At 63.4% G+C, this 54,458-nt stretch carries 60 protein-coding genes, 2 tRNA genes and 1 other RNA gene (1 of these 63 running past the window's edge); 40 read left to right on the forward strand and 23 right to left on the reverse strand.

The window, feature by feature from the left end:
• Positions 1 to 344: 344 nt before the first annotated feature.
• From L981_RS03570 to L981_RS03600, 7 genes are all read left to right on the forward strand, one after another.
• A tRNA-Ser gene (locus L981_RS03570) sits at positions 345 to 434 on the forward strand.
• A 185-nt stretch (positions 435 to 619) separates the two neighbouring features.
• Positions 620 to 934, forward strand: coding sequence for a helix-turn-helix transcriptional regulator (locus tag L981_RS03575; RefSeq protein ID WP_034804822.1), 315 nt, complete (start codon positions 620 to 622; stop codon positions 932 to 934).
• Entirely contained in the window at positions 931 to 1,287 is a 357-nt protein-coding gene (locus L981_RS03580; RefSeq protein WP_043611776.1) for an SRPBCC domain-containing protein, read from the forward strand. Before L981_RS03575 ends, L981_RS03580 begins: the two co-directional genes overlap by 4 nt.
• Before the next feature lie 44 nt (positions 1,288 to 1,331).
• A complete protein-coding gene (locus L981_RS03585; protein WP_043611778.1) occupies positions 1,332 to 1,964 on the forward strand; it encodes an ATP-dependent Clp protease proteolytic subunit in 633 nt (210 codons plus the stop codon).
• A 188-nt stretch (positions 1,965 to 2,152) separates the two neighbouring features.
• Positions 2,153 to 2,458: a putative quinol monooxygenase gene (locus L981_RS33185; protein WP_052201559.1), complete on the forward strand. Its 306-nt coding sequence runs from the start codon at positions 2,153 to 2,155 to the stop codon at positions 2,456 to 2,458.
• Positions 2,459 to 2,577: 119 nt separating this feature from the next.
• Positions 2,578 to 3,435 carry a sigma-70 family RNA polymerase sigma factor gene (locus L981_RS03595; RefSeq protein ID WP_256364271.1) on the forward strand — a complete coding sequence of 286 codons (858 nt, stop codon included), beginning with the start codon at positions 2,578 to 2,580 and terminating at the stop codon, positions 3,433 to 3,435.
• Between the two features lie 184 nt (positions 3,436 to 3,619).
• A complete protein-coding gene (locus L981_RS03600; RefSeq protein WP_043611781.1) occupies positions 3,620 to 4,258 on the forward strand; it encodes a bifunctional 2-polyprenyl-6-hydroxyphenol methylase/3-demethylubiquinol 3-O-methyltransferase UbiG in 639 nt (212 codons plus the stop codon).
• Between the two features lie 38 nt (positions 4,259 to 4,296).
• Here the strand turns inward: L981_RS03600 and L981_RS03605 are convergent, their stop codons facing one another.
• Positions 4,297 to 5,112, reverse strand: a complete 816-nt coding sequence (locus L981_RS03605) for an aminotransferase class IV family protein (protein WP_043611783.1) — start codon at positions 5,110 to 5,112, stop codon at positions 4,297 to 4,299.
• A 93-nt stretch (positions 5,113 to 5,205) separates the two neighbouring features.
• On the opposite strand from L981_RS03605, the gene L981_RS03610 reads away from it, so the two are divergent.
• A complete protein-coding gene (locus tag L981_RS03610; protein WP_043611785.1) occupies positions 5,206 to 5,559 on the forward strand; it encodes a MerR family transcriptional regulator in 354 nt (117 codons plus the stop codon).
• Between the two features lie 29 nt (positions 5,560 to 5,588).
• Here the strand turns inward: L981_RS03610 and L981_RS03615 are convergent, their stop codons facing one another.
• The gene (locus L981_RS03615; protein ID WP_043611787.1) at positions 5,589 to 5,987 is read right to left on the reverse strand and encodes a DoxX family protein; all 399 of its coding nucleotides are present in this window, start codon (positions 5,985 to 5,987) and stop codon (positions 5,589 to 5,591) included.
• Positions 5,988 to 5,991: 4 nt separating this feature from the next.
• On the reverse strand, positions 5,992 to 6,171 hold the full coding sequence (locus L981_RS34355) for a hypothetical protein (protein WP_156133951.1): 180 nt from the start codon (positions 6,169 to 6,171) through the stop codon (positions 5,992 to 5,994).
• 159 nt (positions 6,172 to 6,330) lie between these two features.
• On the opposite strand from L981_RS34355, the gene L981_RS03620 reads away from it, so the two are divergent.
• Genes L981_RS03620 through L981_RS03630 form a run of 3 tightly spaced genes read left to right on the forward strand, consistent with a single transcriptional unit; the run spans position 6,331 to position 7,777 of the window.
• A complete protein-coding gene (locus L981_RS03620) occupies positions 6,331 to 6,663 on the forward strand; it encodes a helix-turn-helix transcriptional regulator (RefSeq protein ID WP_043611788.1) in 333 nt (110 codons plus the stop codon).
• A 1-nt stretch (position 6,664) separates the two neighbouring features.
• The gene (locus tag L981_RS03625; protein WP_043611790.1) at positions 6,665 to 7,141 is read left to right on the forward strand and encodes an SRPBCC family protein; all 477 of its coding nucleotides are present in this window, start codon (positions 6,665 to 6,667) and stop codon (positions 7,139 to 7,141) included.
• 12 nt (positions 7,142 to 7,153) lie between these two features.
• Complete coding sequence (locus tag L981_RS03630; RefSeq protein WP_043611792.1) at positions 7,154 to 7,777, forward strand: dihydrofolate reductase family protein; 624 nt, start codon at positions 7,154 to 7,156, stop codon at positions 7,775 to 7,777.
• A gap of 117 nt (positions 7,778 to 7,894) precedes the next feature.
• On the opposite strand, the gene L981_RS03635 is transcribed toward L981_RS03630, so the two are convergent.
• The 4 genes from L981_RS03635 to L981_RS03650 all read right to left on the reverse strand — a co-directional run bounded on the left by L981_RS03635 (position 7,895) and on the right by L981_RS03650 (position 11,502).
• The gene (locus L981_RS03635; RefSeq protein WP_043611794.1) at positions 7,895 to 8,824 is read right to left on the reverse strand and encodes a hypothetical protein; all 930 of its coding nucleotides are present in this window, start codon (positions 8,822 to 8,824) and stop codon (positions 7,895 to 7,897) included.
• A gap of 50 nt (positions 8,825 to 8,874) precedes the next feature.
• A complete protein-coding gene (locus L981_RS03640) occupies positions 8,875 to 9,681 on the reverse strand; it encodes a MerR family transcriptional regulator (protein ID WP_043611795.1) in 807 nt (268 codons plus the stop codon).
• A gap of 104 nt (positions 9,682 to 9,785) precedes the next feature.
• Positions 9,786 to 10,982 (reverse strand): CmlA/FloR family chloramphenicol efflux MFS transporter, encoded by a 1,197-nt coding sequence (cml, locus tag L981_RS03645; RefSeq protein WP_043611797.1) that lies wholly within the window; start codon positions 10,980 to 10,982, stop codon positions 9,786 to 9,788.
• A 238-nt stretch (positions 10,983 to 11,220) separates the two neighbouring features.
• Entirely contained in the window at positions 11,221 to 11,502 is a 282-nt protein-coding gene (locus L981_RS03650; protein ID WP_043611799.1) for a BON domain-containing protein, read from the reverse strand.
• A gap of 240 nt (positions 11,503 to 11,742) precedes the next feature.
• Between L981_RS03650 and L981_RS03655 the strand changes: the two genes are divergently transcribed.
• On the forward strand, positions 11,743 to 12,687 hold the full coding sequence (locus L981_RS03655) for an AEC family transporter (protein WP_043611878.1): 945 nt from the start codon (positions 11,743 to 11,745) through the stop codon (positions 12,685 to 12,687).
• Positions 12,688 to 12,836: 149 nt separating this feature from the next.
• Here L981_RS03655 and L981_RS03660 read toward each other — a convergent pair whose 3' ends face one another.
• Positions 12,837 to 13,520: a cytochrome c family protein gene (locus L981_RS03660; RefSeq protein ID WP_029742348.1), complete on the reverse strand. Its 684-nt coding sequence runs from the start codon at positions 13,518 to 13,520 to the stop codon at positions 12,837 to 12,839.
• A 156-nt stretch (positions 13,521 to 13,676) separates the two neighbouring features.
• Here L981_RS03660 and L981_RS03665 point away from each other — a divergent pair, with 156 nt between their 5' ends.
• The 3 genes from L981_RS03665 to L981_RS33590 all read left to right on the forward strand — a co-directional run bounded on the left by L981_RS03665 (position 13,677) and on the right by L981_RS33590 (position 15,878).
• Positions 13,677 to 14,432 carry a 3-deoxy-manno-octulosonate cytidylyltransferase gene (locus L981_RS03665; RefSeq protein WP_043611801.1) on the forward strand — a complete coding sequence of 252 codons (756 nt, stop codon included), beginning with the start codon at positions 13,677 to 13,679 and terminating at the stop codon, positions 14,430 to 14,432.
• A gap of 26 nt (positions 14,433 to 14,458) precedes the next feature.
• Positions 14,459 to 15,313, forward strand: a complete 855-nt coding sequence (locus L981_RS03670) for a prephenate dehydratase (protein ID WP_043611803.1) — start codon at positions 14,459 to 14,461, stop codon at positions 15,311 to 15,313.
• Between the two features lie 427 nt (positions 15,314 to 15,740).
• Positions 15,741 to 15,878, forward strand: coding sequence for a DUF1127 domain-containing protein (locus L981_RS33590; protein ID WP_064817013.1), 138 nt, complete (start codon positions 15,741 to 15,743; stop codon positions 15,876 to 15,878).
• Positions 15,879 to 15,941: 63 nt separating this feature from the next.
• Here the strand turns inward: L981_RS33590 and L981_RS03675 are convergent, their stop codons facing one another.
• The 4 genes from L981_RS03675 to L981_RS03690 form a co-directional block, all read right to left on the reverse strand.
• On the reverse strand, positions 15,942 to 16,310 hold the full coding sequence (locus L981_RS03675; RefSeq protein WP_043611805.1) for a VOC family protein: 369 nt from the start codon (positions 16,308 to 16,310) through the stop codon (positions 15,942 to 15,944).
• Positions 16,311 to 16,391: 81 nt separating this feature from the next.
• Positions 16,392 to 17,099 carry a YafY family protein gene (locus tag L981_RS03680; RefSeq protein ID WP_043611807.1) on the reverse strand — a complete coding sequence of 236 codons (708 nt, stop codon included), beginning with the start codon at positions 17,097 to 17,099 and terminating at the stop codon, positions 16,392 to 16,394.
• A 23-nt stretch (positions 17,100 to 17,122) separates the two neighbouring features.
• On the reverse strand, positions 17,123 to 18,103 hold the full coding sequence (gene nudC, locus L981_RS03685; protein ID WP_043611808.1) for an NAD(+) diphosphatase: 981 nt from the start codon (positions 18,101 to 18,103) through the stop codon (positions 17,123 to 17,125).
• A 2-nt stretch (positions 18,104 to 18,105) separates the two neighbouring features.
• Positions 18,106 to 18,558, reverse strand: coding sequence for an HIT family protein (locus L981_RS03690; protein WP_052201563.1), 453 nt, complete (start codon positions 18,556 to 18,558; stop codon positions 18,106 to 18,108).
• A 64-nt stretch (positions 18,559 to 18,622) separates the two neighbouring features.
• Between L981_RS03690 and ffs the strand changes: the two genes are divergently transcribed.
• The 6 genes from ffs to L981_RS03715 all read left to right on the forward strand — a co-directional run bounded on the left by ffs (position 18,623) and on the right by L981_RS03715 (position 23,773).
• Positions 18,623 to 18,720, forward strand: an RNA gene (ffs, locus tag L981_RS33595) — signal recognition particle sRNA small type.
• Between the two features lie 45 nt (positions 18,721 to 18,765).
• Complete coding sequence (locus tag L981_RS03695) at positions 18,766 to 20,634, forward strand: DNA polymerase III subunit gamma/tau (protein ID WP_043611813.1); 1,869 nt, start codon at positions 18,766 to 18,768, stop codon at positions 20,632 to 20,634.
• A gap of 39 nt (positions 20,635 to 20,673) precedes the next feature.
• Entirely contained in the window at positions 20,674 to 20,997 is a 324-nt protein-coding gene (locus L981_RS03700; protein ID WP_029742357.1) for a YbaB/EbfC family nucleoid-associated protein, read from the forward strand.
• Between the two features lie 195 nt (positions 20,998 to 21,192).
• Positions 21,193 to 21,804 (forward strand): LysE family translocator, encoded by a 612-nt coding sequence (locus L981_RS03705; RefSeq protein WP_043611815.1) that lies wholly within the window; start codon positions 21,193 to 21,195, stop codon positions 21,802 to 21,804.
• Between the two features lie 75 nt (positions 21,805 to 21,879).
• On the forward strand, positions 21,880 to 22,485 hold the full coding sequence (gene recR / locus L981_RS03710; RefSeq protein ID WP_043611817.1) for a recombination mediator RecR: 606 nt from the start codon (positions 21,880 to 21,882) through the stop codon (positions 22,483 to 22,485).
• A gap of 10 nt (positions 22,486 to 22,495) precedes the next feature.
• Positions 22,496 to 23,773 (forward strand): lytic murein transglycosylase, encoded by a 1,278-nt coding sequence (locus tag L981_RS03715; RefSeq protein ID WP_156133952.1) that lies wholly within the window; start codon positions 22,496 to 22,498, stop codon positions 23,771 to 23,773.
• Positions 23,774 to 23,857: 84 nt separating this feature from the next.
• Here L981_RS03715 and L981_RS03720 read toward each other — a convergent pair whose 3' ends face one another.
• On the reverse strand, positions 23,858 to 25,492 hold the full coding sequence (locus L981_RS03720; protein ID WP_043611822.1) for an MFS transporter: 1,635 nt from the start codon (positions 25,490 to 25,492) through the stop codon (positions 23,858 to 23,860).
• 273 nt (positions 25,493 to 25,765) lie between these two features.
• On the opposite strand from L981_RS03720, the gene rimP reads away from it, so the two are divergent.
• The 12 genes from rimP (at position 25,766) to L981_RS03780 (ending at position 39,866) form a co-directional block, all read left to right on the forward strand.
• Entirely contained in the window at positions 25,766 to 26,386 is a 621-nt protein-coding gene (rimP, locus tag L981_RS03725) for a ribosome maturation factor RimP (protein ID WP_043611825.1), read from the forward strand.
• Positions 26,387 to 26,431: 45 nt separating this feature from the next.
• Positions 26,432 to 28,051, forward strand: a complete 1,620-nt coding sequence (nusA, locus tag L981_RS03730) for a transcription termination factor NusA (protein WP_043611828.1) — start codon at positions 26,432 to 26,434, stop codon at positions 28,049 to 28,051.
• Positions 28,052 to 28,056: 5 nt separating this feature from the next.
• The gene (locus tag L981_RS03735) at positions 28,057 to 28,764 is read left to right on the forward strand and encodes an RNA-binding protein (RefSeq protein WP_043611830.1); all 708 of its coding nucleotides are present in this window, start codon (positions 28,057 to 28,059) and stop codon (positions 28,762 to 28,764) included.
• Between the two features lie 105 nt (positions 28,765 to 28,869).
• On the forward strand, positions 28,870 to 31,569 hold the full coding sequence (gene infB / locus L981_RS03740) for a translation initiation factor IF-2 (RefSeq protein ID WP_043611832.1): 2,700 nt from the start codon (positions 28,870 to 28,872) through the stop codon (positions 31,567 to 31,569).
• Positions 31,569 to 32,021 (forward strand): hypothetical protein, encoded by a 453-nt coding sequence (locus tag L981_RS03745; protein ID WP_043611834.1) that lies wholly within the window; start codon positions 31,569 to 31,571, stop codon positions 32,019 to 32,021. Before infB ends, L981_RS03745 begins: the two co-directional genes overlap by 1 nt.
• A gap of 80 nt (positions 32,022 to 32,101) precedes the next feature.
• Entirely contained in the window at positions 32,102 to 32,506 is a 405-nt protein-coding gene (gene rbfA / locus L981_RS03750; RefSeq protein WP_043611838.1) for a 30S ribosome-binding factor RbfA, read from the forward strand.
• A gap of 8 nt (positions 32,507 to 32,514) precedes the next feature.
• Positions 32,515 to 33,450, forward strand: a complete 936-nt coding sequence (truB, locus tag L981_RS03755) for a tRNA pseudouridine(55) synthase TruB (RefSeq protein WP_034804752.1) — start codon at positions 32,515 to 32,517, stop codon at positions 33,448 to 33,450.
• A gap of 180 nt (positions 33,451 to 33,630) precedes the next feature.
• On the forward strand, positions 33,631 to 35,343 hold the full coding sequence (locus L981_RS03760) for a sensor histidine kinase (RefSeq protein WP_197067092.1): 1,713 nt from the start codon (positions 33,631 to 33,633) through the stop codon (positions 35,341 to 35,343).
• A 271-nt stretch (positions 35,344 to 35,614) separates the two neighbouring features.
• A complete protein-coding gene (gene rpsO / locus L981_RS03765; RefSeq protein WP_029742369.1) occupies positions 35,615 to 35,884 on the forward strand; it encodes a 30S ribosomal protein S15 in 270 nt (89 codons plus the stop codon).
• A 356-nt stretch (positions 35,885 to 36,240) separates the two neighbouring features.
• A complete protein-coding gene (gene pnp / locus L981_RS03770; protein WP_043611841.1) occupies positions 36,241 to 38,391 on the forward strand; it encodes a polyribonucleotide nucleotidyltransferase in 2,151 nt (716 codons plus the stop codon).
• Between the two features lie 81 nt (positions 38,392 to 38,472).
• Positions 38,473 to 39,489, forward strand: coding sequence for a class I SAM-dependent methyltransferase (locus L981_RS03775; protein WP_043611843.1), 1,017 nt, complete (start codon positions 38,473 to 38,475; stop codon positions 39,487 to 39,489).
• Positions 39,490 to 39,644: 155 nt separating this feature from the next.
• Positions 39,645 to 39,866: a hypothetical protein gene (locus L981_RS03780; protein WP_043611846.1), complete on the forward strand. Its 222-nt coding sequence runs from the start codon at positions 39,645 to 39,647 to the stop codon at positions 39,864 to 39,866.
• 33 nt (positions 39,867 to 39,899) lie between these two features.
• On the opposite strand, the gene L981_RS03785 is transcribed toward L981_RS03780, so the two are convergent.
• Positions 39,900 to 41,012, reverse strand: coding sequence for an MFS transporter (locus L981_RS03785; protein ID WP_371258818.1), 1,113 nt, complete (start codon positions 41,010 to 41,012; stop codon positions 39,900 to 39,902).
• 100 nt (positions 41,013 to 41,112) lie between these two features.
• A complete protein-coding gene (locus L981_RS33600; RefSeq protein ID WP_043611881.1) occupies positions 41,113 to 41,364 on the reverse strand; it encodes a DUF1127 domain-containing protein in 252 nt (83 codons plus the stop codon).
• A gap of 139 nt (positions 41,365 to 41,503) precedes the next feature.
• Between L981_RS33600 and L981_RS03795 the strand changes: the two genes are divergently transcribed.
• A complete protein-coding gene (locus L981_RS03795) occupies positions 41,504 to 43,003 on the forward strand; it encodes a winged helix-turn-helix domain-containing tetratricopeptide repeat protein (protein ID WP_043611848.1) in 1,500 nt (499 codons plus the stop codon).
• Between the two features lie 93 nt (positions 43,004 to 43,096).
• On the opposite strand, the gene fabI is transcribed toward L981_RS03795, so the two are convergent.
• Genes fabI through fabA form a run of 3 tightly spaced genes read right to left on the reverse strand, consistent with a single transcriptional unit; the run spans position 43,097 to position 45,694 of the window.
• Entirely contained in the window at positions 43,097 to 43,903 is an 807-nt protein-coding gene (gene fabI / locus L981_RS03800) for an enoyl-ACP reductase FabI (protein WP_043611851.1), read from the reverse strand.
• Between the two features lie 4 nt (positions 43,904 to 43,907).
• Positions 43,908 to 45,131 carry a beta-ketoacyl-ACP synthase I gene (gene fabB / locus L981_RS03805; RefSeq protein WP_043611855.1) on the reverse strand — a complete coding sequence of 408 codons (1,224 nt, stop codon included), beginning with the start codon at positions 45,129 to 45,131 and terminating at the stop codon, positions 43,908 to 43,910.
• Positions 45,132 to 45,178: 47 nt separating this feature from the next.
• A complete protein-coding gene (gene fabA / locus L981_RS03810) occupies positions 45,179 to 45,694 on the reverse strand; it encodes a 3-hydroxyacyl-[acyl-carrier-protein] dehydratase FabA (protein WP_043611857.1) in 516 nt (171 codons plus the stop codon).
• A 321-nt stretch (positions 45,695 to 46,015) separates the two neighbouring features.
• Between fabA and irrA the strand changes: the two genes are divergently transcribed.
• Positions 46,016 to 46,438, forward strand: coding sequence for an iron response transcriptional regulator IrrA (gene irrA / locus L981_RS03815; protein ID WP_043611882.1), 423 nt, complete (start codon positions 46,016 to 46,018; stop codon positions 46,436 to 46,438).
• Positions 46,439 to 46,483: 45 nt separating this feature from the next.
• Here irrA and L981_RS03820 read toward each other — a convergent pair whose 3' ends face one another.
• From L981_RS03820 to L981_RS03830, 3 genes are all read right to left on the reverse strand, one after another.
• Positions 46,484 to 46,909: a plastocyanin/azurin family copper-binding protein gene (locus L981_RS03820; protein WP_043611860.1), complete on the reverse strand. Its 426-nt coding sequence runs from the start codon at positions 46,907 to 46,909 to the stop codon at positions 46,484 to 46,486.
• A gap of 102 nt (positions 46,910 to 47,011) precedes the next feature.
• A complete protein-coding gene (locus L981_RS03825) occupies positions 47,012 to 47,647 on the reverse strand; it encodes a trimeric intracellular cation channel family protein (protein ID WP_029742382.1) in 636 nt (211 codons plus the stop codon).
• 107 nt (positions 47,648 to 47,754) lie between these two features.
• Entirely contained in the window at positions 47,755 to 48,540 is a 786-nt protein-coding gene (locus L981_RS03830) for a YdcF family protein (RefSeq protein WP_043611862.1), read from the reverse strand.
• A 59-nt stretch (positions 48,541 to 48,599) separates the two neighbouring features.
• On the opposite strand from L981_RS03830, the gene L981_RS03835 reads away from it, so the two are divergent.
• Positions 48,600 to 49,040 (forward strand): hypothetical protein, encoded by a 441-nt coding sequence (locus L981_RS03835; RefSeq protein ID WP_156133953.1) that lies wholly within the window; start codon positions 48,600 to 48,602, stop codon positions 49,038 to 49,040.
• Between the two features lie 31 nt (positions 49,041 to 49,071).
• Here L981_RS03835 and L981_RS03840 read toward each other — a convergent pair.
• Both L981_RS03840 and L981_RS03845 read right to left on the reverse strand, forming a co-directional pair.
• Positions 49,072 to 49,147, reverse strand: a tRNA-Ala gene (locus tag L981_RS03840).
• A 200-nt stretch (positions 49,148 to 49,347) separates the two neighbouring features.
• Positions 49,348 to 49,740 carry a TIGR02300 family protein gene (locus L981_RS03845; RefSeq protein WP_043611865.1) on the reverse strand — a complete coding sequence of 131 codons (393 nt, stop codon included), beginning with the start codon at positions 49,738 to 49,740 and terminating at the stop codon, positions 49,348 to 49,350.
• Positions 49,741 to 50,038: 298 nt separating this feature from the next.
• Here L981_RS03845 and aroA point away from each other — a divergent pair, with 298 nt between their 5' ends.
• The 4 genes from aroA to rpsA all read left to right on the forward strand — a co-directional run.
• A complete protein-coding gene (gene aroA, locus L981_RS03850) occupies positions 50,039 to 51,385 on the forward strand; it encodes a 3-phosphoshikimate 1-carboxyvinyltransferase (protein WP_043611868.1) in 1,347 nt (448 codons plus the stop codon).
• A 17-nt stretch (positions 51,386 to 51,402) separates the two neighbouring features.
• Positions 51,403 to 52,215 (forward strand): hypothetical protein, encoded by an 813-nt coding sequence (locus L981_RS03855; protein ID WP_043611884.1) that lies wholly within the window; start codon positions 51,403 to 51,405, stop codon positions 52,213 to 52,215.
• A complete protein-coding gene (cmk, locus tag L981_RS03860; RefSeq protein ID WP_043611870.1) occupies positions 52,212 to 52,850 on the forward strand; it encodes a (d)CMP kinase in 639 nt (212 codons plus the stop codon). Before L981_RS03855 ends, cmk begins: the two co-directional genes overlap by 4 nt.
• 148 nt (positions 52,851 to 52,998) lie before the next feature.
• On the forward strand, positions 52,999 to 54,458 hold the 5' portion of the coding sequence (gene rpsA / locus L981_RS03865) for a 30S ribosomal protein S1 (protein WP_082005877.1). It continues 265 nt past the right edge of the window; only the first 1,460 of its 1,725 coding nucleotides appear in the window; the start codon lies at positions 52,999 to 53,001; the stop codon falls past the right edge of the window.

Here is a 54,458-nt window from a genome sequence, read left to right on the forward strand (position 1 = left end):
CATCGGCTCGGCGCGTCGCCCCGCCGCATCTTCTCCGATCGCCCGTGCCTCGGACAAGGCCCGGCAATGAAAATATGCGGCAACCTGGCAGGCCGGAGGATGTGGCCGAGACCGGCCGGACGCATCGGGCGCGCCCTGACGCAAGAGATAAGCCCCTTGCCTGGTGCGCACAATGGGAACCGGGAACCCGCTCGCGTCACAAGATGTCAATAATCTGTCAGAAAGCAGTTGATCCCGGGCAAATCATCGGTATATAGACGCGCGTCCGCCGGTTCTCAGCTGGCTGACGCCGAAGGGCCCCGCCCTTCCCATCCAGCCGGATTGACCGTCGGCTGCTGACGGATGGACAGGTGGCCGAGTGGTTGAAGGCGCACGCCTGGAACGCGTGTATACGTGAAAGCGTATCGAGGGTTCGAATCCCTCTCTGTCCGCCATCTCCCCCTTGTTCTGCTTCCCATGCCAATGCGTTCACAGCACTACCCATTCCTGTCTGCTGGCAGGTATCGATCTGCGGCGCCTTGACCGCATCTTGCGGCGCGCAAAAGCCCGATCCTTTCTTTTCTCCTCCTGCTGAACAGTGCGCTTGTCATTGAGATAAGTCCGTGCTTATGTGTTGTTCATGATCGAGAACGAGATATTCCGAGCTCTGGCGGACCCGACGCGCCGTGCCATCTTCGAGAAGCTTGCCGACGGAAGCATGAATGCCAGCGCCTTGCGGGAAGGCATGGACATCAGCCAGCCGGCCATGTCCCAGCACATTTCGGTGTTGCGGAGTGCCGGGTTGGTGAAGGAGCAGCGACAAGGTCGGTTCGTAAACTACGAAGTCGATCCCGACGGACTGGCCCAAATTGCGCAGTGGCTTGCGAAATATCGTGCCTACTGGCCGGCACGCATCGAAGCTTTGAAGATCTTGCTGAAGGATATGGACCAATGAACCGTGAAAGCAGCGCCCCGAACGGAGACAGCCTCGAGCTGGAATACGAACTCGACGAGGCGCCGCAGAAGGTCTGGCGCGCGATCAGCATCCCGGCATTTCGCGAAAACTGGCTACCGAAGGAGGCCTTGGCTGATCCCGAAGGCGCCGTTGTCGTGCCTGGAGAGGAGGTCCGCTACAGGCTGCGCGAAACCGAGGCTCCGTATCTCGAAAGTACCGTCACCTTCCGGGTCGCGCCGATCGGTGCCGACAGAACCAGGCTGCGGATCGTGCACGAACTGCCGAACGTTCGCAGCGGTCGCGTAACCAGGACGGCCGCGAACAACAACGTTACCCTCCTGCTCGCCGCTTAAGCCGACGGGCCTCCCCACAAACTCTGGATAAATGGAGTTCGCCGATGCGCGAAGCGATGCAACTCGTCCCTATGGTCGTTGAGCAGTCGAACGGTGGAGAGCGGTCGTTCGACATCTATTCCCGCTTGCTGCGCGAGCGAATCATCTTTCTCAATGGTGAGGTGAACGACACGGTCTCCGCGCTGGTCTGCGCCCAGATGCTTCTTCTCGAAGCGGAAAACCCCAAGAAACCCATCCATCTCTACATCAATTCGCCGGGCGGCGGCGTGACCAGCGGTTTCGCCATGTACGACACCATGCGCTACATCCGGGCACCGGTTCACACCTTGTGCATGGGAACCGCACGGTCGATGGGTTCGTTTCTGCTGATGGCCGGCACGCCGGGACAACGGGCTGCCTTGCCCAATGCCAGCATCCTCGTGCACCAGCCATCGGGCGGTTTCCAGGGCCAGGCATCCGACATGCAGATTCATGCCGAAGAGATCCTTCGCACCAAGCAGCGCATGACGCGCCTCTATGCGGAACATTGCGGACGGACCTACGAGGAGTTCGAACGCGCCATGGACCGGGACCGTTTCATGACGGCCGAGGAGGCTCTGGAGTGGGGGCTGATCGACACCATCCTCAAGGTTCGCGACGACGGCGAGCCGGTGGCCGCCGGCGGCTTTGCTCTCTGACGGTCGGTGTCTTTCGGGCGGGCATCTGCCAAGGACGGATGGTCCGAGCCACGAACCGCTGAAGGCACTCCCCTGCCAAGGGAGTTTCCCGACGTCCGAATCGCCGGGCGCCAAGAAATCTTCGTGCGCGCGATCCGTTTCGCCTCTTCACTTCGTCTTTGCTGCATCTGCAACGAAGGAGAAGCACCATGACCACTGCACCCGTCACTCTCGTCAACGTTCTGAAGGTCGAACCCGGCAAGCAGGCGCAGCTGATCGCGCTTCTGAAGCGCAACATCGACACCGTGATCCGCACGCTCGATGGCTGGCGGACGAGCCGGCTGATTGCCGCCAGGGACGGCACAAGTGTCATCATCTATTCGGAATGGGAGACCCCCGCGGCCGTCGAGGCGATGCGCGCCGATGCCAGGATGAAGGCCTATTTCCCGCAGATCCTCGAACTGGCGAGCCTCGAATCGGTCGTCGGCGAGGTGGTCCTCAGCGATAACAGGTGACGCTGCACGGTCGTCCGCTGCCAGGACCGGTTGCGATCGGTCAGGCAGCGGACTTTCTCTTCCGTCCACGCTATCGTCCGAACCGGACGCCTGGAGATATCCCGATGGAACTCGATACCATGAATGCGGAAGACTTCGAGGATCGGCTGAGGGAAGTCCGGCCGCGGCTGCACCGCTATTGCGCGCGCATGACCGGCTCGGCCGTGGATGGCGAGGACGTGCTACAGGACACCTTGATCAAGGCCGTGCAGGCACGGGCGGATGGCGTGAAAGTGGACAATCTCGAAGGCTGGCTGCTGCGCATCGCCCACAACACCAGCCTCGATTTTCTGCGCCGACGGTCCCGGCACAAGATCGTCCCGCTTTTCGATGACATGGAAGACGCGCCGCTGCCCGAGGCGGACATCGTCGCGGTCGGCTTTCAAACCTTCCTGCAGCTGCCGGAACTTCAGCGCTGCGCCGTGATTTTGAAAGATGTGCTGGGCCATTCGATCGAGGAAATCGTCGATATCGCCGACTGCACGCCGGCGGCGGCCAAGTCGGCGCTGCAGCGCGCCAGGGTGGCGCTCCGGCAGCTGGCCCAACGCCCGGAAGATATGCGGCTGCCGCTGATGTCCGATGCGAACCGGCAAAAAATGGCAAGCTTCGTGCGCTTCTTTCAGGGCGGAGACTTCGATGCCATCCGCGCCATGCTGGCTGATGATGTGAAGCTTGAGCTGGTCAACAGGCTGAAGCTGGAGGGCCGCGAGGGAATCGGCCGCTATTTCACCCGCTACGCGCAGGAGACGCGGTGGCGTTTTGCGCTGGGGGCGATCGAAGGCCGGCCGGCCATGCTGGTTTTCGACAGTGTCGGCCCGATGGAAAAGCCGGCGCACTTCGTCGTTCTCGACTGGCGCGGCGACGAGATCGGCGCGATCCGCGATTTTCTCTTCGCCCCCTATGTGCTTGAAACCGTCGATTGGGTTCGGCTCGCTTAAGCTGAGGGAGAGCGGCTCTCTGCCGATTGAGGGGCGGTTCTTCGCCAAGTGTTGACGGTTCCGCGCTACTGCTGAACCTTCGCTGGTGTCGCTAGCCGTTGGGACTCGGCAAGTTTCTCTGGCCGGTGTGGCACCGGCTCCGAGCATCGCGAGGGGAACTGGTTGCGATCTGGGGAGAGGCAGCATGAGTTTGGCGAGCGACGCGCGTTTCTGGGACCGGACGTCGCGGCGATACGCCAAGGGAACGATCGCGGACCCGGCCGCCTATGAACACACGCTCGACCGCACCCGCGCCTTGCTTCTGCCTGACGACCGGGTGCTTGAACTCGGTTGCGGCACGGGAACGACGGCGTTTCGGCTGGCGGGCGATGTGCGCGATTATCTTGCGACCGATTTTTCGACCGAGATGATCGCCATTGCCCGGGAGAGATATGCCGTCGACCTGGTTCCGAACCTCGCCTTTCGCACCGCGACGGCCGAAACGCTTGCGGCCGAACGCGGTCAGTTCGATGCGGTGCTGGGCTTCAACTACCTGCATCTCGTGCGCGACCTGCCCGCCACGCTCGACAACATTCACACCCTGCTTGCCTCCAGGGGGGTGTTCATCTCCAAGACGCCCTGCGTCGGCGACATGAACCCGATCGTCCGGCTCCTTCTGCTGCCGGCGATGCGGGCGGTCGGCTTGGCGCCCTATGCGGGAGCCTTCAGTGCGGCCGAGCTCAGCCGGCACATTGTCGCCGCCGGTTTCGAACTTCTGTCGGCGGAAAATCACGCATCGGCGAGCAACGACAACCGTCCCTACATCGTCGCCCGCAAGCGCTGAAGACCGGAGCGGCGGTGCGGCCCCGGTCTTGATGCGTCCTAGACGCGCGCAGCCGGTTCGGCGGCATGTGCCCGATGCAGCAGGCTGATAAACGCCTCCGCGTCCGGCATCGCCGTCGAGCCGATGGCGCTGACGGCGATGCCAGGCGTCCAGGAATTGAGCACCGCAGCGCCGGAGAGCGTCTTCAGTCGGTCGAGGGTGATTTCCTCCTGCCGCTGCGGAACACCGAGGCGCTCGAGTTGGCGCTGGACCGTGCCCATCATCGTACCGGTCAGCATCTCGGCCTTGGGCCAGATGACGGCTTCGCCATCCCAGAAGACCAGGTTCCAGATCGTCGCTTCACTGAGGTGCCCTCGACGGTCGATGAAGGCGGCGTCGTCGAAGCCCTGCTTGATCGCCTGATGCAGGTAATAGGTCTTGCCGGATTCTCCGACGTGCTTGACGGCCGCGAGCGGGCGTTCGTGCTCGACGACGGCGAGCCTGAGCGGTCCCTTCGGCCCGTTGGAGGGCGGACCGCTGCGCACAAGAACCGAGAGGTCTCCCTGCATGCTGCCGGCGGTGAACTCGCCATCCGGCGAATACACCGTGACGGTCAGGGACTGGTCGGCCGGGCCGGCGTCGACCGCGGCCCGGATGCGGGCGCGCAGGGTTTCTTCGGGCACGGCACGGCCGAAAAATTCGATCGAGGCGCCGTGCAGGCGCTTGAGATGCAGGTCCAGGCCCTTGATCCTGTGGTCTCGGACCTGGATCGCCGTGAAGTGCGCGAAGCCGGCGAAGGCGAGCGCTGTCAGCTCCGCCGCGTCGGCCGGGCGGCCGTCGATTGTTGCCGGATAATGGTGGGTTTCGGTCGCCATGATTTTGCTCCTGGGTGCGGTTTGCATAAGGGAGCCATAGCTTTAAGGTCTGACAGCGCTGTCAGAGTCAAGGGTGTGTTGAAGGGTGATTGCATGAAGATCGGCGAGTTGTCGAAACGCACCGGCGTCAGCATCCGGATGCTGCGCTACTACGAGGCGGAAGGTCTGTTGAAGCCGGAGCGCACCGAAAGCGGCTATCGTGATTATGACATGGCGGAGGTGCGCACCGTCGAGCGCATCAAGCTGCTCGGGGCCGGCGGCATGACCCTTCCGACGATCCTGCAGTTCCTGGCTTGCGTGCGCGGCGAGGGGCCGATTTTCGAGCCCTGCGACGAGTTGCGCGTGACGTTGCGCCAGCAGATCCGTCTCGTCGAGGAAAAGACGGAAAAGCTGACGCAGAACCACAATGTGCTGACGAGCTTCCTGGCCGAGATCGGCGAAGGTTGAGCCGCCCGCCGAGCCGTCTTCGTTGACGTTCAACGTTTGCGCGACAGGATCGATACCAGCGCCAGGCCGCCGATCACCGAGGCGTGCTCCAGCGCCACGGTCATGTCGCGGAAGGCCTCTTCGCCTTGTTTCAGCCAGAAGGGATGGGCGATCGGGACCGTCAGCACCGTGAAGACGGCGAGCGCGCCGGCAGCAAGCCAGACCCAGCGGTTGAGGATGATCAGGAGAGAGGCGCCGATCTGCAGGATCAGCGTCGCCGTATTGAACAGCCATCCCGGCGTCAGGCCGAAGCCTTCCATGACCGCGGCGTTGGTGTTGAAGTCGAAGAACTTGGCAAGGCCGCTCGACCAGAAGACGAGCGTCAGCAGCACGCGGGCGAGGATGCCGAAGGTGCGCGAATCGAGAATGTTTGCGATAGGGCCGGACATCGGATCATTCCTTCCTTGCCGTGAGGAGGGAGGCGTTGCGCGCGGTTGCACTTGGCAATACCGGCCCGGTGGCGAGGCCTGCGAGCCAGTCGGCGGCGTTCGATGCGCCGCCGGGCTCGGCGATGCCCGCGGATGCGGTGCCGGTCCCGGTATTTTCAGTCCTCATCTGGTTTTTGAATGCCACGTCGGCCCCCTTGTCCTATTGAACCGACGGGGTTTGTAGAAGCTCAACCACGCTTGAGGTCAAGAAAACGGCGATGTGACAAATTGGCTGCCGCCGGTGGCTTCGCGCCGATCAATAGTTAGCTCTTGCACTAAGTATTTGCACATGATACTTAGCCTTATGGAACAGTATTCAGACCGATTGGACCTGATCTTTCAGGCGCTCGCCGATCCGACCCGGCGTGCCGTGCTTTCGCGGCTCGGCGGCGGTCCGGCGAGCATCAGCGATCTCGCCAGACCCTTCGACATGGCCCTGCCTTCTTTCATGAAGCACATCCACTTCCTCGAGGGCAGCGGGCTCATCCGCACGCACAAGCAGGGCCGGGTGCGCACCTGCGCGATCGAGAAGGCGCAATTCGCTGCAGTCGAAACCTGGCTCTCGGCGCAGCGCGCGCTTTGGGAAGGCCGTGCCGACCGGCTGGAAAAATTCGTCACTGAACACGAGGAGGAATGACATGACCCGCTCTCCCGATCCTGAACTCGACCTGACGATGGCCCGCGTCATCAAGGCGCCGCGCGCGACCGTCTGGCGCGCCTGGAGCGATCCCACGCGGCTCGAACAGTGGTGGGTTCCCGAGCCGGCAAGATGCAAGGTGATCGACATGGATCTCAGGCCCGGCGGCAGTTTCGTGACGCGGATCAGCGAAGGCGGCGGCGCATTCGTGCCGCATATCGATGCCTGCTTTCTCGCGGTCGACGAACTCTCGCGCATCGTCTTCACCGACACGCTGCTTGCCGGCTGGCGCCCGGCGGAAAACGCTTTCATGACGGCGATCATCACCCTCAGCGATCATCCTGGCGGTACTGAGTACGCCGCCCATGTGATGCACCGGAGTGGCGCGGACCGGAAGATGCACGAGGAGATGGGCTTTCACGACGGCTGGGGAACGGTCGCCGAGCAACTGGCCCGGTTCGTCGAGCAAACCCACTGAGGAGACGATCCCATGCGCAATATCGTGCTGCAGATGATGACGACGCTGAATAGCCGCCTGGACGATCCGCTTGCCTGGATGGGCACGGTGGTCGAGGAACAATACCGGGCGATCGACCGCCTTTACGCCGGCTACGATACGGTTCTGGTCGGCCGCACGACCTATGAGGAGATGGTCGGCTACTGGCCGGGCGCACTGAACGACGAGGCGGGCGGCGAGACCAATCGGGTGATGGCAGGGCGCATGCACGACTATCGCAAGATCGTGTTCTCCCGCACCGGAGACACGACGATCAGCCCCTGGCAAAACGCCGAGCAGGCGGTGGTTCCTGATGATGCGGCTCTCTCGCGCTTCCTGACCGACCTGAAGACTGAGCCCGGCCGGGATATCCATCTGTCCGGCGGCGCGAGCCTGGCACAGACGGTGATCGGCCTCGGCCTCGTCGATCGCTACCACTTCTTCGTCTACCCGGTCGTATCGCCGGGTGAACCATGGTTCGCCCGGCTGCGCGACAAGAACGAGCTTCGGCTGATCGGCAGCGAGCACTACGACAACGGCGTCGTCGGGCTCCACTACGAGACGGTGTGCGACACGAAGTCGGCGCGCCCGAAAAGTTTCTCGGAGCTCATTGCCTAAAAGCAATTCCAGGAAAAGTGCGCAGCGGTTTTCCGTCCGGAGTTGCGCCAGCCAAGCGAGGCAATTCCAGGAAAAGTGCGCAGCGGTTTTCCGTCCGGAATTGCGCGGCTTGTAAGTTCACTCCCCGGCTTGCAGGGCGGCGAGCAGCCGGTCGTAGGTCGGCGCCAGCAGGCGCAGGCTTTCAGCCGCCTCGGCATCCCTGCGCAGGACCAGCGGATACTGCAGCGCGCCGATCAGCCGTGCCTGCTCGCCGGCGATGGCGGCGGATTTGGCAAGGCCGGCCCGCGCCAGGCAGGATGCCGCGTCGCCGGCGCGGCGGGCACCGACGCGAACGGCGAAGTGCACGAGGTGAGCGCGCAGGTTCTTGTCGCAGTTAGCTTCGATCCGAGCGGCGAGCGCTTCGGCAGCGTCGGCATTGCCAAGGCTGCCCACCGGTACCAGCCGGTCGGTGGTCATCGAGAGCCAGTGGATGGCGGCCGGCACCGAGGCGCGAATTGCCTCGATCTCGCTCACGTCAGCGACGCGGGAGAACTCCCATCGCATGGTGTAGGGGTCGCCGTAGCTCAGCGTCTCGGCGCCCCAGGCCGTCATGAAATCGTGGAGCGGCAGGGAGGCGTAGGGATACCCCTGCGGGTCATGCATCAGCACGCGCGTCTCGTCCAATGCGAGGACCACGACGTAGTGATCGGCCTCGATCGGTCCTGTCATGCCGGGCTGGTGCCGCAGATGCCCCATCTCCACCGGCCCGACCCAGACGGGACCATCCTTCAATGCCGAGCGCAGGCGGGAGAGCGCGTCCTCGGGCTCGCCGCCGCTGCTGACCTGCGATGTCCAGCCGAGCGCTTTCAGCGCGCCGTCGAACCCGGCCTCCGGATCCCAGCCATAGGGATCGAAGAACGGCAGCGTTCCGCCGACGATCTGCATGCCGAAGGGACTGCCGGTGGCAAGCTCGATGGTCGAGGTCGAGGGTGCGGCCTCGCCGAACATCATTGCGAACGAGTTGGCGTAGCAATAGGGGCCGGAACCCACATAGGAAAAGTGCTGCATCGGTTGGTCCTTGGATCGAGGGGGAGTAATTGGGACGTGCGGGGATTGGCTTAGCGCACGATGGGGTAGGCGACATCGAAGCGGGCGCTGCCGCTGCCGGGATAGATTTCGTAGGGGCTGCCGAAGCAGCTGAGGTCGTCGCTTTGTTCGAACCAGGCTTCGATCGCGTCATAGACGCGAAGCACGGCCGGAAAGGTTTCGAACGCTTCGGCGACGGCCAGGAACGCTTCGCGCCCTGCCGGCTGGAGGCGTATGCGCAGATCGCCAGTGGGTTCGAGACTGCCGTCATAGCCGATCGCCACCTCGACGAGGCCCTTGCCGTCGTGATTGACCGGCTCGTGGAAATGCAGCGTCATCGGCCCGTCGTCGCTCTTGCCCGATTGCGCAAGATAGCCGCGGATCTCCGCTTCGGCGCTTTCCGTGAAGGCCTCGAGCGCATCCACCGTCACATGGTGCTGGCGATAGACGATTTTCGAAGGCGCAACGTCGCGCACGGCAACGGTCCTGACAAGCGGATCGTCGCCGCCGCTCGATTGCCGGATGATCGCCTCCACCAACTCGCGCTGATCCTCGAGCCGTTTGTTCTGCACCTCCAGCCACGCGCGCAGCTCCGTGAGGCGAACGTCGGGCTGAAGATCGATCAGCCGTGCGATCCGGGCGATCGGCAGGCCCAGCTGCCGCAGCCGGGCAATCAGCCTGGCGCGGCTTGCCTGCGTGGCGGCGTAATAGCGGTAACCGGTCGCGGGATCGACATGGGCAGGCACCAGCAGGCCCTGCTCGGCATAAAGCCTGAGTGCTTTCGGCGACAATCGTGTGGAGGCGCCGAAGCGGCCTGCGAGGAAGTAGGAATCGGTCATGAAGGTAGTCTGGGGCCAGCCCCAGGGGCGAGGTCAAGGGGCATGTTGCCGCCTTTCCTGTTGAAGACCTCCCGGAGCGGGCGACCGCTCCGGGAGGGGCAGGGCTATCGATTTTCGCGCCGGTCGAGAAACGCCAGCGCCAGCAGCGTGATCGCCGCCATGCCGAGGCAATAGCCGACGAGCGGCCAGGCCGTATCGCCACCAAGCAGCAGCACGGCGCCGGTGCCGACAAGGCTGACGATCAGGCTCTGGATCGAGAAGTAGAGCGCGACCGCCGTCCCGGCGATGGCATCGAAGGCCTTGAGCGCTCCATTGGCGGTGACGGAGGCACCCATGACGATGCCGAAGGCGATCACCCACATCGGCAGCACGAAGCTCTGGAACGACGGAGCGGCCAAGACTTCGCCCGCGCCAAGCAGCAGCCCGCCGAGGATGATCAGGGCCATGCCGCGGGTCAGGCAACCGGCGGTCCCGTAGCGGGCGACGAAGCCCCTGGCGAAGCGCGTGGCGATGATCATCACGACGGCAGCGGTGGCGAAGGCCAGGCTGAAACCCAGCTGCGAATAGCCGGCGCGATCGATGAGCAGGCGTGGTGCCGTGGAGAAGAACACGAAAAACGCGCCCATCGCCGTGCTGAAGCCAAGCGTGTAGGTCCAGAACGCGCCACTTGTGAGCATGGGCATGAAGCTCGGCTTCGCCGGTGCGGCGGCTTCGGGCCGGGTTTCCGACCAGCGCGGCAAGGCCTGGCCGAGTGCGGCAAGGCCAAGCACGCCGAGCGTCACGAAGATCGCCTGCCATCCGAAAGCGCCCGCGATCAGCGCGCCGGCGATCGGCCCGAGCGCCGGCACGAAGGAGAGCATCGCGCTGAAGAGGCCATAGATGGTCACGCCTTCCGGGCGCGCGCCATAGACGTCGCGCACGGTCGCGAAGGTCGCGACCAGGGCGGCCGAGGCGCCGGCCGCTTGGACGAGCCGCAAGGCGACGAAAACCGGCGCCGAGGTGGTTGCCGCCAGTCCGAGCGACGACAGGGCAAACAGCGTCGCGCCACCGAGAAGCACGGGCCGGCGGCCGAAGCGGTCGGACAGCGGGCCGAACAGCAGCTGGCCCAGGCCCAAAAGCAGCATGTAGAGGCTGAGCGTGAGCTGGACGACTGCCGGCGATGTGCCGAGAATGGCCGGCATGTCGGGCACGACGGGCAGATAGATATCCATGGCGAGCGACGCCAGGATGTCGAAGGGCGCCATCAGCAGAAGGGCTGCCGGCAGCGAGTAGGACCAGGTGGGGGAATTACGATTGGGCATGATGAAACATCCGCGCAAATGAAAAACATTCGGCGGCGATCTGCCACTTCATCAATTGTTCTGAGAGTGAGCCGACAGACGCCGCAACAACTTATTCAACCGTTGTTGCGGCTTACCTGGTTGCTGACGGGTCGGTCCTCATCTGCGGCTCCTATGGCGGCTCTCTGGCGGTAACGCCAAGCCTGCCGAAATCTCATGCCGGCATGTCCTATCATCCGGATTTCCGCACGGCAACCGCTCAGCTATCAGCCTCGCCCGCGCCCGGCGTCACTGCCAGCCGGTTCTCGACGCTGGTGACGCCGATCACCGATGCTGCGGCGTCGCCGGCACAGGCGATGTCGGATGCCTGCGCCACATGGCCGGAAAGCACAACGACCCCGCCGAGCGCCATCACCGAGATGTCGCGCGTATCGATCATCGCCGCATACTGGATGTAGCGCAGCACCTTGTCGGCGAGCGCATCGTCGGTGAGATGCGGATCGTCGTCCCTATGTGCGTATATCGGCTTCTCTGTCGGCATGGCTCGTTCCTCATGCTGTTTCGGAACGCCTGCGGGCTGTGAATGTTCCCCTCTCTCTGCCGGCTGTTCGCGCGCTTGCGGCGCAGGTGCGAACAACGTTATTGCTGGCAGGACCACTCCAGGAGCGGGAAGAGGAAAGCATCTGCGGTCTTCCGCCCGGCTCCCGCTCACCTCATGACAACCGACCTCGAAGATCTTGGATCGATCCGCTCCAAGGCCATCGTGATCCAGGGCCCGCGCATGTCCGATATCTTCCAGAACGTCCTGCCCATCTTCATCCTGATCCTTGCCGGCTGGTTGCTGGTGCGCCTGAAGTACCTGAAACCCGCCGTCGGCGAAGCCTTGGGCGATTTCGTCTTTCGTGTCGCGGTGCCCATCCTGCTGTTTCGCACGATCGCCGACGCGGATTTCAAGGACGGTTCGCCCTGGCCGCTCTGGGTCGCCTACTTCTCGGGCGTTGCGGTCACCTGGACGTTGGGACATGTGGCGGCGACGCTCGTCTTCAAGCGGGATGCGCGCATGGGGGTTCTCGCCGGCGTCTCCTCTGCCTTCGCCAACACGGTCTTCATCGGCCTGCCGCTGGTGTCGCGCATCGTCGGCGAGGAGGGCATCGTTGCGATCTCGATCCTGCTTTCGGTGCATCTGCCGGTCATGATGATCGCGGGCACGCTGCTGATGGAGCGTGCCGAGCGGCGCGCCGGTGGTAAACCGGGGCAGAGCCCGCTGCAGCTCCTGGCCGGGGTCGCCCGCAATCTGGTGCGCAACCCGCTGGTGATCGGCCTTGCCTGCGGTGCCGCCTTCCATCTTGCCGGCCAGCCGCTTGGCGGTCCGGTCAAGACCGTCGTCGATCAGCTGGCGTCGATGGCAGCACCCGCGGCGCTGATCTCGATCGGCATGGCGCTGGATAAATACGGCCTTGCCGGCAATCTCGGGCTCGCCTCGGTGACGAGTGCCTTGAAGCTCGTCGTCATGCCGGCGGTCGTCTATGCGAGCTGCCACCTGCTCGGCCTTAACGACAACTGGACGACGGCGCTGGTGCTGACGTCGGCCGTTCCGACGGGTGTGAACGCCTGGCTGATCGCCAACCATTTCAATGTCGGCCATGGGCTGGCGTCCTCGACGATCACGCTGACGACCGCGCTCGGCGTCGTCAGCGTTTCGGTCTGGGCCTATCTGCTGATGTGATTGTCGCACTTTCCGGCAAACTGTTTCGCCGGAGAGGGGTGGATCCGTCCCAACGGTCCGTGCGCACCATCCGTCGCTGTGTCCGAATACGAAAAAGGCCCGGCGCGAGCCGGGCCCTTTAGCAATAGGATCGTTTCCGACCGCTGAACTTATTGAGCCGGTGCCGGCTGGCCTTCGGCAGGCTTGGCTTCGGTTGCCGGCGCTTCGGCCGGCTTTGCACCTTCGGCGCCAGCAGCCGGTGCTGCTTCGCCGGCAGCCGGTGCGGCTTCGGCAGAACCGGCAGATGCGTCCGGCAGTGCTGCCGGAGCGTCGGCCTGCTCGCGCAGCCAGGCAATCAGGTTGGCGCGCTCGTCGGGCTTCTTGACGCCGGCAAAGCCCATGGCGGTGCCCGGAACGTGCTTCTTCGGTGCTTCGATGAAGTAGCTGAGGTGGTCGTAGTCCCAGACGACCTTGCCGCCTTCGGCAAACGTCTTCATGCCGGCCGAGTAGCTGAAGCCCTCATGCGAAGCGATCGGGCGGTTGACGAGGCCCCAGAGGTTCGGACCGACTTTGTTTGCGCCGCCCTTGTCGGCGGTGTGACAGCTCGCGCATTTCTTGAACACGGCTTCACCGGCAGAAGCATCGGCCTTGAGCAGCAGCGGCTTGATGTCGACTTCGACTTCTGCGGCACCGCCGGCACCGGCTTCAGACGTGCCTTCTTCGGCGACGATCGTAAAGCCTTCCTTTTCGGGAGCTTCGGAATGGAAAATGCCTTCCGATGCAATGGACACGGACATCAGAACGAAGACCGTTCCCAGAAAGGCGCCCACGCCCATGTTCACATATGAATTCATCTGCAAACGCTCCCTTTGCCACCGGCGCAAACAAAAACCCGGCCTATCTTGAAATCGCGCGGAACCTATGTCTTTTGGCTCTGCGTTGCAACAGTGATTATCGGCCCCTAACTGAGACTTATTGACACTTTCGGCGGGGTTTTTGAAGGCCAGATCATGAATCGCGAAAATTCAGGTAAAGTCATCGTGCTCATTCCGGCGCGCATGGCTTCGACACGCCTACCCGGAAAGCCGCTCGCCGACATTTGCGGCCTGCCGATGATCGTCCAGGTAGCGACCCGAGCACAGGAAGCGGACGTCGGCCGCGTCGTCGTTGCCGTCGACGACCAGCAGGTCTTCGACGTGGTGCGCGAGGCCGGCTTCGAAGCGATCATGACCCGCATCGACCACCAGTCCGGTTCCGATCGGATCTACGAAGCGCTGCAGAAGGCCGATCCGAACGGCGAGGCCGAGATCGTCATCAACGTCCAGGGCGACCTTCCGACGGTCGAGCCGGCATCGATCCGCGCGGCGCTGAACCCGCTCGAAAATGCAGCCACCGATATAGCGACACTGACGGTGGCGATCACCGAAGAGAGCGAGAAGACCAACCCGAACATCGTCAAGGTCGTCGGCTCGCCGCTTTCGGACACGCGCCTGCGCGCGCTCTATTTTACCCGCGCGACCGCGCCCTATGGCGAGGGCCCGTTCTATCATCACATCGGGCTCTATGCCTATCGCCGCCAGGCGCTGGAGCGTTTCGTCTCGCTTCGGCCCTCCGTGCTCGAGCGCCGCGAATCGCTGGAGCAGCTGCGTGCGCTCGAAGCCGGCATGCGCATCGATGTCGAGATCGTCGATTCGGTTCCGCTTGGTGTGGACACCCCGGTGGAGCTGGAAAAGGCCCGCCGCATCCTGTCCGCCCGTAACCGCTGATATCAGAACCTGAGAAGGACGCTACCGTGACCGCCAAGACCAACAGGATTTCCTTCCAGGGCGACTATGGCGCCAATTCCGACATGGCCTGCCGCGACATGTTCCCGTCGATGGAGCCGTTGCCCTGCCAGACCTTCGAGGACGCCTTCGTCGCGGTCGAGAACGGCGACGCCGATTTGGCGATGATCCCGATCGAGAACACGATCGCCGGCCGCGTCGCCGACATCCATCACCTCCTGCCGGAATCGCGGCTGCACATCGTCGGCGAATATTTCATGCCGATCCGCTTCCAGCTGATGGTGCTTCCGGGTGTCACCCGTGATGAGATCCGCACCGTGCACAGCCACATCCATGCCCTTGGCCAGTGCCGCAAGATCGTGCGCTCCAACGGCTGGAAACCAGTCGTCGCCGGCGATACCGCCGGCGCGGCAAAGCTCGTTTCCGAAAAGGGCGACCGCTCGATGGCAGCGCTCGCGCCGCGGCTGGCCGCCGATCTCTATGGACTCGAAATTATTGCCGAGAACGTCGAGGATACCGAGAGCAACGTCACCCGCTTCGTCGTGCTGTCCCGCGAAGAGCAGCGCATATCCCGGACCAGCGACGAAGAGCTGATCATCACCACCTTCGTCTTCAATGTCCGCAACATCCCGGCAGCGCTCTACAAGGCCATGGGCGGTTTCGCCACCAACGGCATCAACATGACCAAGCTCGAGAGCTACCAGCTCGGCGGCCGGTTCGTGGCGACGCAGTTCTATGCGGATATCGAAGGGCACCCGGATGACGTCGGCGTGCGCCACGCCATGGACGAGCTGCGCTTTTTCTCCGAAAAGGTCCGCATCCTCGGAACCTATAACGCACACCCGATGCGCGGCGTTCTCTGAACAGATCTGCTCCAGCGCCAGACTTCTGAGAGAAAAGCCTGCGCAGGCAGGCGCCGACCGCCTCCGGCAAAGCCGTGGGGCGGTCGCTTTCGTTGCCCGCAGCTTTGCCCTCAGCTGGAGGCTGCAGGTCCCGAGTGCGCCTGATTTCTAGTCAAAATAAAGCCTATGGTTGCGGTCTTCTTGCGCCGCATATTCGCGGATCTGCCATCTGGCTAAGATTTTTACAGGATCACGCTTAATTCCTGCGCGTTCCGTCCGCGATGATTATCCGAGAGAATCATTGGTTTCGCCACGCCCTACGGGGGCGAAAGTGGCAAAAGTTCGTTAACCGGCTACGCGTCTGGCGCATGCCTAGTTTGCAATCGTGGCGCTACACAAATTTTAGGCAAATGCCTATTTGATGCTCGTCAAGTAAGGAGTTTTAAAGATGAAGATCCGTCAGAAGATCATGGAATATGCGAAGACCCGCCGTGCGATCCGCGAGCTGAACGCTCTCGACGATCACGCACTGAGCGACATTGGTCTGTCCCGTTCGCAGATCCAGGCCGCCGTTTACGGCCGCTAATCCGCACCATTCGCGCATCCCGCCGCTTCAAGCTGGCGGGATGCGCGCTGCATACCCTCTCGCCTAAGAATCGTAGAGGCAGACGCGCAGCCGGTGACCATCCGGATCGAGCGCGACGAAAGTCGGACCGAAATCCATCTCGGTCAATTCCTGCGCAATCGGCAGGCCTTTCCCCTTCCAATCCTCGTAATGTGCGCGCACCGCGCTCTCGTCCTCCACCATGAACGCCAGTTCCGATCGGCTGCCCGATGCCGCCGGCTCCGGCGCGACCGTATGTTCGGCCCAGAGCCCGAGGGTGAAACCGCCGGGCAGCTCGAAGGACGAGAAGGTCTGGTAGGCGACCTGCGGTTCCTGCGCGAGAACCGCCCGGTAGAACGTCACGCTTGCGAGCGGATCCTTGACGTAGAGAACGATGAGATTTGCCTTGGCCATGGTTTTCCTCCTTGTTGCGGGAGTGCCAAGGCTAGGACTGGCCGCTGCCAGTTTCTGTCAGCATCAGCGCATGAGCGCCCGTCAGGAGCCGACCGTCTGGCGTTTTGATGCCGCCATGTTCTGGCTTGCGCGCCAATCCTTCATCAGCACCTGCCGGCGGCGAGGATAGCGCGCCTCGGTCACCGCCATCCGCTGCATGCGGTCGGCGCGAAAGTGCCGGAAGTCCAGGCGCAGCTCGCACCAGGCCATGACCATGCGCACGTTCTCGAAGAAGCCAAGTGCAAAGGGCCAGATGGTACGCTGCGTCGCGCTGCCGTCATTGTCGACGTAGTCGAGCTCCACCTTGCGTTCGTTGCGGATCGCGCGCCGGAGCGCCGCGATGTCGATGCCGTTGGTGGCCGGCGGGCTTGGGCCAACGAGCAACGTCGAACTGTCCAGTTCCTCGCGAAGCTCGGCAGGCAGCACGGCGGCGATCTTGGCGAGCGCGTTGGCGGCAGCACCGGCGAGATCGTCGTCGGTGCGCTTGGAGACCCAGCGCGAGCCGAGCACCAAGGCTTCGATCTCCTCGGCGGAAAACATCATCGGCGGCAGCATGAAGCCGGGTTTCAGCACATAGCCGAGCCCAGGTTCGCCCTCGATATCGGCTCCTTGCGCCTGGAGGCTGGCGATGTCGCGGTAGAGCGTTCGGAGGCTGACGCCGGTTTCTTCCGCCAGCCGCTGACCGCTCACCGGCTGGCGGTAGCGCCGGAGCACTTGGAGGAGGTCGAGCAGCCGTTCGGAGCGGGACAAGGCCGGTCTCCTCTAGAGCGCGCCTACGCCCGCTCGCCCCAGGCGAGCCAGTCGCGCATCAGCTGGTGTGCGATTGCGCCCTTGGGTGGCGGAATATGCGCGTCACCGGTGTCTGCGACTCCGGTCGAGCGTTCGAGCATCGCGGTCGTTTCCTCGCGCGTGAACCAGCGCACGTCCTCCAGCTCCTGTTCGTCGCGCTTGATGACGGTCGATTTCGCCTCGGCATAGCAGCCGATCATCAGCGTGTGCGGCATCGGCCAGGGCTGCGAAGCATGGTAGCGCACCCGGCCGATATGGATGCCGGACTCCTCGAGCGTTTCGCGGCGCACGGCGTTTTCGATCGTCTCGCCCGGCTCGACGAAGCCGGCAAGGCAGGAATACATCCCCGGCGCGAAGTGCGGGCTGCGGCCGAGCAGGCAGAGGTCGCGCTCAAGGTCGATCGTCATCATGATGACGACAGGGTCGGTCCGCGGGAAGACCATGTGGCCGCAGGCGGTGCAGATTCGGCGGTAGCCGCCGGCCTTGCCTTCCATCGGGCCGGCGCAGCGGCCGCAGAAGCGGTTGTTGGCATTCCAGGTAATCAGGCTCGAGCCTTGCGCGAACTGGCCAAGCAGTTCCTCCGGCAGCATCTGCTGGCGATAGAGGGTGCGGCCATCGGCGATCTTGAAGGGCTCGGTGATCGTCTCTTCGGTGAGACCCGTCGGCACAGCCAGCCGGGGTTCGCCGTTCGCGAGGTAGCCGAGCAGGATCGTCTCGTCGAGAACGGGTTCGAGGCCTTCGAGCTCATAAGGCGCAAACAGCGGGTCGATGATCTTCTCGTCATGCTTGACGATGAGCTTCGGACCGGAGAAGGCGAGGAAGTGCGCACCCGGGCGCTTCAGCGCCACCTCGACGCAATCGTCGGCGCGGTGCTCCGACTGGCGATCCAGATGATTCTCCGAGAAGGCGACGAGGGTGCTTGGCTCTGGATGCGGGCTGCGAAGGTCAAAGATCGATTTCGTCATGTTCAGAGGTTTTCCAGAATGCGGGCTGCGAAGGCCTGATGTTCTTTCTCGTCCCACGGCTCCGCCTTGCCGAAGCCCCAGACCGGCCCCGGCCAGTTCGGGTCGCCGTCGCTGCGGGCGATGATATGCACATGAAGCTGCCGGACGATGTTGCCCAACGCGCCGATATTGATCTTCTCGGCGCCTGTGACCTTCTTCAGCGCCGTCGCCGCCATGGTCGTTTCGAAGGTCAGCATCGTCTGGTCGAGCGGGGTGAGGTCGAAGATCTCCGAAATGCCTTCACGCTGGGGAATGAGCACGAGCCAGGGCCAACGGCGGTCGTTCATCAGCCGCATCTGGCAAAGCCCGATCGAGGCGATCGGAATGCCGTCGCGTTCGAGCCGCTCGTCGAGGGTGAAGGTCGTCAACGGGTTCTCCTCGGCTATTGAGAATGGCGGATTCGCCTTGTTTTGCATATCGATATCAGTTTTTTGATGGCTTGGCTTGCATTTGCTTTCGATATTGCCGATATGGAAGCCGGGAGGTTGGTGGTGGACGAGCCACTCGCCAACCGGGTCAGGTCCGGAAGGAAGCAGCCCCAACGAGCTCCGGCACGGGTCATCGTGCCAGCCTCCCACCTTTTCCGTCCTGTCGGGACAAGAGTTCGAACAGCGGCAGGGTCGATGAGCGACGATACGTCCATTTCATCCGTTGAGAAACCAGCCGCCTACCGTGTTCTGGCGCGCAAATATCGCCCCAAGGATTTCTCCGACCTGATGGTCGGACAGGAACCGATGGTGCGCACGCTCACCAACGCGTTCGAAACCGGTCGCATCGCCCAGGCCTATATGCTGACCGGCGTGCGCGGGGTCGGCAAGACCACCACCGCCCGCATCCTCGCTCGCGCGCTCAATTACAAGACGCCGGATATCGACCGGCCGACGATCGATCTCAGGGTCCCGGGCGAACATTGCCAGGCGATCATGGATGGACGTCATGTCGACGTCATCGAAATGGACGCCGCTTCGCACACCGGCATCGACGATATCCGCGAGATCATCGAGCAGGTCCGCTACCGCCCGGTTTCGGCCCGCTATAAAGTCTACATCATCGACGAAGTGCACATGCTCTCGACCCAGGCTTTCAACGGCCTGCTGAAGACGCTCGAAGAGCCGCCGGAGCACGTGAAGTTCATCTTCGCCACCACCGAAATCCGCAAAGTGCCGATCACGGTTCTGTCGCGCTGCCAGCGCTTCGACCTGCGCCGCATCAGCGCATCGGATCTCGTCGGCCTGTTTTCGACGATCCTCGGCAAGGAAGGCGTCTCCTTCGATCCGGAGGCGCTCGCCATGGTCGCCCGCGCCGCCGAAGGTTCTGCCCGTGACGGCCTGTCGCTGCTCGACCAGGCGATCGCCCACGGCGGCGGCGCCGTCGAGGTGGAGACCGTGCGCTCGATGCTCGGCCTTGCCGACCGCGCCCGCATCGTCGACCTGTTCGAACACGTCGTCAAAGGCGATGTCGCCGCGGCCCTCGAGGAATTCACGGCTCAGTATGAGGCCGGCGCCAACCCGACGGTCGTCTTGACCGATCTTGCCGATTTCACCCATCTCGTCACCCGCATGAAATACGTGCCCGAGGCGGTCAACGACCAGTCCTTGAGCGAGATCGAGCGCACCCGCGGTGCTGCTTTCGCCGAAAGCGTCGCGGTCACCGCGCTGTCGCGCATCTGGCAGATGCTGCTCAAGGGTATTCCGGAAGCCGAAAGCTCGTCGCGCCCGGCGGGGGCTGCCGAAATGGTGCTGATCCGCCTGGCGCATGCGGCACATCTGCCGGCGCCGGAAGAGGCTGCGCGGCGCTTGCTGGAGCTTTCCGGCAATGAAGGCGGCGGCGCTCGTCCTGGCCCTTCGGGTGGAAACGGCGGCGGCGCTCAGGCCCAGGCTTCCGTGTCCGTGTCGGCCCAGGCATCGCAGCCGATGCCGGTGCAACGCCCGACGAGCAATGGTGCGACCATGCTGCGCGCCGTTCCGGACGTAGCACCCCAGGCGGTTGCCGTCGGCCGCATCGAAGAACGCCCGCTGCCGGCGCCTGCGGCCAAGCCGCAGCCGTCGGTTCCGGTCAATTCGATCGCCGACATCGCCGATCTCTGCGCCAAGAACCGCGACATCAAGCTGAAGACGCTCGTGCGCGGTTTCCTGCGGCTCGTGCGGATCGAGCCCGGACGCCTTGACGTCAACGTCTCGGACGACGCGCCGAAGACCCTGCTTGGCGAAGTTGCGGTCAAGCTCAAGGAATGGACCGGTATCCACTGGATCGTCAGCTACAGCCGCGAGGCCGGCGAGCCGACATTGATCGAGGCGGAACAGCGGGCGCAGGAGCAGCGCGTCAACGACGCACGCCAGGATCCCGATGTCGCCGCCATTCTCGCCCGGTTCCCGGGCGCCAAGATCACCGACGTGCGCATTCGCGCCGTTGAAGAAGAGGTCGAGAGCCAGGCTCCGGCCACAGCCGAATCCGCCGACGGCGATATCGTCCCTGGCGACGACATCGAATAATCCCGTCTGCGAGCAGAAACAGAAGAACAGGAGACGACGATGCGCGACATCATGGGGATGATGGGCAAGGTCAAGGAAATGCAGGCCAAGATGGAGAAGATGCAGGCGGAAATCGCCGCACTCGAAGTCGACGGCACCTCCGGCGGTGGCCTCGTCACGGTTCGCCTCGACGGCAAGGGCACCCTCAAGAGCCTGAAGATCGATCCCTCGCTGTTCAAGGAAGACGACGTCGAGATCCTCGAGGACCTGATCGTCGCAGCCCACAAGGACGCCAAGGACAAGGCCGAGGCCGTCCAGGCGGAAAAGACCCGCGAGCTGACCGCCGGCCTGCCGATCCCGCCCGGCATGAAGCTGCCGTTCTGATCGGCCCCGGGCCGCATCCGAACGTGCGCGATGCGCTCACAGGCCATCGGTGCCCGCTGACCGCATCGTGATCCGGCCTTTGGCCGCGCCAGCGGTTCGTCCGCGTGGCGCTTCCAGGCTGGCAATCGCGCTGCCGCCCGCTCTTCCGCCAACGGAAAAGCGTGGTAGATTGCCGCCTCCCGAGGAGGATCGCGCATGTCCCTGACATCCCTGCTTGTGTTCGCCGGCGCCCTGCTGGTCGCAGCCGGCTCGCCCGGACCGAGTGTGGCTGCACTCGTGGCCCGCGTGTTGTCCAAGGGCGCGCGCGATGTGCTGCCCTTCCTCGTGGCGCTCTGGATCGGCGAAGCGATCTGGCTGTCCTTCGCGGTGGCGGGGCTGGCGGCGATCGCCGAGCGCTTCCATCTGCTGTTCGTCGCCATCAAATGGCTGGGCGTCGCCTATCTGCTCTATCTCGCCTGGAAAATGTGGTCGGCGGAGCCGGATATGCCGGGCGATCACCTGCCGCAGTCACGCTCGGCCGGAAAGCTTTTCTTCTCCGGCATCACCGTCACGCTCGGCAATCCCAAGGTGATGATGTTCTACGTCGCGCTGCTGCCGTCGATCATCGATCTTCACGCGGTGACGCTGGTCGGTTGGATGCAACTGGTGATGACGATGTTGATCGTGCTTGTCGCCGTCGATTTCGGCTGGGTGGCGATGGCCTCCAAGGCGCGTTCGTTCCTGAAGAGCCGACGTGCGGTGCGCATTGCCAACCGGACGAGCGCGGCGACGATTGCCGGTGCCGCGGTGGCGATCGCCACCCGCTAGCGCCCGCTTCGCCGTCCTCGCTGTGCGCACGCGAAGACGATTCCGTTTCGGGTCGATATGGGCTAAAAGCGCCGCATGGCAAAACGAGTCACCGGCCCCGAAATCGAAAAACTGATCCAGCTCCTGGCAAAGGTCCCGGGGCTCGGCCCGCGTTCGGCCCGGCGCGCGGCACTGCACCTCGTCAAGAAGAAGGACCAGTTGCTCGGCCCGCTTGCCGACGCGATGGGCGAGGCGCACCGCAAGGTCCGGATCTGCTCCTGCTGCGGCAATGTCGATACGATCGATCCCTGCACCGTCTGCTCCGACGAGCGCCGCGACCATGCGGTGATCATCGTCGTCGAGGATGTTTCCGACCTCTGGGCGCTGGAGCGCGCGGGTGCGATGAACGCCGCCTATCATGTGCTCGGCGGCACGCTGTCGCCGCTCGACGGCGTCGGGCCTGACGATCTCAACATCAAGGGACTGGTGCAGCGCGTCGCCAATGGCGGTGTCCGCGAACTGATCATCGCCGTCAATGCGACGGTCGAAGGCCAGACCACGGCGCATTACATCACCGACCAGCTCGAGGGCATGGAGGTCAAGATCACCCGGCTTGCCCATGGTGTGCCCGTCGGTGGCGAACTCGATTATCTTGACGAAGGCACGCTGGCTGCTGCCCTTCGCGCCCGCACGTCGATCTGAAGGGATGCCGATGCCATCTATTCGTTCCTTGTTTGCCGGTCGTGCACGAGCTGCTACAGGCCTCCTTGCCGCCGTTGCCGCGCTCCTCGCCCTTGGCCTTCCCGCCCACGCCGCGACCAAGGCGGATGTCGAAGCACAGTTCCGCAGCTGGCTTCAGCGCGATCTTTGGCCGGAAGCTGAAAAGGCGGGCATTTCCGCCGGCTCGTTCAAGGCCGCTTTCGCCGACGTGAAGCTCAACTGGGACCTGCCCGATCTGGCGCCTCCCGGCTTCCCGAAGCCCAAGGAGCAGAAGCAGAGCCAGGCAGAGTTTTCCTCGCCCGGCAGCTATTTCTCGGAGAAACGCCTGCAGGGACTGGCGGCGACCGGCCGCAGCCTTGCCTCCACCCACGCATCGACATTGAAAAAGATCGAGCGCACCTATGGCGTTCCGGCCCCGGTGATCGTTGCCATCTGGGGCAGAGAATCCGGCTTCGGCCGCGCCAAGATCCCCTATCCGGTCGTCGATGTGCTGGCGACCAAGGCCTTCATGTCGACCAGACCGGATCTTTTCCGCCGCGAACTGATCGCGGCGCTGCACATTCTCGATAGCGGAGACGTCGATGAGGCGGCGATGCGCGGCTCCTGGGCCGGCGCCATGGGGCAACCGCAGTTCATGCCGTCGAGCTTCCTGCAATATGCCGTCGATTTCGACGGCGACGGCCGGCGCGACATCTGGAATTCGGTGCCCGATAGCCTGGCCTCGATCGCCAATTATCTGGTCAAGAAAGGCTGGCAGCGCGGCCGTGACTGGGGTTTCGAGGTGTCGATCCCGGAAGCCGTCTCCTGCGCCCAGGAAGGGCCGGATCTCGCTCAGCCCCTGTCCCATTGGGCGAACAAGGGCATCACGCGCATTTCCGGCAAAGCCTTCCCGTCGCATGAACTGTCGGCATCCTCGATGATGCTGGTGCCGGCCGGCCGGCACGGGCCGGAATTCGTCGTCACGCCGAATTTCTACGTGCTCAAGGAATACAACAACTCCGACCTCTACGCGCTCTTCATCGGCAACCTCGCCGACCGCATCGCCACCGGCGGCGGCGCGTTCCGCGGGAGCTGGGGCGACGTCGGCAATATGCTGCGCTCGGATGTTCTCAAGATGCAGAAGGCGCTGGTCGCCAAGGGCTACGACGTCGGCAAGGTCGATGGTCTCCCCGGCTACAAGACCCGCCGCTCGCTCGGCGACTGGCAGGCAAAGAGCGGCCTTGCCGCCACCTGCTTCCCTGATGCCTCGCTGAAGGCGAAGCTGCGCTAAAGGATTCCGGTCCGCAACGAAAAGAGGCCCCATGACGGGGCCTCTTTTCGTTGCTTGGGTCGTCACTGTGGGTCGACGGACGCCCTAGTGCATGTCCACGTTCACCTGTCGCTTGTAGCGCTCGTAATGTGTCGGCACGATCGTCTGGCGCTCGATCGTCCGGTGCACCCGCGGTGGCGTCTTGCCGCTATGCAATGCCGTCAGCCGGTCGCCGACGGCGGCGTCGGCCTGGGTGCGGCGCTGGTTGTGGCGCACATATTCGACCCAGGTCGGCACGTGATAGGTCTCGGTCCAGGTGGTCGGGTTTTCCAGATCGCGCATCAGCGCCCAATGTCCGGCGCCGTCGCGAATGCGGATGCGCCGCCGTTCCGCCATCGTCGTCAGGAACTCCGGGATATCGTCGTCGGCGATCTCGTAGTCGATCATGATGACGATCGGGCCGCTGCGCGGCTTCAGGTCCAGTTCGAGCGGCGGCTCGTTGAAGCGGTTGAGCGGATCGAGGTTGAGCGAGGTGAACTCCGGCAAGGGCAGGCGGAAGCCGACCACGACCCCGGCGAACATCAACAGACAGGAGCCCATCAACGCGTTGGCCGCGCCATATTGCTCGGCGGCCGTACCCCAGAGCCAGCTGCCGCCGGCAATGCCCCCGAAGGTCATGGTCTGGTAGAGCGACAGCGCCCGGCCGACCACCCAGCGCGGCGTCGAAAGCTGCACGGTGGTGTTGAACAGCGACAGCGCCAGCACCCAACAGGCGCCGGAGATAAGCAGCACGAGACAGCTCAGCCAGGCATAGGTGCTCCAGGCCGTGATCGCGGCGCTGGCCGCAAAGCCGGTAAAGGCGATGCGCACGATCGCCTCGCTCGAAAGCTTCTCGCGTAGCCGGGCAGAGAGCAGCGCCCCGCCGATCGCGCCGAGGCCGAAGGCGCCGAGCATCAGGCCGTAGGTGAGCGGCCCGCCCTGGACGAGGTCGCGGGCGACGAGCGGCAGAAGCGCGAGGATGGCGCTCGCCGAAAGGCCGAAGAGGAAGCCGCGCAAGAGCACCTTGCCGATGTTGGGCGACATTGCGACATAGCGCAGGCCAGCCGAAATGGCGCGACCCAGCGTCTCGCGCGGCAGCGTGTTCGTCGGCACCTCGCGACGCCAGCGCACCAGCGCAAAGAGGATGGCGAAATAGCTGAGCGTGTTGGCGAAGAAGGCCGCCGCCGCGCCGAGTGCCGCAACGATGGCACCACCGATCGCCGGGCCGACGCTGCGGGTGATGTTGAAGCCCATGCTGTTGAGCGCGACTGCCGCCGGCAGGTCTTCGCGCGGAACCATGTCGCCGACCGACGCTTGCCAGGACGGGTTGTTGAGCGCCGTGCCGCAGCCGATGAGGAAAGTGAAGAGCAGGAGCAGCCAGGGTGTGATCAGCCCGACATAGGCAAAGATCGTCAAGAGTGCCGAGACGAAGAGCATGAAACACTGCGCCACCAGCATGATCCGCCGCCGGTCGAAATTGTCGGCAAGCGCGCCGGAGACGAGCGAAAAGAGCATGATCGGCAGTGAGGTGGAAGCCTGCACCAGCGCCACCATGTTCGCCGATGAGGAAATGGAGGTCATCAGCCAGGCGGCGCCGACCGATTGAATGAGGCCGCCGAAATTGGAGGCGAGGCTCGCGATCCAGATCGTGCGGAAGATGTCGTGCTTGAAGGGGGCAAGCGGCGAAATACGGGTGGGCACCTCGTCTTCTCTCTTCGTTTCTTGATTGTCGTCTCGAAGCGGTTCGTTACCTGTTATAGGCCGGACAACGCGAAGTGCCACCCGCTGAAACTGACCTTGTTGGCGAAGATGCTCGCCGGCGGATCGTCCGGCCATTTGCGTCGGGCGGCCCAATGCCTTGCAATTTGCGGCGATGGGGCGTATATGAGCCTCAAATTCTTGATCGGTAGATGAAGAGTGGGCCCGTCAGGACCCGCTCTTTTTTATTAGCCGGTCCGATGAGGAGATGATCGTTTGTCCGATACGACAACGGCTGAAAATGCACATGAACCCCGCCTGATCACCGAAACCGGTCTCGACCAGCGCGTCGCCGACATCATCGAGCCGGTCATCGTGCCGATGGGTTACCAGCTCGTGCGCGTGCGCATGTCCGGCCAGAACGGCCTGACGCTGCAGATCATGGCCGAGCGCACCGACGGCACCATGACCGTCGAGGACTGCGAAGAGATCTCCAAGGCCATTTCGCCGGTGCTCGATGTGGAAGATCCGATCGACAAGGCGTATCATCTCGAAGTGTCGTCGCCGGGCATCGACCGCCCGATGGTGCGCAAGTCCGACTTCTTCCGCTGGCAGGGTCACCTGCTGAAATGCGAGACGTCGGTTCTGGTCGACGGCCGCAAGCGGTTCCGCGGCAAGATCGTTTCCGTCGATGACGACGGTTTCCGGCTCGAGCGCGACCAGGTTGCCTATGGCGAGGAGCCCGTCGTCGTTATCCCGTTCACCACGCTTTCCGAAGCGCGGCTGATCCTGACCGACGACCTGATCCGTGATGCGCTGACCGCCGACAAGAAGGCGAAGGCGGCACGCGCTGCGAATGAAAATTTCGAAGACGAAGATTCACCTATTGAGGAATAAGTCGGGCGGAGCGTGAAGCCCCCTGCAACCCAACGGAGACAAGACATGGCAGTCAGTGCTAACCGGCTCGAGCTTCTGCAGATCGCGGATGCTGTCGCGCGTGAAAAGGTGATCGACCGTGAGATCGTTCTGGCCGCGATGGCCGACGCGATCCAGAAGGCCGCCCGCTCGCGCTATGGGTCGGAATCGAACATCCGCGCCGACATCAACTCCAAGACCGGCGAAATCCGCCTGCAGCGTCTTCTGGAAGTGGTCGAGAAGGCTGACGATTACTCCACGCAGATCCCGCTCGAGCTTGCTCGCGATCGCAACCCGGATGCCAAGCTCGGCGACTTCATCGCCGATCCGCTGCCGCCGATGGATTTCGGTCGCATCGCCGCCCAGTCGGCCAAGCAGGTCATCGTGCAGAAGGTTCGTGAAGCCGAACGCGATCGCCAGTTCGACGAGTTCAAGGATCGCGTCGGCGAAATCGTCAACGGCACCGTCAAGCGCGTCGAATACGGCAACGTCATCGTCGACCTCGGCCGTGGCGAAGGCATCATCCGCCGCGACGAGATGATCCCGCGCGAAAACATGCGCTACGGCGACCGCGTCCGCGCCTTCGTCTACGACGTTCGCCGCGAACAGCGCGGCCCGCAGATCTTCCTGTCGCGTACGCATCCGCAGTTCATGGTGAAGCTCTTCACCATGGAAGTGCCTGAGATTTACGACGGCATCATCCAGATCAAGTCGGTTGCTCGTGATCCGGGTTCGCGCGCCAAGATCGCCGTTGTCTCCAACGATAGCTCGATCGATCCGGTCGGCGCCTGCGTCGGTATGCGCGGTTCGCGCGTTCAGGCCGTCGTCGGCGAACTGCAGGGCGAAAAGATCGACATCATTCCGTGGTCGCAGGACCCGGCATCGTTCATCGTCAACGCGCTGCAGCCGGCGGAAGTCGCCAAGGTCGTTCTCGACGAGGATGCAGAGCGCATCGAAGTGGTCGTTCCGGACGAGCAGCTGTCGCTCGCCATCGGTCGTCGCGGCCAGAACGTTCGCCTTGCCTCGCAGCTGACCGGCTGGGATATCGACATCCTCACCGAGCAGGAAGAGAGCGAGCGCCGCCAGAAGGAATTCACCGAGCGGACCAACCTGTTCATGGACGCGCTCGACGTCGACGAAATGGTCGGCCAGGTTCTGGCTTCCGAAGGCTTTGCCGCCGTCGAGGAGCTTGCCTATGTCGATCTCGACGAAATCGCCTCGATCGACGGCTTCGACGACGAGACCGCGACCGAAATCCAGACCCGCGCCCGCGAGTTCCTGGAAAAGCTGGAAGCCGAACTGGATGCCAAGCGCAAGGAACTCGGCGTTGCCGACGAACTGCGCACGATCGACGGCCTGACGAGCCAGATGCTCGTTGCGCTCGGCGAAGAAGGCATCAAGACGGTTGAAGACTTTGCCGGTTGCGCTGCGGACGATCTCGTCGGCTGGAGCGAACGCAAGGACGGCGAGACCAAGCGTTTCGAGGGCACCTTCTCGAAGTTCGAAGTTTCGCGCGCCGAAGCCGAAGCCATGATCGTTCAGGCCCGCCTTGCGGCCGGCTGGATCACGGAAGAGGACCTGGCAAGCGACGAGGTCGAAGGTGAAGAGCCGATCGACGTTGCCGAAGGCGCCGAGCAGGACGCTTAAGGGCGATGACCGTCTCTGATGAGGCCGACAGCCTGCCTTCGGACACCCTGCCTGTCGATGGGGGTCCGAAGGATCGCAGCGGCAGCACGCGGACCTGCATCGTCACCCGCGAAAGCGGATCGCCCGACGAACTGATCCGCTTCGTGGCCGGGCCCGACGGTCGCGTCGTTCCGGATCTGAAGCGTCAGCTTCCGGGGCGCGGCTGCTGGGTGAAGGCCGAGCGGGCGCTGATCGAGAAGGCGGTGGCGAAGAAGTTCTTCGCCCGCGCACTCAAGGCGGACGTCAAGGCTGACGCGACGCTCGCCGACGATGTCGACCGGCTGCTCGGTGAGCAGCTGGCCGGAATGATGAACTTGGCGCGCAAGGCGGCCCAGTTCATTTCCGGCGCGACGAAGACGGAGCAGGCCGTGCGCGGTCTGGCAGCGCTTGCCGTGTTCCACGCGGCCGATGCTGCCGCCGACGGCGTGCGCAAGATAGACCAGGCCCGCAAGGCGATGAGCTTCGTGGCCGACGACGAAACGGAAATACCTTCGTTCCGTCCCTTCACCGGGGCGGAAATGGAGGGCCTTTTAGGAAGTAATGCTTTTATCCATGCCGCAGCGCTTGCAGGGCAGGCGGGTGAGGGTGTAGTGAAGCGCGCAATCATGCTCGAAAAGTACCGAGGATCCGTCCCGGTCCGGGCCGAAGGCGGCGCTGGCAAGCCACAGCAATGACCCGAGTCACCGGCACAGTCTGGCATCGCGTACATTGTTTGAGACAATTTGGAAGACAGGGTCAGGTGATACGCATCCGGCCCTGATCGCTAGGAACGGAACGGAATGACCGACAACAACGACGACAAGACAGGCAGCGCAGCAGGCAAGAAGACGCTGACCCTGAAGCCCCACGGGGTTTCGCAGGGGACCGTGCGTCAGGACATGGGCCGTGGCCGCACCAAGGCGGTCGTGGTCGAAACCAAGAAACGCCCCTTCCATCGCCCTAAGGACGAGCGCCCGATCACGCCGGTTGCCGCGGCTCCCGCCGCACGCCCGGTCGAGCAGCGTCCGGCTCAGCCGCAGCCTTCCGGCCGCCCGGCCCCGCAGCCGCAGCAGCATTCGACGCGCCAGGAAGCCAACCAGGCCAACCGGCCGCGTGTGGGTGTCGTTCTGAACCAGCTTTCAGCCGGTGAGATCGATGCACGCCGCCGTGCTCTGGCCGAAGCGCAGATCCGCGACGCCGAAGAAGCGGTCATCCGCGCCGAGAACGAAGCGCGCCGCAAGCGCGAGGAAGAAGCCCGTCTCCTTCAGGAGAAGGAAGAAGCTGCACGCCGCGCCGCTGAAGAAGCCGCCCGTCCGGCAGTCGAGCCCGAAGCAAAGGTCGAAGAGGTTGTCGAAGAGCGCCCCGCGGCAGCTCGCGCACCCGCTTCCACCGAGCGTCGCGCCGACGGCCGCCCGCAGGCTGCACGGCCTGCGGAAGCTGCAACTGGACTTCCGACCCCGGCTCCGACCGGCGCTCTGCGCGGCCGCAAGGTCGACAACGAGAAGGATGAGGATCGTGGTCCGCGTCCTGGCGCAGGTCCGGTTCGCGGCAAGGTCGTGCGTCCGGAGCCGGCAAAGGTTCCGGCCCGCCCGAAGGGTGACGATGGTCGCCGCCAGGGCAAGCTGACGCTGAGCACCGCGGGCGATGAGGATGCCGGCCAGCGCGCTCGCTCGCTGTCGGCCATGCGTCGTCGCCAGGAGAAGTTCAAGCGCAGCCAGATGCAGGAAACCCGCGAGAAGATTTCTCGCGAAGTCATCCTGCCCGAAACCATCACCATTCAGGAACTGTCGCAGCGCATGTCTGAACGCGCCGTCGATGTCATCAAGTACCTGATGAAGGAAGGTCAGATGATGAAGCCCGGCGATCTGATCGACGCCGATCTGGCTGAACTCATCGCTGGCGAATTCGGCCACACGGTCAAGCGCGTTTCGGAATCCGACGTCGAGGAAGGCATCTTCAACGTTTCGGACTCGGACGAAGAAATGGAGCCGCGTCCGCCGATCGTTACGATCATGGGTCACGTCGACCACGGCAAGACCTCGCTGCTCGACGCCATCCGTCATGCCAACGTGGTTGCCGGCGAAGCGGGTGGTATCACCCAGCATATCGGCGCCTACCAGGTCGAGCAGAACGGCAACAAGATCACCTTCATCGACACCCCCGGCCACGCGGCGTTCACCGCCATGCGTGCCCGTGGTGCCCAGGCGACCGACATCGCGATCCTGGTGGTTGCGGCTGACGACAGCGTGATGCCGCAGACGATCGAATCGATCAACCACGCCAAGGCGGCGGGTGTTCCGATCATCGTGGCGATCAACAAGGTCGACAAGCCGACGGCAAACCCGCAGAAGGTTCGCACCGAACTGCTGCAGCACGAAGTCTTCGTCGAATCCATGGGCGGTGAAGTTCTCGACGTGGAAGTCTCCGCGAAGAACGGCACCAACCTCGACAAGCTGCTGGAAGCGATCCTGCTCCAGGCGGAAATCCTCGACCTGCGCGCCAATCCGAACCGGACGGCCGAAGGTACGGTGGTCGAAGCCGAGCTTGACCGTGGCCGTGGTGCGGTTGCGACCGTGCTCGTTCAGAAGGGCACGCTGCGTCCGGGCCAGATCATCGTCGCCGGTGATCAGTGGGGCCGTGTGCGCGCGCTCGTCAACGACAAGGGCGAACACGTCAAGGAAGCTGGCCCGTCGATGCCGGTCGAGGTTCTCGGCCTGTCGGGTACGCCGGCTGCCGGTGACAAGTTCGCCGTCGTCGAAAACGAAAGCCGTGCTCGCGAGATCTCCGAATACCGCCAGCGTCTCGCCCGCGAGAAGCAGGTTGCCCGTCAGTCCGGCTCGCGCGGTTCGCTCGAGCAGATGATGACCCAGCTCCAGACCTCCGGTCTCAAGGAGTTCCCGCTGGTCATCAAGGGCGACGTGCAGGGCTCGATCGAAGCGATCGCCGGTGCTCTCGAAAAGCTCGGAACCGACGAAGTGCGTGCACGCATCGTGCATTCGGGTGCCGGTGGTATCACCGAGTCCGATATCTCGCTCGCCGAGGCATCGAACGCCGCGATCATCGGCTTCAACGTCCGCGCCAACTCGCAGGCCCGTTCGGCCGCCGAGCGTGCCGGCATCGAGATCCGCTACTACAACATCATCTACGATCTGGTGGATGACGTGAAGGCGGCGATGTCGGGTCTGCTCTCGCCGGAGCGTCGCGAAACCTTCCTCGGCAACGCCGAGATCCTGGAGGTGTTCAACATCACCAAGGTCGGCAAGGTCGCGGGTTGCCGCGTCACCGAAGGCAAGGTCGAGCGTGGCGTCGGCGTCCGTCTGGTTCGCGACAACGTCGTTATCCACGAAGGCAAGCTCAAGACCCTCAAGCGCTTCAAGGACGAAGTCTCTGAAGTCAACGTCGGTCAGGAATGCGGCATGGCCTTCGAGAACTACGAAGACATCCGCGCCGGCGATACGATCGAGTGCTTCCGCGTCGAGCATATCACCCGGACGCTCTAATGGGGCTGAAAGCCCGGCAAATCTGCACAACGGCGGCCTTGGCCGCTGTTGTGTCGTTTTGGCGGACGCCGGCTTTCGCGGAAGTCTGCGACAAGATCTATCCCGGATGGGATGGGCAGAATTTCTCGGTTTTCAACGAGGTGGCCGCTTTCCTGACCAATTGGGTCGGCCTGGCGGCGCTTTTCTGTCTGTTTATCGGTTCAGTGGTTTTGCGCCTTCGGGCGCTGCTTTGGGTCGGGAGTCTTCTCGGCGGCCTCCTCCTGATGATGGCCATCACATCCTGGGGAGATGCCGAGCACCAGGTATGGCAGTCGGCTATCAATGAGGGTTGCGCTCATCCGCAGTTCGAACTGATCCATCTGCTGTCCGCGCTCGTGTTGACCGCTACGGGCGTCTTTCTGGGGCTGCGTCAAAGAAAGCGGGCGCAGGCAATCAGGGCTACCCGTGGCTGAGGCAGGGACGCTATATTACGCTTAAGAATAAAACGGATTGCCGCCCCGGGCGGGCGCAATACCTTGGAAAGCCAACGACCATGACCAAAGCCACATCCTCTGCCCCTTCCCAGCGCATGCTGCGTGTCGGTGAACAGGTGCGTGCAGCGATCACGCAGGTTCTGCAGCGCGGCGAAGTTCGCGATCCCGTGATCGAAAAGACCGTCATCGCGATCTCGGAAGTGCGCATGTCGCCGGATCTGAAGATCGCCACCGCCTACGTGACCCCGCTCGGCGTACCCAACCATGACGAAGTCATCGACGCGCTGAACCGCAACGCCAAGTACATTCGCGGCCGCCTCGGCCCGCAGCTTCGGCAGATGAAATACATGCCCGACGTTCGTTTCCGCGACGATACGAGCTTCGACAACTACAAGAAGATCGATGAACTCCTGCGTTCGCCGGAAGTCAGCCGCGATCTCGACCAGACCGAAGACGAAGAATAGTAGATTTCATGTCCAAACCGCGTAAGCCCAAGGGCCGCCCGATCTCGGGCTGGCTGATCCTCGACAAGCCGCTCGACTTCGGCTCCACCGAAGCCGTCTCGAAGATCAAGTGGCTGTTCAAGGCCCAGAAGGCCGGCCACGCCGGCACCCTCGATCCGCTCGCCTCAGGCATGCTGCCGATTGCGCTTGGCGATGCGACGAAGACCGTCCCTTACGTGATGGATGGACGCAAGATCTACGAATTCACCGTCGCCTGGGGCGAGGAGCGCTCCACGGACGACCTCGAAGGTGAGGTCACCCATTCCTCGGCCGAGCGGCCGAACGAAGAGGCGATCCGCGCGCTTCTGCCGAAATATACCGGCGTCATCAGCCAGGTCCCGCCGCAGTTCTCGGCGATCAAGATCGATGGCGAGCGCGCCTATGATCTCGCCCGCGACGGCGAGACGGTCGAGATCCCGGCCCGCGAGGTCGAGGTCCACCGGCTGACGCTGCTGGGGGCTGCACCCAATCTCGCCCATTTCGAAATCGAATGCGGCAAGGGCACCTATGTGCGCTCGCTCGCCCGCGACATGGGCCGCGATCTCGGGTGTTTCGGTCACATCGCGTCGCTGCGCCGTACCTTCGTCGCCCCTTTCGGGGAAGAGGACATGGTGCCGCTTGCCGACCTGGTGGCTTTGGAAAAGATCGAGGACGACCAGGAACGTCTGGCGGCACTCGACGCCTATCTGATCGAGACCGGCGAAGCGCTTTCCAGCCTGCCGCACGTGCCTGTCAACGACGACCAGGCGCACCGTCTCAGAATGGGCAATCCCATCATCCTGCGCGGCCGCGACGCACCGCTGGCGACGCCCGAGGCCTATGCCACGGCGCGCGGCAAGCTGGTCGCTATCGGTGAGATCGCTGAGGGTGAATTCCGTCCCAAGCGTGTCTTCGCCGGAAGCTAAGCGCCCGGAACCATTTGCCTTTGCTTCATCCTTGACGCATGATCCCGGCATGGGTTCCCAGTCCATCCGAGGTGATTCCGTTTCCCTATCGCGTTTCGTTGCCGTTTGGCGGTTGCGCCATTTGCGGCGACGTGCGCCCAAGGCGTTGATGCCGCCAGGGAACGGAAAGGGACGTTGCAGGTGACCGGTGTGACGGAGGAAGGAAAACGCAGGGCAAGCAATGGCCTGGCGGCGATGGTCGATCGCGCCCGCCATGGGCTGACCCGCCCGTTCAGTTTCTATCTGACGTCGTTGCTGCTGGTCGCCATCGTTCCGGCCTTCATCTTTTCGCTCGTCGTGCTGAAGCGCAGCGTCGACGCGCAGGAGCAGGTTATCACCTCGCTGCTGCAGGCCTCGACCGGATCGGTGACGCGCATCGTCGAGCGCGATGTCGAGGGGATGCTGACGACGCTGAAGGTGCTGTCGACCTCGCGGGCGATCGAGGACGCCAATTTGCAGGCCTTTTACGAGAGAGCCTCGACAGCGCTGGCCCAGACCGATTCCTACCTGATCGTCATTGATCGCAAGCACGAGCAGCGGCTCAACACCCGCGTTCCCTTCGGCACGCAGCTCGGCAAGGGGTCCGACCCGGACTCCATCGAGCGCGCCTTCACCAACAACGGCGCGCCGCTCGTCTCCAATGTCTTCTTCGGCAAGACCGCCGGAAAATGGGTGTTCAACGTCTATCTGCCGGCCAAACTCTCGACCGGTGAGGAATACCTGCTGGCCTTGACGCAAAACGCCGAGAACATGGCCAAGGCCGTCAACCGCGATACGCTGTCGCCCGGCTGGAACGCGGCCCTCGTCGACGGCGCGGGAAAGGTCATCATCTCCTCGGATGCGGCGGTCAAGGCCGGCAAGCCGTTCTTTCTCGACAAGGTTCCGGCGATCAGCATCGGCGTTCGCAACATCAAGGAGAACGGCACGGAATATCGGGTGGCGACCGAATTCTCTGTCATCACCGGCTGGCGGATCATCGCCTGGGCGCCGCGCTCGATCGTCGATGCGCCCGCCGTCTGGTCGTTCCTGTGGCTTTCGCTCGGCGGCATCATCTTTGCTGGCATCGCTATCGCCGGTTCGCTGGCCATCGCGCGGCTCCTGTCGCAGGGTGTGAAGCTTGTGGCGCAGGATGCCCGCCGCCTTGGCGCCGGCGAGCGGATCGAGCCGCGCCCGCATATGATCGCCGAGGTCGAGCAGGTCTCAGCGGCACTGGCGCGGGCGGCAGCCGCGCGCACCAAGGCGGAGAGCGAAATCCGGTTCCTGATGCGCGAGGTGGCGCACCGCTCGAAGAACCAGCTGACGGTGATCCAGTCGATGTTGAACCAGTCGGTCTATTCGGCCGAGAGCGCCGCCGATTTCGCCGACAGTTTCCGCAAGCGCATCGCCGGGCTCGCCCGCTCCACCGACCTGATGATCGCCAATGCCGCCCAAGGGGTGGATTTCCGGGAACTGGCCCAGAACCAGCTGCAGCCGTTCACGCCTGACGATCCGAGGCGGGTGATCCTGTCCGGTCCGCCTTTGCGGCTCGAAACCCAGATCGCCCAGACGCTCGGCATGGCGCTGCACGAGCTCGCGACCAATGCCACCAAATACGGCGCGCTCGCCAATACCACCGGCGTCGTCAAGCTGAGCTGGTCGCTGGAGGATGAGGGCATCGCCATTCGCTGGCGGGAGGAGGGGGCCGATCTCGCGGGCAAGCCGTCAGACCCGATCCGCAAGGGTTTTGGCACGCTCGTGCTCGAACGCATGCTCGGCATGGCCCTGAATGCGGTGCTGGAGCGGACGATGCATGCCGACGGTATCGAGTGGCGGATCACCGTGCCGCGACAGGCCGGCGAAGACGACGCGCCATGACCGGCCGCCGGCGGGTTTTCTCCGCCGATCCGAGCCGCACAGCTGCCAATCGCGGCCGGATAAAATCGCCTCCGATGGAGCGGTGCCCGACCGGTTATTGGGGCCATCCGCCGGCCTTCGCGAGCGCCGGTCCATGACCCTTTCCTTTTTCATCCAATTCGTTTATAGGCACGCCAGCAAAAGGCTAAATGCCCGTTGCATTCACGGCCGCAGCTGGACGACATCCCGGCTGACGGCGTCCCTAAATCCTCGAAATCGAAAGGATCATCCGATGTCGATTGCTGCAGAGCGTAAGGCTCAGCTCATCAAGGAATTTGCAACCGTTGAAGGCGACACCGGTTCTCCGGAAGTCCAGGTTGCTATCCTGACGGAACGGATCAACAACCTGACCGAACACTTCAAGGGCCACAAGAAGGATAACCATTCCCGCCGTGGTCTGCTCGCGATGGTTTCCAGCCGTCGTTCGCTCCTCGACTATCTGAAGAAGAAAGACGAAGCGCGCTACACCAAGCTGATCGGTGCCCTGGGCATCCGTCGCTAAGCGACTTATCCGGCGGGTCTTTGCGGCCCGCCGGCTTTTTTATGGAGCGTTGAACGCTCGACGATTAAACTCTCCAGCCGCATAGGAAACGTGGCTAAACGAGAGCGTCCAGCGAGCCGGATGGGCCGGTATCGCGGATCAACCGATGGCCCGTCATGGGGCAGGATTGCAGGATGCTTCGGCCCCTGCTTGCCGGAAACGCCGCTTCAAAGCGGGTGGACGGGCAAAGCGGAAACCAGCCGACTAAAGCGTGAAGCCTCCCGTTGTCTTGCCCGTGATGCGCCATTTCATGCGGCCCTTCGACCGCCCGCGCTGCAACAGCCGCGGAGAGGTCCGCCGCACACGAAGGACAGAACATGTTCGATACCCACAAGGTTGAAATCGAATGGGCTGGGCGTCCGCTCAAGCTCGAAACCGGCAAGGTCGCCCGTCAGGCTGACGGCGCCGTTCTCGCCACCTACGGCGAAACCGTCGTTCTCGCCACCGTCGTTTCGGCCAAGGCGCCGAAGCCGGGCCAGGACTTCTTCCCGCTGACCGTCAACTACCAGGAAAAGACCTACGCCGCCGGCAAGATCCCGGGTGGCTACTTCAAGCGCGAAGGCCGTCCGAGCGAAAACGAAACGCTTGTTTCGCGCCTCATCGACCGCCCGATCCGCCCGCTGTTCCCCGAGGGCTACAAGAACGACACCCAGGTCGTCGTCACGGTCATGCAGCATGACCTTGAAAACAACCCCGACGTCCTGTCGATGGTTGCCGCTTCTGCTGCGCTGACGCTGTCGGGTGTCCCGTTCATGGGCCCGATCGGCGGCGCGCGCGTCGGCTACATCAACGGCCAGTACGTGCTGAACCCGCATCTCGACGAGATGGACGAATCGACCCTCGACCTCGTCGTTGCCGGCACCCAGGAAGCGGTGCTGATGGTTGAATCGGAAGCCAAGGAACTGGCGGAAGACGTCATGCTCGGCGCCGTCGTATTCGGCCAGAAGGGTTTCCAGCCGGTCATCGACGCGATCATCAAGCTCGCTGAAGTTGCCGCCAAGGAGCCGCGCGACTTCCAGCCGGAAGATCATTCCGCGCTCGAAGCCGAAATGCTCGGCATGGCCGAAGCCGAACTGCGCGACGCCTACAAGATCACCGAGAAGGCTGCCCGCTACGCTGCCGTCGACGCCGTCAAGGCAAAGGTGAAGGCACACTTCTTCCCGGAAGGCGCCGAGCCGAAGCACACTGCCGAAGTCATCGGCGCCGTCTTCAAGCACCTGCAGGCCAAGATCGTTCGCTGGAACATCCTCGACACCAAGAGCCGCATCGACGGCCGCGATCTCGAAACCGTTCGGGCGATCGTATCGGAAGTCGGCCTTCTGCCGCGCACCCACGGTTCGGCCCTGTTCACCCGCGGTGAGACGCAGGCGATCGTCGTTGCCACGCTCGGCACCGGCGAAGACGAACAGTACGTCGACAGCCTGACCGGCATGTACAAAGAACGCTTCATGCTGCACTACAACTTCCCGCCCTATTCGGTCGGTGAAACCGGTCGCATGGGCTCCCCGGGCCGTCGCGAAATCGGTCACGGCAAGCTTGCCTGGCGCGCTATCCGCCCGATGCTGCCGGAAGCCGAGCAGTTCCCCTATACGCTGCGCGTCGTTTCCGAGATCACCGAGTCGAACGGCTCGTCCTCGATGGCTACCGTCTGCGGCACCTCGCTCGCCCTCATGGACGCTGGTGTGCCGCTTGCGAAGCCGGTTGCCGGTATCGCCATGGGCCTGATCAAGGAAGATGAGCGCTTCGCCGTTCTCTCCGACATCCTCGGCGACGAAGACCACCTCGGCGACATGGACTTCAAGGTCGCTGGTACCGACGCCGGTATCACCTCGCTCCAGATGGACATCAAGATCGAGGGCATCACCGAAGAGATCATGGGCATCGCGCTCAACCAGGCCAAGGGCGGCCGTCTCCACATCCTCGGCGAAATGGCCAAGGCCATCTCCGAAAGCCGTGGCCAGCTCGGCGAATTTGCCCCGCGCATCGAAGTCATGAACATCCCGGTCGACAAGATCCGCGAAGTCATCGGTTCGGGCGGCAAGGTCATCCGCGAAATCGTCGAAAAGACCGGCGCCAAGATCAACATCGAAGACGATGGCACCGTGAAGATCGCCTCTTCGTCGGGCAAGGAAATCGAAGCGGCCCGCAAGTGGATCCACTCGATCGTTGCCGAGCCGGAAGTCGGCCAGATCTACGAAGGCACCGTTGTGAAGACCGCCGACTTCGGCGCCTTCGTCAACTTCTTCGGCGCCCGTGACGGCCTCGTCCACATCTCGCAGCTCGCTTCCGAGCGCGTCGCCAAGACGACCGACGTCGTCAAGGAAGGCGACAAGGTCTGGGTCAAGCTCATGGGCTTCGACGAGCGCGGCAAGGTTCGCCTGTCGATGAAGGTCGTCGACCAGGCCACCGGCAAGGAAATCGCTGCCGAGAAGTCCGAGAAGAAGGGCGACGGCGAAGCCGCTGAATAAGCGCGCTTCACCCGAATGCATTCGGGGCGCGGGGCGGTTCGCTCCGCGCCCCTTTCTTGTAAGAAGATGACGGATAGACCGATGAGCCGAGATTCGTTGAAGACCCTGTTTTACCCGTTCGACAGCGGCGTGATCGACCCGCCGGGCGCGGGCGAGCGCGTGCTGTTCCTTGGCGCGGAAGCGGGCTACAGGCTGCCCCAGGGCTTCGAGGCGTCGATCTCCGCCGTGCAGCCGCTGCGGCCGCTCTATCGCGCCCTGGAGGCCGCCCGTGCCGACGTGGCGCCTGAAATCACCGGCGAGGACTACGACGTCACGCTGATCCTGTGCGGCAAGCACAAGGGCGAGAACGAAGACCGGATTGCCGAGGCGCTGAAGCGCACGCGCGAAGGCGGCCTGATCGTCGTTGCCGGCGGCAAGGAAGACGGCATCCAGTCGCTGAAGAAGCGCATCGCCAAGTTCGAATGGGACGGCGACCATCTGCCGAAATACCACGGCGTCGCCTTCTGGTTCACCCGTCCGGAAGATGTCACCGACGCCGTACAGAAGCTCGCCAAGGTGCCGGTGCGCGTCGATGGCCTGTTCGAGGCATCGCCCGGCATGTTCTCGCATGACCGTATCGATGCCGGCTCCGAACTGCTGGCCTCGCGTCTGCCGATCGATTTCCACGGTCATGCCGCCGATTTCGGCGCCGGCTGGGGCTATCTCGCAGCCAAGCTCGCAGAAGCGTCGCCGGGCACCAAGGGGGTCGACCTCTTCGAGGCCGATCACGAGGCGCTCGAGGCGGCCCGCGTCAACATGATGGCGAACGCGCCGCGTATGCCGGCCCGTTTCTACTGGTTCGACCTGACGAGCGAAGAGCCGCGCGACAAGTACGACCTCATCGTCATGAACCCGCCCTTCCATGAGGGCCACGCGGCTGAGCCGGCGCTCGGCGTCGCGATCATCAAGACGGCGCTGAAGGCGCTGAAGCAGGGTGGCAAGCTGATGATGGTCGCCAATCGCGGCCTGCCCTACGAGCAGGTTCTGGCCGAAAATTCCAAGGAATATGGCGAGACCTGCCGCAACGCCCGTTTCAAGGTGCTCTGGGCCAAGCGCTAGGCCCAGCAGGGTCCATTTTGCACGAACTAAGAATGGAAAAGCCGGGCGAATGACCCGGCTTTTTTACATCTGGCCGCACGCCAGACTTTGCCCGTTGCCTTCGCCGCAGATCCGGCTCACCATGTGCCCGGTTTTGCTGCCGGAGGATGAGATCCATGACGTCGGGAGTGAACAGGCCGCCCTTGAGTGAGGATGCGGCCGAAGCTATTGCCAAGGACATCAAGCAGGGCGAGGGACATGGCGCGACCTCCGAGGTGCCCATGTCGTTCCTGCAGAGCCTCTACCGTTCGCCGCTTGACCCCGCACGCCGAACCCATACGGGTTTCGTCGTAGCGGCGGTCATCGTGGCCTTGCTCGTGCTCTTCATCCTGGTTTGAGGCAGCCGGCAGAAGGCAGGCGGACCGGGTCCGTCAGCGGCGGCGTTCCTTGACGATTAACAGCCCAGCGAGGACGGCGCAGAGCAGGCCGAGAGACAGCGGCAGGCCGTGGTGTCCGGTCACTTGCATGGCAAGTCCCGTTGCCGGCGAGCCGACCATCCCGCCAAGGCCCCAGGCGAAGGCAAAGGCGGCGTTGCCGGCGATCAGCGCCTGGCCGTTGAAGCGCTCGCCGAGCTGGATCAGCGACAGGGTATAGATCCCGAACGTCACGCCGCCCCAGACAAAAACAAGCGGCCAGATGAGCCAGCTGTCGAAAAGCCATGGCAGCAGCAGGCATCCGGCCAGGGATGAAAGCACGCAGAACAGCATGGTCCGCCTCGATCCCCTGCGTTCGGAGAGCCGTCCGAGCAGGACCTGCAGCGACGCATTGCCGGCAATGAAGCAGGTGATGAGCGGTGCGACGCGCGCCTCGTCGCTGCCAAGCGCTGCGCCATAGACCGCAAGCAGCGAAAGCAGGGTCTGCTCGAAGGCCGCAGCCGTCGCGACCGCAAACAGCAGCAACGGCGCCAGCGCGAAAAAGCCGGCGACCGAAGTCGCCTCCCCATGCTGCGGCATCTCCGGCAGGCGCGACACCAGGGCAAGCAGGATCAGGCCGCAGGCGAGGAAAGCCACGATGCCGATCAGGAATGGCGACCAGCCGGCCGTTCCGACCAGACCGAGCGACAGCGGCCCGATGGCGAAGCCGGCCGAGACGACAGAGGAATAGAGACCCATGATGCGGCCCCGGCGGGACGCGGGCGTAATCGCCACCAGCCAGGTCTCGCTGATCACGGATAGCGGATTGGCGAAGACGCCCAGCAGAAAGCGCAGCGGCATCCAGGCCCAGACGTCGGCGGTCCAGGCAATGGCGGCAAGCGTGGTGGCGGCCAGCACCGAACACAGGACCGCGAGCCGGGCACCGCCCAGCCGCCGTGAAAGCATCGGGATCAGAGGCGCCGACAGGATGAACCCAAGCGGCGTCATGGCCGCCGAAAGGCCGATGAGGGCAGGTTCCGTCCGCTGCCGCTCCAGGATGAAGCTGAGCAGCGGATAGGTGAGCCCCTGCGCCACCGCAAACACGGTGACCGTCGCGATGATGCCCGCCATCGCCGCCCATGGGGCCCGATCTTCCCGGAGCGTTGTGATCGCCTCGCCAAGGGTCGGCGCCGGTGGTGGCTGCTGGTCCGATGTCATTGCGCGGCTCACCTCAAAGCACTTGCCAGAAGGGTCTGGCGAGCTCCTCCTCGACCTGGCGTCTCGTCAGGCCGATATCGTCGATCAGATGCGGATCGCCCTTGAGCTTTCGCTCGAGCTCGACGTGAAAATGGTTCCGTTCACGCCAGGCGGCGACCACCCGTCTCAGCGTCTCGACGGGGTAAAGCGAACGTGTCGGGCTCCTCTGCGTCTTCGGCGCCGCTGGCTGAGGGGAAACGATGGGAGAAAAGGGGGCGTTGTTCATGACAACCTCGCTATCGGCTTTGAGGGATCCGGAGATCCTCGATCTGAAGGAGGTTGGATTCTGCGAAATAGGATCGACGCCGTACTTAAGCCCTTCCAAAAAGTTCTCAAAATCTTCCAAACGGGCTATAGATCGCCGCATGCAGGATACGCGTTTTGCCTTTGGTCCATTCGTGCTTGATCCGGGTGCGGGAACGCTCCTGCGGAACGATGATCCGGTTGCGGTCGGGTATCGTGGCGTGAAGCTGCTTGCGGCGTTCGTGGAACGGCCAGGCGAAATTCTTGCCAAGACCGAGCTGATGGACGCCGCCTGGCCGGGCACGGCCGTCGAGGAAGGCAATCTCACCGTACAGATCGCACAGCTCAGGAAGCTGCTCGGCCGGGCTGCCGACGGCGGCGAGTGGATTTCAACGGTTCCGCGCATCGGCTACCGTTTCATGGGCAGCATCGAGCGGCTGGCAGGCGGGCGAAAGCCGCTGCCGGGCCGGCCTTCGATCGCGGTGCTGCCCTTCGTCAACCTCAGCAACGATCCCGATCAGGATTCCTTTGCGGACGGGCTGACGGAAGACCTGATCACCGATCTCTCCCGGAGCGGTGGTCTGTTCGTCATCGCCCGCAACTCCACCTTTGCCTACAAGGGAAGGGCGATGGACGTGCGCGCGATCGCGGAGGATCTTGGCGTGCGTTACCTCTTGGAAGGAAGCGCACGGCGGGCCTCCGGACGCGTGCGCATCAATGCCCAGCTGGTCGATGCGCTGAGTGGAGAGCACCTGTGGGCCGAGCGCTTCGATCGCAATCTGGAAGACATCTTTGCCGTTCAGGACGAGGTGACGGCGAAGATCGTCCAGGCGCTGCTTGGCCGGCTGCGCACGCCGCCGTCACGCAATCGCCCCAGGAGCCTCGAGGCCTACGATCTCTGCGTTAGGGCGCGCAAGTTGATCGACGATTCGCCGCAGACCGCCCGGGAAGCGCATCTGATGCTCACCCGCGCGGTTTCGCTCGACCCCGATTATGCCGAGGCCTATCGCTGGCTCGCCATGAACCACTGGATGGGGTGGGTGCACTGGGGCGCGCCGATCGAACCGACCCGCGGCATCGCTCTGGAATTGGCGCGCAAAGCCGTTGCGATCGATCCCAGCGATGCCGGCTGCCGCTGGGTGCTGGCCAACCTGCTTGCCTACGAGCGCAACTTCGCCGAGGCCGACGCCGAGTTTGCCAGGGCCATCGAGCTTGATCCGAACGAAGCCGACACCTGGGCGACATTGTCCGACATCACGGTGCTGGCGGGCCGGGTCGAGGAAGGGATGGAACACATTCGCAAGGCGTTCCGGCTGAACCCCTATCCGGCAAGCTGGTACTATCTGACGCTCGGCCAGGCGCAGTATGCGGCCGGAGACTACGAAGCCGCGGTCGAGACTTTGCGCAAGGATGAGACCTACCGCACCAGCTCCCGTCGCTTCCTGGCGGCGAGCCTCGCGCAATTGGGGCGGTTCGACGAGGCGCGCGCCGAGGTCGACCTGTTCCTCGTCGCCAACCCGCATTTTACGACCGGTTTCTGGGCGACGACCGAGCCGTTTCGCGACGCAGCGACGCTTGCGCACTTCGTCGACGGCTTCCACAAGGCCGGCCTTCCGGATTGATGTTTCTCGAGCCTTACCGACCCCAAAACAAGAAACCCCGGCGAGATGTCTCGCCGGGGTTTTCGATAGAAGCTGGGTCGTTCGCCGCCGCCGTTACTCGGCGTCGGCGGTCCGGAGCGCATCGAGTGCCGGCATCGACGTAATGTTGTAGCCGGAATCGACATAGTGGATTTCGCCGGTCACGCCGCGCGAAAGGTCCGAAAGAAGATAGAGGGCCGAACTGCCGACATCGTCGATCGTGACGGTACGGCGCAGCGGCGAATTCTTCTGCTGCCAGGAAAGCATCGCCCGGGCGTCGGAAATGCCGGCGCCGGCAAGTGTACGGATCGGGCCCGCCGAGATCGCGTTGACGCGAATGCCGCGAACACCGTAGTCGGCGGCGAGGTAGCGCACCGAAGCCTCGAGCGCCGCCTTGGCGACGCCCATGACGTTGTAGTTCGGCATGACGCGCATGGAGCCGCCATAGGTGAGCGTCAGCATCGAGCCGCCCTCATCCATCAGCTCGGCCGCCCGCTTGGCGATCTCGGTGAAGGAGAAGCAGGAAATCACCATCGTGCGGCTGAAATTGTCACGCGAGGTGTCGGCGTAGAGGCCCTTCAGCTCGTTCTTGTCCGAGAAGCCGATGGCATGGACAATGAAGTCGAGCTTGCCCCAGCGTTCCTTGATCGCATCGATGACGGCATCGACCGACGCAATGTCTTCGACATCGCAGGGAAGCAGGAAGTCGGAACCGAGTTCGGCCGCCAGCGGCTTGACGCGCTTGCCCAGCGCTTCGCCCTGATAGGTGAAGGCCAGCTCCGCGCCTTGGGCTGCAAGCGACTTGGCGATGCCCCAGGCAATAGAATGGTTGTTGGCCACACCCATGATGAGGCCACGCTTTCCAGTCATCAGTCCCGTCATGGTGTTATCCGTTGTAGCGCTGGAAGACGAGCGTTGCGTTGGTGCCACCGAAGCCGAAGGAGTTCGAAAGAACCGTATCGATCTTGGCATTGTCGATGCGCTTGCGAACGATCGGAACGCCATCGAATTCCGGGTCGAGTTCGCTGATATGCGCGCTTTCACCGATGAAGCCGGCCTGCATCATCAGCAGGCCGTAGATCGATTCCTGTACGCCGGCCGCACCGAGCGAGTGGCCCGTGAGCGACTTGGTCGACTGGATGTGCGGAATCTTGCTGCCGAACACTTCGCGGATCGCGCCGATTTCCTTGCTGTCGCCAACCGGTGTCGAGGTGCCGTGGGTGTTGATGTAGTCGACATCGCCCTTCACGGTCGAGAGCGCCTGACGCATGCAGCGGATCGCGCCTTCGCCCGACGGAGCCACCATGTCGTAGCCGTCGGAGGTCGCGCCGTAGCCGACGATTTCGGCGTAGATCTTCGCGCCGCGGGCCTTGGCGTGCTCCAGCTCTTCGAGAACGAGAACGCCTGCGCCGCCGGCAATGACGAAGCCGTCGCGGTTGGCGTCATAGGCGCGTGAAGCCGTCGACGGCGTTTCGTTGTACTTCGACGACATGGCGCCCATGGCGTCGAACAGGTTCGACATGGTCCAGTCGAGGTCTTCGTGACCCCCGGCAAACATCACGTCCTGCTTGCCCCACTGGATCATCTCGGCAGCATTGCCGATGCAATGGGCCGAGGTCGAGCAGGCCGACGAGATCGAATAGTTGACGCCGTGGATCTGGAACCAGGTGGCAAGCGTCGCCGATGCGGTGGACGACATCGCCTTCGGAACGGCGAACGGGCCGATACGCTTCGGGCTGACGTTCTTGCGGGTGATGTCGGCCGCTTCGACGATCGTGCGGGTGGACGGTCCGCCCGAGCCCATGATGATGCCGGTGCGCTCGTTGCGGGCGATGACGGCTTCTTCCAGACCGGAGTCGGCGATTGCCTGCTTCATCGCCACGTGGTTCCAGGCGCCGCCCTGCGACAGGAATCGCATGGCACGGCGATCGACGAGTTCGGTAGGATCGAGCGACGGCGCGCCCCAGACCTGGCACTTGAAGCCGTTCTCGGCGAAATCGGGAGAAAACGTGATGCCCGACTTGGCATCGCGCAACGACGCCGTGACTTCGTCTGCATTGTTCCCGATCGAGGAAACGATGCCGAGGCCCGTGACAACAACCCGTCTCATGGTACTGACCTTTTCTTTATTTCGTTGGCTGCGGAAAGGCCTGGATCTTACTCGGCCTTATCCTTCGACAGGCCGACGCGGAGGTCGGTCGCCTGATAGATAGTCTCGCCATCGGCTTTCAGCCAGCCGTCGGCTGTGCCGAGCACGAGCCGTCCGCGCATGACGCGCTTGAAGTCGATGCCGTACTCGAGAAGCTTGGTGTGGGGACGCACCATGCCCTTGAACTTCACTTCGCCGGTGGAAAGCGCCATGCCGCGGCCGGGCTCGCCGAGCCAACCGAGGTAGAAGCCGGTCAGCTGCCACATGCCGTCAAGGCCGAGGCAGCCAGGCATGATCGGATTGCCCTGGAAGTGGCAGGGGAAGTACCAGTCGTCCGGCCGCACGTCGTACTCCGCGCGCAAGTAACCCTTGTCGAAGGCCCCGCCGGTTTCCGAGATATCGGTGATACGGTGGACCATCAGCATCGGCGGCAGCGGCAGCTGGGCATTGCCGGGGCCAAACAATTCTCCACGGCCGCAGGCCAGGATTTCCTCATAGTTGAAGCTGGATTGTCTGGTCGTCATGAATAGATGTTTCCCCGCGTAACAAATTGTGTTGTCCGACCTGCTTTAGAGCAAGTTTGGCTTGAAATGAAGCGTGGCGACCCGGATCTTGCGGTTTTCCGTCCGGTCTCCATCGCTCCAGATGACGATTTCACTCCGCCGTCGCTTACAGGATCAATGTGGGCGCGACCAGAGTTAATTGCCAGCATTCCCCGAGTTTGACCGGTTTTTCGGGCTTTGCAACGCCTGTCAGGGCTGGAATCTATTGAAAGGCGAGGACGTAAAAGTTATATCGCGGAGGAAGTATTGTGAATTTCGCCGGGATACATGGAACGACCCTTGATGACGAAAGCAACAGAAGTGAGTTCGGAAGAAAGGCTTCGCCACTCAGGCCTGCGTCCGACCCGTCAACGCGTTGCCCTCGCCGATCTGATCTTTGCCAAGGGTGATCGCCACCTGACCGTCGAAGAATTGCACGAAGAGGCCGTCATGGCCGGCGTGCCGGTGTCGCTGGCGACGGTCTACAACACGCTGCACCAGTTTACCGAGGCCGGCATGATCCGCGTGCTGGCGGTGGAAAGCGCCAAGACCTATTTCGACACCAACGTGTCGGACCATCACCACTTCTTCGTCGAGGGCCAGAACGAGGTTCTCGATATTCCGGTCAGCAACATCCACATCGACAATCTGCCGGAGCCGCCCGAGGGCATGGAAATCGCCCATGTCGACGTGGTCATCCGTCTGCGCCGCAAGAACGGCCGCTGATACGGCGGCCACCTTCACGGTGGCCGCGATGGCGATCGATCGCCGCTATTCCGTCACCGTCAGATTGGCGCGCATGCCAGCCTCGTAGTGCCCTTTGATATTGCAAAGGAGCACATAGCTGCCCGGCGCGAGCTTGGCTTTCAGCTGGCCGTCGGCTCCAGGCTTCAGTTCGGAAACCTCGCCGAGGCTCTTGAGCTGCTTTTCGTCGACGCGATGCTTGGCCGCGATGAGATTGATCTTCTGGTCGGCTGATTTCAGCTTCACCAACACCATCTCGTGCTCTTCGGTCATGGCGTCGTTGTGCACCAGGAAGACCGTCTCTCCGGCCTTTATCGTCGACTGGTCGAGTGTCAGTGTCATCGGGCCGCCCGCTTCACCACCTTCGACGACCTTGACGGTCGTGGCGGCAAATGCCGGCGAGGCCATGCAAAGAAGGGCGAGTGCGGCAAACTTGTTGCTGAAGAAACGCATGCGGTATCCCTTTCGCTGAAGCCGCCCGGGTGGCGGCCGACACCGCATCAACTACGATACCGGGGCTGTCCGCCGCCTGTCATAGGCGCACGTGCGAAAGGCTCACATCACGTCGTCCGGATCGCGGCCCGGCAGCGCCTTGCCGGTCGGCAGCGTCCATCCGAACTTGAGCGCACCGGCACGCACGGCAAAGGCCGAGGCCACGCCGAGCGTTGAGGCGGCCACAAGCGGCAGTCCCACCATCGTCGCCAACACGTAGGCGCTGGCACCAATCAGCGCTGCCGTCACGTAGACTTCCGGCCGCAGCAGCACCGAGGGTTCTCCGGCCAGCAGGTCGCGAAGCACGCCGCCGAACGTCGCCGTCAGCATGCCGGTAACGAGCGCGACGCTCGGCGACCCCGTCGCTGCATAGCCTTTCGCCGCACCCATCACGCAATAGGCCGACAGCCCGATCGCATCGAGCCAGACGAGCACCCGGTAGCGAGAATCGAAGAGATGGGCGGTGAAGAACAGGAGAACGGCGACGGTGGCGCAGACCAGCAGATAGGTCGGGTTGGTGACCCAGAAGACGGGCGTTGCGCCGAGCACGACGTCACGCATCGTGCCGCCGCCAATGCCGGTGACCGAGGCCAGGAACAGATAGCCGATGATATCGAGTTGCTTGCGCGAGGCCGACAGCGCCCCGGTTGCGGCAAACACGGCCACACCGGCATAGTCGAGGATTTCGAGGATCGGCATGGGCGCTCCGTTTCAGCCCGATTGGCTCCCGCAGATCATTAGCGCACCGCCAGGATGAAGTCAGGGGGCGAACTGCCATTTGCAGCAGTGGGGCATGTCATGACTTCCTATCGCGGCAGCACGGCCTGGGTGCGGCCGAGCAGGTAATAGGCAACAAGCCCGGTCCATTCCTTGGCGGCCGTCGTCGTCAGCTGCGCGTTCAGCGAAGGCTGGGTGAAATCGAAGCCAAGGCGCACCTTGCCGCTGGTGCGGTAGTCGGTCGGCCAGGGCAGGACATCGATGTCGTTGGCGCGGAAGAGCCCGACGGAGCGCGGCATATGATAGGCCGAGGTGACGAGCGCGCACTGTGAAAGTCCGTTTGCCGCCAGCAGGTCCTTGGTGTAGCGCGCGTTCTCGAAGGTGGTGCGCGAATCTTCCTCGCGGATCACCCGATCCGCGGCGATCCCGAAGATGTCGAAGAACGCCTTCGAGGCCAGCGCATCGCCCTCGTAGGCGCCGCTGATCGAGCCGTCGCCGCCGGAGACGAGGATCCGCGCTTCGGGATAACGCTTGGCAAGGCTCGCGGTCTCGATGAAGCGGTCTGCCGCCTGGTTGAGTTCCGTGCCGCCACGGCTCGCCATGACTTCGTTTTCGAAGGCGCCGCCGAGTACGATGATGCAGGAGAGCGCTGTCGGCGGTGTCGGGCGCGCAAATCGATCTTCGAGCGCTTGCAGCGCATAGGGGCCTGTGGTGGTGAACAGGCTGAGGAAAAGCACCAGCGCGCCGAGGCTGCCGAGAACGGCGCCGATCCGGCGCCAGCCGATGGCCGTCGCAAGCAGCCCGGCGATGACGGCAAGCAGCGAGAACGACAGCGGCTGCGCGATGAGCCAGAAGATTTTCGAGATCAGAAACATGGCACCAGCTTCTGCGTTCCGCTGCTTAACAAATCATGAATGCATGGCGGCGCGGGCAGGTGGCGCGCGCGAAACGGCTGTTCGCGTTCGCGCAAGCTAGCGCATGCATCCTGTTCATCCGAACGTTGCGTGGGCGGCTCCGGCCACCACTTTCATTTGAAGCCGAAAGGAGTATCATCCCCGAGATGACCACGATAGCCGGCTTCCGATCGCAGCTGTTTCGTGCCGCCAACGAGGTTCATGACCTCACCCCGCTGCAGGCACAGCGCTTGCTTGAAGGCGCAGTGGCGCTGATCCGCTGCATGCGCGAGCAGACGGGCATGGAGCCGAACACCGAAGCGCCGGACGTAACCAACATCCTTCTGGATATCGCCGGTTCCATCCCCAGCCGGTCCGAACGCGAAATCCGCAACGCCCTGCTTGAGTCGGCTGACATCATCCGGCTCTTGACGATGATCCTGGATTCGCTGGACGAAATGGCAGCGGACGAAGGTCCGTGAGGACCGGCACTGATCAATCGAAGGAAGGATTTGGTGGAGCTAAGCGGGATCGAACCGCTGACCTCTTGCATGCCATGCAAGCGCTCTCCCAGCTGAGCTATAGCCCCATATCGGGTTCCGGCTAGGCCGGTCCGGGAAGCTCGTCGGGCTGTTGTGCTCGGCGAGTGGCGGCTTATTACTTCCCCTTTTTGAGGATGGCAAGCCGAAAAATGCGTGGCCTGTGGATTTATTTTTTGTCCGGGCCATTTTTCTCCCGTCCGGGCCACTTTGGCCGAGGACGGGAGCATTTCTTTGTCATTTGAAGCGCTTAGACGTCTTCTTCGTCGTCCGACACGCCGATGAGGTCGCTCATGTCGTCGTCGTCGTCTTCGTCGTCTGTCTGCAGGAAGGTGTCGTCATCGTCGTCGCCGTCGATTTCGACGTCGTCGTCGCCGAGATCCGGCAGGTCGTCGCCGCCGGCTGCCTCATCATCGGCATCCTCGAGCGAAACGAGTTCGACTTCGGTGTTCTCTGCATCGACTTCCGTTACGTCTTCTTCTTCTTCCTTCTCGAGCACCTTGGCGACCGAGGTTTCTTCGAAGAAGGACAGCGGATAGGACTTGCCGGTGTAGGGCGAAACGATCGGATCACTGTTCAGATCGTAGAATTTGCGCCCCGTTTCCGGGTCGATGCGCTTTGTTCCAAGTTCCGGTTTTGCCACAGTCAAAGCCTCTTGAATGGCCGGCCGAGCCGGCGCTTGCCGGAAAGCCGGCGGGTGGAAAGGGTATCAAGCTTATGATGATTAGCCGGTCCCCATAATCGTCTTGACCGCATCTGTCAAAGACAAATCGCCAAAGCCCCGGCGTTGCCGGCTTTCCGGCCCTTGCCGCCTCCTGTGGCGATCTCCGCGCGACCGCGATTTATGGAACACGCAACAGGGGTTGTGATAGGAGTGCTGCGGAACGGGCGCGGTTGCGCCTTTCGCCAAGAGCGCCCTTTTTCGGGCCAGAGGATGCCGCATGTCTCATGGATCGGGCCCGAGGCCCGCCACCGCCCGAAAATCCGCCGATCTGCGCGGGTCGATCCGCATTCCCGGCGACAAGTCGATCTCGCACCGGGCGCTGATGCTGGGTGGGCTTGCTGGCGGCGAAACGCGCATTACGGGCCTTTTAGAAGGCGCAGACGTGCTGGCCACCGGCCGCGCGATGCAGGCCATGGGGGCCCGCATCCGCAAGGAGGGTAACACCTTTGTCGTCGATGGCGTCGGCAACGGCGCGCTGCTTGCACCAGAGGCGCCGCTCGATTTCGGCAATGCGGGCACGGGCTGCCGTCTGGTGATGGGGCTGGCGGGCGTCTATGACTTCGAAACGACATTCGTTGGCGATGCCTCGCTCAGCCGCCGGCCGATGGCGCGGGTTCTCGACCCCTTGCGCGAAATGGGCGTGCAGGTGAGGGCGGCCGCAGGCGATCGCCTGCCGGTGACCCTTCGCGGACCGAAGACGCCGACGCCGATCGCCTACCGGGTGCCGGTCGCCTCCGCCCAGGCGAAGTCGGCGGTGCTGCTCGCCGGTCTCAACGCGCCCGGCATCACCACCGTCATCGAACCGGTCATGACGCGCGATCATACGGAACGGATGCTGGAGGCATTTGGCGCCGCGCTCTCTGTCGAGACCGACGTCAGCGGCGTTCGTACGATCTGCCTTGAAGGTCGCGGCAAGCTTACCGGCCAGGAGATCGACGTGCCCGGCGATCCTTCGTCGGCGGCTTTCCCACTGGTCGCGGCCCTGATCGTTCCGGGCTCCGACATCACGATCACCAACGTGCTGATGAACCCGACGCGCACGGGCCTGATCTTGACGCTTCAGGAGATGGGCGGGGATATCGAGGTGATCGACAGCAGCCAGGTTGGCGGGGAAGACGTGGCGGATCTGCGCGTACGGCATTCCGAACTGAGCGGCGTCACGGTTCCTGAAGAGCGCGCCGCCTCGATGATCGACGAGTACCCGGCTCTCGCCATCGCCGCCGTCTTTGCCGAGGGTAAGACCGTCATGACCGGCCTCGACGAACTGCGGCCAAAGGAGTCCGATCGTCTCGCCGCCATCACGGCAGGCCTGACGCTCAATGGCGTCGAATGCGAGGAGGGGGCTTCTTCGCTGATGGTGCGCGGCCGTCGCGACGGCAAGGGGCTCGGAAGCGCAGCCGGCGCATCGGTCAAGACCCATCTCGATCACCGCATCGCCATGAGCTTCCTGGTTCTTGGACTTGCAGCCGAACATCCGGTCACCGTCGATGACGTGTCGATGATCGCGACAAGCTTTCCTGGCTTCATGGACCTGATGGCCGGTCTCGGCGCGAGCATCGCGTGAGGTCCACGACGCTGGCAGTGACAATAAGGTGGCTGCTGACGCTTGCGGCCGTGGTGCTTCTGACCCTGCTGACGCAGATCGGCGGCGCCGTCTGGCTCGTCACTAGTGTGCTCTTGCGCCGAAGGAGGGCCGGCGTTGCCGTGTTCCTCGCGCTCTTTCTCGGCCTCTATGCGGCAGGGACCGCGTTCAGCTATGCCGTTGCGCCAATCTTCGGCCGCGTTCCTCTGCCCTGTTTCGACGACGGCACGTCGCGGCTGAAGATGCAGTCACCGCTCTTCTGCGTCCTGAACCGCCAATATGTCGTTCCGGAACTGAAGGACGCGGCGACCGCCCTGTCGCGCCATATGGATCAGGCGTTCCCCGGAACGACCACCTTGGCGCTCGACGCCAACTTTCCGTTCTTCGACGGCTTTCCGCTTTTCCCGCATCTCTCCCATTCGGACGGACGGAAGTTCGATGTCGCATTCTTCTATCAGGACGCCAAGGGCAGCTATAAGGATAGGGCGACCCGCTCGCCGATCGGCTATTTCGCCTTCGAGCAGCCGAGAGCGGAGAGCATTCTCCCGTGCCGGGATCGCGAAGACCTCTTGACCTTGCGCTGGGACTTGGACTTCTTGCAGTCGCTGTGGCAGCCCTTGCCGCTGGAGGAAGGCCGAACCGCAGAGGCGCTCCGCTGGCTCTCGGGCGAGGGGAGCGGTTTCGGCATCGAGAAGATTTTCGTGGAGCCGCATCTGGCGCAGCGACTTGGCGTCGAAGCGGAATCCATTCGGTTTCAGGGTTGCCGGGCCGCCAGGCACGACGACCATATACATATGCAGGTTGGAAAATGACGTTCACCATCGCCATCGACGGACCGGCCGCAGCCGGCAAGGGCACGCTTTCGCGCCGCATCGCCGAGGAATACGGCTTCCATCATCTCGATACGGGGCTGACCTATCGCGCCACCGCCAAGGCACTGCTCGATGCCGGCCTGCCGCTCGACGACGAGGCGGTCGCAGAAAAGGTGGCGCGCGAGGTCGAACTGGCAGGCCTCGATCGCGCGGTGCTTTCCGCCCACGCGATCGGCGAGGCGGCCTCGAAGATTGCCGTCATGCCGGCCGTGCGGCGGGCGCTGGTCGAGGCGCAGCGTGCCTTTTCGCTGCGCGAGCCCGGCACGGTTCTCGACGGCCGCGACATCGGCACGGTCGTCTGCCCGGATGCGCCGGTAAAACTCTATGTCACCGCCTCGCCGGAAGTGCGGGCCAGGCGCCGCTACGACGAGATCATCGGCAATGGCCAGCCGGCCGACTACCAGGCGATTTTCGAGGATGTGAAGAAGCGCGACGAGCGCGACATGGGGCGTGCCGACAGTCCTTTGCGCCCGGCCGAGGATGCGCACTTGCTTGATACGTCCGAAATGAGTATAGAGGCGGCGTTTCAGGCCGCGAAGACTTTGATCGAGGCGGCCCTGATCAAGAAGATCTGAAGAAGAGCCCATCCCAGACACTGTCAGGATCGCCCTTCTTGCATAAGCCTGAAATTCCGTCCACGCGCCGGATTGCTCCTTCAAATGGAGCGGACTGGGTTCAGGCCTGTTCAACACCAGCCCCCGGCGCATGTGCGTCTCGAATGAGATGCATGCAGGAGATTCCATGTCTGCTACCAACCCTACCCGTGACGATTTCGCAGCGCTTCTCGAAGAATCCTTCGCGAAGACCGATCTCGCCGAAGGCTATGTTGCCAAGGGCATCGTTACGGCCATCGAAAAGGACGTCGCCGTTGTCGACGTCGGCCTGAAGGTCGAAGGCCGCATCGCTCTGAAGGAATTCGGCGCGAAGGCGAAGGACGGCTCGCTCAAGGTCGGCGACGAAGTCGAAGTCTACGTTGAGCGCATCGAAAACGCGCTCGGCGAAGCTGTTCTGTCGCGCGAAAAGGCTCGCCGCGAAGAAAGCTGGATGCGCCTGGAAGTGAAGTTTGAAGCCGGCGAACGCGTCGAAGGCATCATCTTCAACCAGGTCAAGGGTGGCTTCACCGTCGATCTCGACGGCGCCGTTGCCTTCCTTCCGCGCTCGCAGGTCGACATCCGTCCGATCCGCGACGTGACCCCGCTGATGCACAACCCGCAGCCCTTCGAAATCCTCAAGATGGACAAGCGCCGCGGCAACATCGTCGTATCGCGTCGTACCGTTCTGGAAGAATCCCGCGCCGAACAGCGTTCTGAAATCGTTCAGAACCTTGAAGAAGGCCAGGTTGTCGAAGGCGTCGTCAAGAACATCACCGATTACGGTGCGTTCGTCGACCTCGGCGGCATCGACGGTCTGCTCCATGTCACCGACATGGCATGGCGTCGCGTGAACCATCCGTCGGAGATCCTGAACATCGGCCAGCAGGTCAAGGTTCAGATCATCCGCATCAACCAGGAAACCCACCGCATCTCGCTCGGCATGAAGCAGCTCGAGTCGGATCCGTGGGATGGTATCGGTGCGAAGTACCCGGTCGGCAAGAAGATCTCCGGTACCGTCACGAACATCACCGACTACGGTGCGTTCGTCGAGCTGGAGCCGGGCATCGAAGGCCTGATCCACATCTCCGAAATGTCCTGGACCAAGAAGAACGTACACCCCGGCAAGATCCTGTCCACGAGCCAGGAAGTCGACGTTGTCGTTCTCGAAGTCGATCCGACCAAGCGTCGTATCTCGCTCGGCCTCAAGCAGACGCTTGAGAACCCGTGGCAGGCATTCGCGCATAGCCATCCGGCTGGCACCGAAGTCGAAGGCGAAGTCAAGAACAAGACCGAATTCGGCCTGTTCATCGGCCTCGACGGCGACGTTGACGGCATGGTTCACCTTTCCGACCTCGACTGGAACCGTCCGGGCGAGCAGGTCATCGAAGAGTTCAACAAGGGCGACGTCGTTCGCGCTGTTGTTCTCGACGTCGACGTCGAGAAGGAACGCATCTCGCTCGGCATCAAGCAGCTCGGCAAGGATGCAGTCGGCGACGCCGCTGCTTCGGGCGAACTGCGCAAGAACGCCGTTGTTTCGGCCGAAATCATCGCGATCAACGATGGTGGCATCGAAGTGAAGCTCGTTAACCA

The sequence above is a fragment of the Ensifer sp. ZNC0028 genome, assembly GCF_000799055.1.
GTDB lineage: Bacteria > Pseudomonadota > Alphaproteobacteria > Rhizobiales > Rhizobiaceae > Ensifer.

Excerpts from the sequence above, each read along its gene's own strand:
- L981_RS03575 (WP_034804822.1), top strand. The coding sequence starts at position 620 with ATGATCGAGAACGAGATATTCCGAGCTCTGGCGGACCCGACGCGCCGT.
- L981_RS03580 (WP_043611776.1), top strand. The coding sequence starts at position 931 with ATGAACCGTGAAAGCAGCGCCCCGAACGGAGACAGCCTCGAGCTGGAA.
- L981_RS03585 (WP_043611778.1), top strand. The coding sequence starts at position 1,332 with ATGCGCGAAGCGATGCAACTCGTCCCTATGGTCGTTGAGCAGTCGAAC.
- L981_RS33185 (WP_052201559.1), top strand. The coding sequence starts at position 2,153 with ATGACCACTGCACCCGTCACTCTCGTCAACGTTCTGAAGGTCGAACCC.
- L981_RS03595 (WP_256364271.1), top strand. The coding sequence starts at position 2,578 with ATGAATGCGGAAGACTTCGAGGATCGGCTGAGGGAAGTCCGGCCGCGG.
- L981_RS03600 (WP_043611781.1), top strand. The coding sequence starts at position 3,620 with ATGAGTTTGGCGAGCGACGCGCGTTTCTGGGACCGGACGTCGCGGCGA.
- L981_RS03605 (WP_043611783.1), bottom strand. The coding sequence starts at position 5,112 with ATGGCGACCGAAACCCACCATTATCCGGCAACAATCGACGGCCGCCCG.
- L981_RS03610 (WP_043611785.1), top strand. The coding sequence starts at position 5,206 with ATGAAGATCGGCGAGTTGTCGAAACGCACCGGCGTCAGCATCCGGATG.
- L981_RS03615 (WP_043611787.1), bottom strand. The coding sequence starts at position 5,987 with ATGTCCGGCCCTATCGCAAACATTCTCGATTCGCGCACCTTCGGCATC.
- L981_RS03620 (WP_043611788.1), top strand. The coding sequence starts at position 6,331 with ATGGAACAGTATTCAGACCGATTGGACCTGATCTTTCAGGCGCTCGCC.
- L981_RS03625 (WP_043611790.1), top strand. The coding sequence starts at position 6,665 with ATGACCCGCTCTCCCGATCCTGAACTCGACCTGACGATGGCCCGCGTC.
- L981_RS03630 (WP_043611792.1), top strand. The coding sequence starts at position 7,154 with ATGCGCAATATCGTGCTGCAGATGATGACGACGCTGAATAGCCGCCTG.
- L981_RS03635 (WP_043611794.1), bottom strand. The coding sequence starts at position 8,824 with ATGCAGCACTTTTCCTATGTGGGTTCCGGCCCCTATTGCTACGCCAAC.
- L981_RS03640 (WP_043611795.1), bottom strand. The coding sequence starts at position 9,681 with ATGACCGATTCCTACTTCCTCGCAGGCCGCTTCGGCGCCTCCACACGA.
- cml (WP_043611797.1), bottom strand. The coding sequence starts at position 10,982 with ATGCCCAATCGTAATTCCCCCACCTGGTCCTACTCGCTGCCGGCAGCC.
- L981_RS03650 (WP_043611799.1), bottom strand. The coding sequence starts at position 11,502 with ATGCCGACAGAGAAGCCGATATACGCACATAGGGACGACGATCCGCAT.
- L981_RS03655 (WP_043611878.1), top strand. The coding sequence starts at position 11,743 with ATGTCCGATATCTTCCAGAACGTCCTGCCCATCTTCATCCTGATCCTT.
- L981_RS03660 (WP_029742348.1), bottom strand. The coding sequence starts at position 13,520 with ATGAATTCATATGTGAACATGGGCGTGGGCGCCTTTCTGGGAACGGTC.
- L981_RS03665 (WP_043611801.1), top strand. The coding sequence starts at position 13,677 with ATGAATCGCGAAAATTCAGGTAAAGTCATCGTGCTCATTCCGGCGCGC.
- L981_RS33590 (WP_064817013.1), top strand. The coding sequence starts at position 15,741 with ATGAAGATCCGTCAGAAGATCATGGAATATGCGAAGACCCGCCGTGCG.
- L981_RS03675 (WP_043611805.1), bottom strand. The coding sequence starts at position 16,310 with ATGGCCAAGGCAAATCTCATCGTTCTCTACGTCAAGGATCCGCTCGCA.
- nudC (WP_043611808.1), bottom strand. The coding sequence starts at position 18,103 with ATGACGAAATCGATCTTTGACCTTCGCAGCCCGCATCCAGAGCCAAGC.
- L981_RS03690 (WP_052201563.1), bottom strand. The coding sequence starts at position 18,558 with ATGCAAAACAAGGCGAATCCGCCATTCTCAATAGCCGAGGAGAACCCG.
- L981_RS03695 (WP_043611813.1), top strand. The coding sequence starts at position 18,766 with ATGAGCGACGATACGTCCATTTCATCCGTTGAGAAACCAGCCGCCTAC.
- L981_RS03700 (WP_029742357.1), top strand. The coding sequence starts at position 20,674 with ATGCGCGACATCATGGGGATGATGGGCAAGGTCAAGGAAATGCAGGCC.
- L981_RS03705 (WP_043611815.1), top strand. The coding sequence starts at position 21,193 with ATGTCCCTGACATCCCTGCTTGTGTTCGCCGGCGCCCTGCTGGTCGCA.
- recR (WP_043611817.1), top strand. The coding sequence starts at position 21,880 with ATGGCAAAACGAGTCACCGGCCCCGAAATCGAAAAACTGATCCAGCTC.
- L981_RS03715 (WP_156133952.1), top strand. The coding sequence starts at position 22,496 with ATGCCATCTATTCGTTCCTTGTTTGCCGGTCGTGCACGAGCTGCTACA.
- nusA (WP_043611828.1), top strand. The coding sequence starts at position 26,432 with ATGGCAGTCAGTGCTAACCGGCTCGAGCTTCTGCAGATCGCGGATGCT.
- L981_RS03735 (WP_043611830.1), top strand. The coding sequence starts at position 28,057 with ATGACCGTCTCTGATGAGGCCGACAGCCTGCCTTCGGACACCCTGCCT.
- infB (WP_043611832.1), top strand. The coding sequence starts at position 28,870 with ATGACCGACAACAACGACGACAAGACAGGCAGCGCAGCAGGCAAGAAG.
- L981_RS03745 (WP_043611834.1), top strand. The coding sequence starts at position 31,569 with ATGGGGCTGAAAGCCCGGCAAATCTGCACAACGGCGGCCTTGGCCGCT.
- rbfA (WP_043611838.1), top strand. The coding sequence starts at position 32,102 with ATGACCAAAGCCACATCCTCTGCCCCTTCCCAGCGCATGCTGCGTGTC.
- truB (WP_034804752.1), top strand. The coding sequence starts at position 32,515 with ATGTCCAAACCGCGTAAGCCCAAGGGCCGCCCGATCTCGGGCTGGCTG.
- rpsO (WP_029742369.1), top strand. The coding sequence starts at position 35,615 with ATGTCGATTGCTGCAGAGCGTAAGGCTCAGCTCATCAAGGAATTTGCA.
- pnp (WP_043611841.1), top strand. The coding sequence starts at position 36,241 with ATGTTCGATACCCACAAGGTTGAAATCGAATGGGCTGGGCGTCCGCTC.
- L981_RS03775 (WP_043611843.1), top strand. The coding sequence starts at position 38,473 with ATGAGCCGAGATTCGTTGAAGACCCTGTTTTACCCGTTCGACAGCGGC.
- L981_RS03780 (WP_043611846.1), top strand. The coding sequence starts at position 39,645 with ATGACGTCGGGAGTGAACAGGCCGCCCTTGAGTGAGGATGCGGCCGAA.
- L981_RS03785 (WP_371258818.1), bottom strand. The coding sequence starts at position 41,012 with ATGGCGGGCATCATCGCGACGGTCACCGTGTTTGCGGTGGCGCAGGGG.
- L981_RS33600 (WP_043611881.1), bottom strand. The coding sequence starts at position 41,364 with ATGAACAACGCCCCCTTTTCTCCCATCGTTTCCCCTCAGCCAGCGGCG.
- L981_RS03795 (WP_043611848.1), top strand. The coding sequence starts at position 41,504 with ATGCAGGATACGCGTTTTGCCTTTGGTCCATTCGTGCTTGATCCGGGT.
- fabI (WP_043611851.1), bottom strand. The coding sequence starts at position 43,903 with ATGACGGGACTGATGACTGGAAAGCGTGGCCTCATCATGGGTGTGGCC.
- fabB (WP_043611855.1), bottom strand. The coding sequence starts at position 45,131 with ATGAGACGGGTTGTTGTCACGGGCCTCGGCATCGTTTCCTCGATCGGG.
- fabA (WP_043611857.1), bottom strand. The coding sequence starts at position 45,694 with ATGACGACCAGACAATCCAGCTTCAACTATGAGGAAATCCTGGCCTGC.
- irrA (WP_043611882.1), top strand. The coding sequence starts at position 46,016 with ATGACGAAAGCAACAGAAGTGAGTTCGGAAGAAAGGCTTCGCCACTCA.
- L981_RS03820 (WP_043611860.1), bottom strand. The coding sequence starts at position 46,909 with ATGCGTTTCTTCAGCAACAAGTTTGCCGCACTCGCCCTTCTTTGCATG.
- L981_RS03825 (WP_029742382.1), bottom strand. The coding sequence starts at position 47,647 with ATGCCGATCCTCGAAATCCTCGACTATGCCGGTGTGGCCGTGTTTGCC.
- L981_RS03830 (WP_043611862.1), bottom strand. The coding sequence starts at position 48,540 with ATGTTTCTGATCTCGAAAATCTTCTGGCTCATCGCGCAGCCGCTGTCG.
- aroA (WP_043611868.1), top strand. The coding sequence starts at position 50,039 with ATGTCTCATGGATCGGGCCCGAGGCCCGCCACCGCCCGAAAATCCGCC.
- cmk (WP_043611870.1), top strand. The coding sequence starts at position 52,212 with ATGACGTTCACCATCGCCATCGACGGACCGGCCGCAGCCGGCAAGGGC.